56 protein-coding genes and 1 pseudogene (1 of these 57 only partly in view) are annotated in these 56,793 nt (G+C 60.6%); 30 read left to right on the forward strand and 27 right to left on the reverse strand.

Annotated elements, in window-relative coordinates; genetic code table 11:
- Positions 1–253: 253 nt before the first annotated feature.
- The 9 genes from JMA46_RS09325 to JMA46_RS09365 form a co-directional block, all read right to left on the reverse strand.
- Positions 254–583, reverse strand: a complete 330-nt coding sequence (locus JMA46_RS09325; RefSeq protein WP_207345070.1) for a cation-transporting P-type ATPase — start codon at positions 581–583, stop codon at positions 254–256.
- Positions 561–1,070 (reverse strand): universal stress protein, encoded by a 510-nt coding sequence (locus JMA46_RS09330; RefSeq protein ID WP_207345071.1) that lies wholly within the window; start codon positions 1,068–1,070, stop codon positions 561–563. Before JMA46_RS09330 ends, JMA46_RS09325 begins: the two co-directional genes overlap by 23 nt.
- Before the next feature lie 59 nt (positions 1,071–1,129).
- Complete coding sequence (locus JMA46_RS09335; protein ID WP_207345072.1) at positions 1,130–1,615, reverse strand: PGPGW domain-containing protein; 486 nt, start codon at positions 1,613–1,615, stop codon at positions 1,130–1,132.
- A gap of 9 nt (positions 1,616–1,624) precedes the next feature.
- A complete protein-coding gene (locus JMA46_RS09340) occupies positions 1,625–2,569 on the reverse strand; it encodes a diacylglycerol kinase family protein (RefSeq protein WP_207345073.1) in 945 nt (314 codons plus the stop codon).
- A gap of 78 nt (positions 2,570–2,647) precedes the next feature.
- Positions 2,648–3,370, reverse strand: coding sequence for an FAD-dependent oxidoreductase (locus tag JMA46_RS09345; RefSeq protein ID WP_207345074.1), 723 nt, complete (start codon positions 3,368–3,370; stop codon positions 2,648–2,650).
- Positions 3,343–3,885: a PRC-barrel domain-containing protein gene (locus JMA46_RS09350; RefSeq protein ID WP_247647200.1), complete on the reverse strand. Its 543-nt coding sequence runs from the start codon at positions 3,883–3,885 to the stop codon at positions 3,343–3,345. The genes JMA46_RS09345 and JMA46_RS09350 overlap by 28 nt, the downstream gene beginning before the upstream one ends.
- An 82-nt stretch (positions 3,886–3,967) precedes the next feature.
- Positions 3,968–5,032 carry a transaldolase gene (gene tal, locus JMA46_RS09355; protein ID WP_207345075.1) on the reverse strand — a complete coding sequence of 355 codons (1,065 nt, stop codon included), beginning with the start codon at positions 5,030–5,032 and terminating at the stop codon, positions 3,968–3,970.
- Between the two features lie 40 nt (positions 5,033–5,072).
- A complete protein-coding gene (locus tag JMA46_RS09360; RefSeq protein ID WP_207345076.1) occupies positions 5,073–6,935 on the reverse strand; it encodes a transketolase in 1,863 nt (620 codons plus the stop codon).
- A 332-nt stretch (positions 6,936–7,267) separates the two neighbouring features.
- Entirely contained in the window at positions 7,268–7,621 is a 354-nt protein-coding gene (locus JMA46_RS09365; protein ID WP_207345077.1) for a DUF3040 domain-containing protein, read from the reverse strand.
- 1,049 nt (positions 7,622–8,670) lie between these two features.
- Here JMA46_RS09365 and JMA46_RS09370 point away from each other — a divergent pair.
- The 12 genes and pseudogenes from JMA46_RS09370 to JMA46_RS09410 all read left to right on the forward strand — a co-directional run bounded on the left by JMA46_RS09370 (position 8,671) and on the right by JMA46_RS09410 (position 17,858).
- Positions 8,671–9,393 carry a GAF and ANTAR domain-containing protein gene (locus JMA46_RS09370; RefSeq protein WP_207345078.1) on the forward strand — a complete coding sequence of 241 codons (723 nt, stop codon included), beginning with the start codon at positions 8,671–8,673 and terminating at the stop codon, positions 9,391–9,393.
- A gap of 226 nt (positions 9,394–9,619) precedes the next feature.
- A complete protein-coding gene (locus JMA46_RS09375) occupies positions 9,620–11,455 on the forward strand; it encodes a molybdopterin-dependent oxidoreductase (RefSeq protein WP_207345079.1) in 1,836 nt (611 codons plus the stop codon).
- Between the two features lie 38 nt (positions 11,456–11,493).
- Positions 11,494–12,729: an FAD-dependent oxidoreductase gene (locus tag JMA46_RS09380; RefSeq protein WP_207345080.1), complete on the forward strand. Its 1,236-nt coding sequence runs from the start codon at positions 11,494–11,496 to the stop codon at positions 12,727–12,729.
- A gap of 110 nt (positions 12,730–12,839) precedes the next feature.
- Positions 12,840–13,034, forward strand: coding sequence for an NAD(P)-binding domain-containing protein (locus JMA46_RS17455; protein WP_282099582.1), 195 nt, complete (start codon positions 12,840–12,842; stop codon positions 13,032–13,034).
- Positions 13,034–13,240, forward strand: a pseudogene (locus JMA46_RS17460) (NAD(P)-binding domain-containing protein); the annotation flags it as partial. The gene JMA46_RS17455 and the pseudogene JMA46_RS17460, both read left to right, overlap by 1 nt.
- Positions 13,241–13,405: 165 nt before the next feature.
- Positions 13,406–13,600, forward strand: a complete 195-nt coding sequence (locus tag JMA46_RS17200) for a hypothetical protein (RefSeq protein ID WP_247647207.1) — start codon at positions 13,406–13,408, stop codon at positions 13,598–13,600.
- The gene (locus JMA46_RS17205; protein WP_348770107.1) at positions 13,597–13,860 is read left to right on the forward strand and encodes a hypothetical protein; all 264 of its coding nucleotides are present in this window, start codon (positions 13,597–13,599) and stop codon (positions 13,858–13,860) included. The genes JMA46_RS17200 and JMA46_RS17205 overlap by 4 nt, the downstream gene beginning before the upstream one ends.
- 17 nt (positions 13,861–13,877) lie before the next feature.
- A complete protein-coding gene (locus JMA46_RS09390) occupies positions 13,878–14,552 on the forward strand; it encodes an HAD hydrolase-like protein (protein ID WP_207345081.1) in 675 nt (224 codons plus the stop codon).
- Positions 14,553–14,609: 57 nt separating this feature from the next.
- The gene (pgi, locus tag JMA46_RS09395; protein WP_207345082.1) at positions 14,610–16,274 is read left to right on the forward strand and encodes a glucose-6-phosphate isomerase; all 1,665 of its coding nucleotides are present in this window, start codon (positions 14,610–14,612) and stop codon (positions 16,272–16,274) included.
- Between the two features lies 1 nt (position 16,275).
- Entirely contained in the window at positions 16,276–16,938 is a 663-nt protein-coding gene (locus JMA46_RS09400; RefSeq protein WP_207345083.1) for a uracil-DNA glycosylase family protein, read from the forward strand.
- A gap of 134 nt (positions 16,939–17,072) precedes the next feature.
- The gene (locus JMA46_RS09405) at positions 17,073–17,435 is read left to right on the forward strand and encodes a carboxymuconolactone decarboxylase family protein (protein WP_207345084.1); all 363 of its coding nucleotides are present in this window, start codon (positions 17,073–17,075) and stop codon (positions 17,433–17,435) included.
- An 81-nt stretch (positions 17,436–17,516) separates the two neighbouring features.
- Positions 17,517–17,858, forward strand: coding sequence for a hypothetical protein (locus JMA46_RS09410; protein WP_207345085.1), 342 nt, complete (start codon positions 17,517–17,519; stop codon positions 17,856–17,858).
- Positions 17,859–17,881: 23 nt separating this feature from the next.
- Here the strand turns inward: JMA46_RS09410 and JMA46_RS09415 are convergent, their stop codons facing one another.
- Both JMA46_RS09415 and JMA46_RS09420 read right to left on the reverse strand, forming a co-directional pair.
- Positions 17,882–19,186: a glycosyltransferase gene (locus JMA46_RS09415; RefSeq protein WP_207345086.1), complete on the reverse strand. Its 1,305-nt coding sequence runs from the start codon at positions 19,184–19,186 to the stop codon at positions 17,882–17,884.
- Entirely contained in the window at positions 19,183–21,369 is a 2,187-nt protein-coding gene (locus tag JMA46_RS09420; protein WP_210768667.1) for a glycosyltransferase, read from the reverse strand. Before JMA46_RS09420 ends, JMA46_RS09415 begins: the two co-directional genes overlap by 4 nt.
- A 259-nt stretch (positions 21,370–21,628) precedes the next feature.
- Here JMA46_RS09420 and JMA46_RS09425 point away from each other — a divergent pair, with 259 nt between their 5' ends.
- Positions 21,629–22,648, forward strand: coding sequence for a zinc-dependent alcohol dehydrogenase family protein (locus JMA46_RS09425; RefSeq protein WP_207345088.1), 1,020 nt, complete (start codon positions 21,629–21,631; stop codon positions 22,646–22,648).
- A 36-nt stretch (positions 22,649–22,684) separates the two neighbouring features.
- Here JMA46_RS09425 and JMA46_RS09430 read toward each other — a convergent pair whose 3' ends face one another.
- On the reverse strand, positions 22,685–23,197 hold the full coding sequence (locus JMA46_RS09430; protein ID WP_207345089.1) for a VOC family protein: 513 nt from the start codon (positions 23,195–23,197) through the stop codon (positions 22,685–22,687).
- Positions 23,198–23,253: 56 nt separating this feature from the next.
- Between JMA46_RS09430 and JMA46_RS09435 the strand changes: the two genes are divergently transcribed.
- Positions 23,254–23,907, forward strand: a complete 654-nt coding sequence (locus JMA46_RS09435) for a TetR/AcrR family transcriptional regulator (RefSeq protein ID WP_207345090.1) — start codon at positions 23,254–23,256, stop codon at positions 23,905–23,907.
- A gap of 52 nt (positions 23,908–23,959) precedes the next feature.
- Here the strand turns inward: JMA46_RS09435 and JMA46_RS09440 are convergent, their stop codons facing one another.
- Both JMA46_RS09440 and JMA46_RS09445 read right to left on the reverse strand, forming a co-directional pair.
- Positions 23,960–24,640 carry an aspartate/glutamate racemase family protein gene (locus JMA46_RS09440; RefSeq protein ID WP_207345091.1) on the reverse strand — a complete coding sequence of 227 codons (681 nt, stop codon included), beginning with the start codon at positions 24,638–24,640 and terminating at the stop codon, positions 23,960–23,962.
- Between the two features lie 26 nt (positions 24,641–24,666).
- Positions 24,667–25,281, reverse strand: a complete 615-nt coding sequence (locus JMA46_RS09445) for a TetR family transcriptional regulator (protein WP_207345092.1) — start codon at positions 25,279–25,281, stop codon at positions 24,667–24,669.
- 92 nt (positions 25,282–25,373) lie between these two features.
- Here JMA46_RS09445 and JMA46_RS09450 point away from each other — a divergent pair, with 92 nt between their 5' ends.
- The 5 genes from JMA46_RS09450 to JMA46_RS09470 are packed head-to-tail and all read left to right on the forward strand — an operon-like array spanning position 25,374 to position 31,292.
- The gene (locus tag JMA46_RS09450; protein ID WP_207345093.1) at positions 25,374–26,246 is read left to right on the forward strand and encodes a CoA transferase; all 873 of its coding nucleotides are present in this window, start codon (positions 25,374–25,376) and stop codon (positions 26,244–26,246) included.
- A gap of 2 nt (positions 26,247–26,248) precedes the next feature.
- Positions 26,249–27,772, forward strand: coding sequence for a long-chain fatty acid--CoA ligase (locus JMA46_RS09455; protein WP_207345094.1), 1,524 nt, complete (start codon positions 26,249–26,251; stop codon positions 27,770–27,772).
- A 51-nt stretch (positions 27,773–27,823) separates the two neighbouring features.
- The gene (locus JMA46_RS09460; protein WP_207345095.1) at positions 27,824–28,996 is read left to right on the forward strand and encodes a thiolase family protein; all 1,173 of its coding nucleotides are present in this window, start codon (positions 27,824–27,826) and stop codon (positions 28,994–28,996) included.
- 28 nt (positions 28,997–29,024) lie between these two features.
- Positions 29,025–30,128 (forward strand): AMP-binding protein, encoded by a 1,104-nt coding sequence (locus JMA46_RS09465; RefSeq protein ID WP_207345096.1) that lies wholly within the window; start codon positions 29,025–29,027, stop codon positions 30,126–30,128.
- A 9-nt stretch (positions 30,129–30,137) separates the two neighbouring features.
- Positions 30,138–31,292 carry an acyl-CoA dehydrogenase family protein gene (locus tag JMA46_RS09470; protein WP_207345097.1) on the forward strand — a complete coding sequence of 385 codons (1,155 nt, stop codon included), beginning with the start codon at positions 30,138–30,140 and terminating at the stop codon, positions 31,290–31,292.
- Between the two features lie 17 nt (positions 31,293–31,309).
- On the opposite strand, the gene ligD is transcribed toward JMA46_RS09470, so the two are convergent.
- Both ligD and JMA46_RS09480 read right to left on the reverse strand, forming a co-directional pair.
- Positions 31,310–32,191: a non-homologous end-joining DNA ligase gene (ligD, locus tag JMA46_RS09475; RefSeq protein ID WP_207345098.1), complete on the reverse strand. Its 882-nt coding sequence runs from the start codon at positions 32,189–32,191 to the stop codon at positions 31,310–31,312.
- Positions 32,188–32,673 (reverse strand): universal stress protein, encoded by a 486-nt coding sequence (locus JMA46_RS09480; RefSeq protein WP_207345099.1) that lies wholly within the window; start codon positions 32,671–32,673, stop codon positions 32,188–32,190. The genes ligD and JMA46_RS09480 overlap by 4 nt, the downstream gene beginning before the upstream one ends.
- Before the next feature lie 484 nt (positions 32,674–33,157).
- On the opposite strand from JMA46_RS09480, the gene JMA46_RS09485 reads away from it, so the two are divergent.
- Entirely contained in the window at positions 33,158–33,814 is a 657-nt protein-coding gene (locus tag JMA46_RS09485; protein ID WP_207345100.1) for a response regulator transcription factor, read from the forward strand.
- 30 nt (positions 33,815–33,844) lie between these two features.
- On the opposite strand, the gene JMA46_RS09490 is transcribed toward JMA46_RS09485, so the two are convergent.
- Together JMA46_RS09490 and JMA46_RS09495 are read right to left on the reverse strand one after the other, a co-directional pair.
- Positions 33,845–35,551 (reverse strand): GAF domain-containing sensor histidine kinase, encoded by a 1,707-nt coding sequence (locus JMA46_RS09490; RefSeq protein ID WP_207345101.1) that lies wholly within the window; start codon positions 35,549–35,551, stop codon positions 33,845–33,847.
- A gap of 53 nt (positions 35,552–35,604) precedes the next feature.
- Positions 35,605–36,120, reverse strand: coding sequence for a universal stress protein (locus JMA46_RS09495; protein WP_207345102.1), 516 nt, complete (start codon positions 36,118–36,120; stop codon positions 35,605–35,607).
- A gap of 208 nt (positions 36,121–36,328) precedes the next feature.
- Between JMA46_RS09495 and JMA46_RS09500 the strand changes: the two genes are divergently transcribed.
- Complete coding sequence (locus JMA46_RS09500) at positions 36,329–36,799, forward strand: pyridoxamine 5'-phosphate oxidase family protein (protein ID WP_207345103.1); 471 nt, start codon at positions 36,329–36,331, stop codon at positions 36,797–36,799.
- A gap of 324 nt (positions 36,800–37,123) precedes the next feature.
- Here JMA46_RS09500 and ppsA read toward each other — a convergent pair whose 3' ends face one another.
- The 6 genes from ppsA to JMA46_RS09530 form a co-directional block, all read right to left on the reverse strand.
- Positions 37,124–39,514 (reverse strand): phosphoenolpyruvate synthase, encoded by a 2,391-nt coding sequence (gene ppsA, locus JMA46_RS09505; protein ID WP_207345104.1) that lies wholly within the window; start codon positions 39,512–39,514, stop codon positions 37,124–37,126.
- Positions 39,515–39,770: 256 nt separating this feature from the next.
- Complete coding sequence (locus JMA46_RS09510) at positions 39,771–40,241, reverse strand: hypothetical protein (protein ID WP_207345105.1); 471 nt, start codon at positions 40,239–40,241, stop codon at positions 39,771–39,773.
- 180 nt (positions 40,242–40,421) lie between these two features.
- Complete coding sequence (locus tag JMA46_RS09515) at positions 40,422–41,462, reverse strand: tyrosine-type recombinase/integrase (RefSeq protein ID WP_207345106.1); 1,041 nt, start codon at positions 41,460–41,462, stop codon at positions 40,422–40,424.
- Positions 41,459–42,418: a tyrosine-type recombinase/integrase gene (locus tag JMA46_RS09520; RefSeq protein WP_207345107.1), complete on the reverse strand. Its 960-nt coding sequence runs from the start codon at positions 42,416–42,418 to the stop codon at positions 41,459–41,461. The genes JMA46_RS09515 and JMA46_RS09520 overlap by 4 nt, the downstream gene beginning before the upstream one ends.
- Positions 42,418–43,626: a site-specific integrase gene (locus JMA46_RS09525; RefSeq protein ID WP_207345108.1), complete on the reverse strand. Its 1,209-nt coding sequence runs from the start codon at positions 43,624–43,626 to the stop codon at positions 42,418–42,420. The genes JMA46_RS09520 and JMA46_RS09525 overlap by 1 nt, the downstream gene beginning before the upstream one ends.
- A gap of 63 nt (positions 43,627–43,689) precedes the next feature.
- On the reverse strand, positions 43,690–44,007 hold the full coding sequence (locus tag JMA46_RS09530) for a hypothetical protein (protein WP_207345109.1): 318 nt from the start codon (positions 44,005–44,007) through the stop codon (positions 43,690–43,692).
- Between the two features lie 621 nt (positions 44,008–44,628).
- On the opposite strand from JMA46_RS09530, the gene JMA46_RS09535 reads away from it, so the two are divergent.
- Both JMA46_RS09535 and JMA46_RS09545 read left to right on the forward strand, forming a co-directional pair.
- On the forward strand, positions 44,629–45,099 hold the full coding sequence (locus tag JMA46_RS09535) for a pyridoxamine 5'-phosphate oxidase family protein (protein WP_207345110.1): 471 nt from the start codon (positions 44,629–44,631) through the stop codon (positions 45,097–45,099).
- Between the two features lie 995 nt (positions 45,100–46,094).
- Positions 46,095–46,634 (forward strand): flavodoxin family protein, encoded by a 540-nt coding sequence (locus JMA46_RS09545; protein WP_207345112.1) that lies wholly within the window; start codon positions 46,095–46,097, stop codon positions 46,632–46,634.
- 171 nt (positions 46,635–46,805) lie between these two features.
- Here JMA46_RS09545 and JMA46_RS09550 read toward each other — a convergent pair whose 3' ends face one another.
- From JMA46_RS09550 to JMA46_RS09560, 3 genes are all read right to left on the reverse strand, one after another.
- Positions 46,806–47,975: an FG-GAP-like repeat-containing protein gene (locus JMA46_RS09550; protein WP_247647201.1), complete on the reverse strand. Its 1,170-nt coding sequence runs from the start codon at positions 47,973–47,975 to the stop codon at positions 46,806–46,808.
- 553 nt (positions 47,976–48,528) lie between these two features.
- Entirely contained in the window at positions 48,529–50,325 is a 1,797-nt protein-coding gene (locus JMA46_RS09555) for a DUF5671 domain-containing protein (RefSeq protein WP_247647202.1), read from the reverse strand.
- Positions 50,265–50,777 (reverse strand): hypothetical protein, encoded by a 513-nt coding sequence (locus JMA46_RS09560; RefSeq protein WP_348770108.1) that lies wholly within the window; start codon positions 50,775–50,777, stop codon positions 50,265–50,267. Before JMA46_RS09560 ends, JMA46_RS09555 begins: the two co-directional genes overlap by 61 nt.
- Before the next feature lie 233 nt (positions 50,778–51,010).
- Here JMA46_RS09560 and JMA46_RS09565 point away from each other — a divergent pair, with 233 nt between their 5' ends.
- The 7 genes from JMA46_RS09565 to JMA46_RS09590 all read left to right on the forward strand — a co-directional run.
- A complete protein-coding gene (locus JMA46_RS09565; RefSeq protein ID WP_207345114.1) occupies positions 51,011–51,304 on the forward strand; it encodes a hypothetical protein in 294 nt (97 codons plus the stop codon).
- A 46-nt stretch (positions 51,305–51,350) separates the two neighbouring features.
- Positions 51,351–51,905, forward strand: coding sequence for a VOC family protein (locus JMA46_RS17210; protein WP_247647203.1), 555 nt, complete (start codon positions 51,351–51,353; stop codon positions 51,903–51,905).
- Entirely contained in the window at positions 51,859–52,218 is a 360-nt protein-coding gene (locus JMA46_RS17215) for a VOC family protein (RefSeq protein ID WP_247647210.1), read from the forward strand. Before JMA46_RS17210 ends, JMA46_RS17215 begins: the two co-directional genes overlap by 47 nt.
- Before the next feature lie 173 nt (positions 52,219–52,391).
- Positions 52,392–54,056, forward strand: coding sequence for an ABC transporter substrate-binding protein (locus JMA46_RS09575; RefSeq protein WP_207345115.1), 1,665 nt, complete (start codon positions 52,392–52,394; stop codon positions 54,054–54,056).
- 24 nt (positions 54,057–54,080) lie between these two features.
- On the forward strand, positions 54,081–55,058 hold the full coding sequence (locus tag JMA46_RS09580) for an ABC transporter permease (RefSeq protein ID WP_207345116.1): 978 nt from the start codon (positions 54,081–54,083) through the stop codon (positions 55,056–55,058).
- Entirely contained in the window at positions 55,055–55,948 is an 894-nt protein-coding gene (locus JMA46_RS09585; protein ID WP_247647204.1) for an ABC transporter permease, read from the forward strand. Before JMA46_RS09580 ends, JMA46_RS09585 begins: the two co-directional genes overlap by 4 nt.
- Positions 55,945–56,793, forward strand: the 5' portion of a protein-coding gene (locus tag JMA46_RS09590; RefSeq protein WP_348770109.1) for an ABC transporter ATP-binding protein. It continues 846 nt past the right edge of the window; 849 of the gene's 1,695 nt are visible here — the first part of the coding sequence; its start codon is at positions 55,945–55,947; the stop codon falls past the right edge of the window. The genes JMA46_RS09585 and JMA46_RS09590 overlap by 4 nt, the downstream gene beginning before the upstream one ends.

The raw sequence follows: 56,793 nt of genomic DNA on the forward strand, positions 1-56,793 counted from the left end.
TCATCTGGCCATTGGGATATTGCTAGTCGGATCCGTGGATCAATGGGTTGGTTTCTCTTCACCCATCAATCCGACCCGAACCCCACGACCACTGCCAATCGACGGAAACCATTAATAACGGGCAGAAGCGTCACCACCAAAACCGGCAGAACTGTCACCGATGTGTTGATACAGAAGTGTCACCGATGTCCTGCGACATAACACAACAAAATTAACAGATCCCACACAAAATTAAAAGGCCCCCGCACAAGACCTAACAAAGTACTACTAGTAGGATGACGCCAATGACAATCGAGTTCGTCGCAGCCCCGAGGAACAGGGACAGGCCGGCAGCGACAATCAAAAGGACCAGAATGGGACTGCCCAGCTGGCGGCCCAACACCAACCACGGGCTGGCCTTGTGGGTTCGCAGCGCGTTGGGCCCCACGGCCGCCTGGCGCTCTTGCGCGTCACTGCTGGACAGACCCAGGGCACTCGACCCAAGTTCATCCAGCACCTGGTCCGGGGTTTGCCGGGCTGCATCTGCGATGGACAGCGGCTGCACCGGCAGGCCGCCGGCTTCAGACTTGGCCAGCAGGCTCATCGGGACCGTCAGCCAGAACCGCGCCAAGGTCGTTATCGGAATCAGTGCGCTCGTCTGCATGAAGGACAAGGACCGGACAGGTGGCATGCGCGGCGCAGGCGGAGCTCACAGATCCCATCAGCAGACCTGTGAATCCGCCGCGGCCCCGTGAGCCCACCACCAGCAGCTTCGCCGACAGGGACAGTTCGATCAGCACCTTCGCAGGTTGGCCGCGGACGATCAGGGCCGTGAGGTCCTCAGGAGGTTTCCCGCCGAATGCTTTCACCAGCGCCTCGGCGGAAATGGAGCGGGCGGTGTCCGCGGGATCCTGGTCAAAAACGGCGTAGGTGCTGTACATCGGGTCAATCTGCCACGTGGTGACCGCAACTATGGTGGCTCCGAGGGTTGGTGCCAATGTGTTTGCCCATTTCAAGGCAAGAATTGATTGTGGCGAACCGTCGACTCCCACTACAACTGTCGAGCCTTGAGTTCGTGTTGATTCCTTCATGGCATGAACCTTCTTTTTTGGGAGTAAATGGTTCTTCGGGGGCGTGCTTTCGTTGGTACTCAATCGCTCACAGCTGGCAGCGCGTTCCCTGGCACCTGAGAACGGAATTTCCGGAAGCTGTACACGATCAACGACAGCGCGAAGCCCCCGGAACTGATGAGCGTCACTCCGGTGCCCCAGCCGCCTGCCAGCCACCACCGGTCAGCAAGCGGCCACCATGTGGGCACAGCCGTCCCCACTCCCCAGATGATGCCCACCAAAGCCAGCGCAAGTGCCCCTAGGACGCTCGCAACGATCCGCGGACGTGTCTTCACGCCCTTTGCGGCGAGCAGGAACGCCCTGGCCTTGACGGGACGCAGCAGCCTTCTGGCCCACATGTAGCGCATGGAGAGCAAAGTCAGCCCTGCAACCAGAGACAGCAATCCGGGACCGGGCAGCACCAACGCAGCCAACCCGGCCAAAATCAGCAGCCACCCAGATATCTCTATCGCTCGTCGTTTCCACCATCCCCCGGCCCGAACTGCCGGCCCCTTGAGGTTCTTCACTGCGGGCTCCTATCCGAGCGTTCGGATTGCACGGTGGGCGCTTTCCACCACGACGGAAGCTCCGGAAGGGACGTCGAAAATCTCGCCATCGAATTGACCAGGCAGTGGAACCTCAGTACTGAACTCGTAACGGGAAACGCTCAGTTGGCGGCCCAGTCCCACGGTAACTGCCCGAAGGGTCATCATCGCCAGTGCCCAGCGCGTTGTATGGGGCAGAAAGATGACCTCGAACTTGCCATCCGAGGGAATCCTTGAGTCGCTCACAGTCCCGTACTTTGCCATTTCGTTGACGTTAGCAAGAACCAGGCTGTCGAACCAGCCCCGGGCCCCGTCTGGCCGCACTATCTCAAAGGACTGCAGACGGGGAAGTGTTACCACCACGCCAAACAGTTCACGCACCCTCCCCTTGCCGGAGTTTTCGATGCCGCGGGCCATGGCCGCGGTGAGCCCAAAACCCACATAGGAATGCACATACCGTTCCATTGGCGGTCCGGCCCCGTCACGGACAGTCAGCTGCAATTGGTCCATGTGTCGGATGGGACCGGCGACGATCGCGTCCACGACGGACATGGAGGCAACACTGCGGCGATGGTCATTGGCATTGCCGGCTGCCAAAACGATGCAGATTGCGGTGCTGTTGGGAACGTCCATGGCACCATTGACAACGTCGTTGAAGCCTCCATCCCCGCTGACGGAAACGATCAGTACTGGCAACTCACCCACGACTTGTCCACCACTAGGGCTCGCCAGGGACTGCTGTGCCGCAGCCCGTGCCAATTCCCGCCCGTGTCCGGCATGGCTGGTGGGCAGCTGATTGACAGGGATCTCCGGCATGCGTTTGGCCAACTCCGCGCACAGCTGGCGGCTCAGATAGAGCGCGATCTTCGCCGGGTTCGGCTCAAAAACCACCACGATCCTTGAGAATCGCAGTGGTCCGACGATCTGCGCCGTCATGTCTCGCTCCTAGAATTGATGCAATGCGCTCTATCCCAAGCAACGCCAGCTGATGGGCCGCTGTCGGGCATCCTGTTTTTAGTAGCCGGTGAACTCCTCGGTGCGGATGTCGTCGTCGTCCACCCCCGCACCGTTGAGGAGGCTGCGCATCGCCGTGACCATGCCGGCGGGTCCACAAAGATAGTAGATGGGCGCACTTAAATCCTCGACGTGCCTGGCAATCATTTCTTTGTCGACGTACCCGGTTTCCCCTGTCCAGCCATGCCGAGATTTTTCGGGCTCCGTCATGGTGGCCACGACGGTGACGTTGGCTTCCACATCCGCCACATGGTTCAGCTCCTCCAGGAAGGCTGCATCCTCTGGACGCTTGTTGGAGTAGAACACCATAATCGTGTGCCCGGTCTTGTCATGGACCGATTGCAGGATGATGCTGCGCACTGGAGTGATTCCAATTCCGCCGGTCAGAAAAACCGCGGGTCTGGCCACCTTGTTGTGCAGCGTAAAGGAACCGTAAGGAGCATCCAGCTCCACCTCGGTGCCCAGCGGCATATCCTTGAGTACGCGCTTGAATGCGGTGTCACGCATGCGGGTGGTGCACATGAGGTTCGGCTCATAAGGTGCGCTGGCGAGCGTGAATCCTCGGGTGTTGCCCTCCGCATCGGTCTGGGAAGGGTCAATCAGGGTGTAGTCCGCGAACTGGCCGGCCTTGTACGTGAACCCTTCGGGTTTTTCAAACTGGAACAGCATGGTCCCTTCGGCTGCTTTCTCCTTCTTCACGAGTTTGGTTCTTGGCAGTGCCATGATGGGTTCCTTTCATAGTGACGAATCCGAATCTGAAGGCGGCTCCGGCTTGCTGTCAGGCCCCAAAAAGTGGAAGGGGAAGACTGGGTAGGAATAGCCACCCATCCAGTACGGCGCAAATCCGTAGTAGTTGTACGAGTTTTGGTGGTAGTCCCTGGTCGTGACCAGCTCGGGTCGTACGGCGGTGCACCCGCCACCCGCTCACGGGTTTGGTCGATGTGCACCTCGCCGGTGGTGATGCGCGTGATGGCATCAACGGGAATGAAGGACTTCCTCTCCCCCATACCTAAGAAACCGCCGGATTCGACCACCAGAAAGCGGACCTTGTTCCCGCGTGGATCGACCAGCAGGTCATGAACCTTTCCGATATCGTGACCGTCCCTGTCTTTCACGCAGTACCTGCGCACGTCCTCATCACCGAGCTTGATGGTGGCACCCATGTCACTAAGTTTCATGAGCGTGTCGCTGCTGTTGCTACTGTTCGTTGTGTCGCTTGTTGCGTCGTTCGTTGCCATGGTCCGTCCTTCCGCAAGTGGTGTGCGCGCTTCGCCTGCTTTCCCGGCAGGATGGCTTCCAGTGGCTGCTCACTGCCATTTTTCAGCCCTTGTCGCGGATGCTGGCCAGCAGGTTCTTCCATGAGGCGTCGAAGGAATCCGTCCCTTCGTGTTGGAGCTGTCCGGCCAGTTCCTCATGGTCGATGCCGACCTCAGCGAAGGATGACAGGGTCTGCTTCGCGGCACGGGCCTTAGCCTCTGCCAGATCCCCAAGTTCCCCATGGTCGCTGAAGGCTGCAAGCGTCGCTTCGGGCATGGTGTTGATGGTGAAGGGTGCGGCCAGCGCTTGGACGTATAAAATATCCGGCGCGGCCGGGTTCTTCGTGGAGGTGCTGGCCCACAGCAGGCGCTGGGCCCGGGCTCCCTCGTTGGCCAGCCTGCCCCACCTCGCGGACTCCAGCAGCGTCCGGTATGCCGTGTATGCAAGCCTAGACACTGCGATGCCAAGCCGGTCCTCAAGGTGGCCCGGGACCCGTCCCGAGACAGCCTTGTCCCACCGGCTGACGAACAGCGAGGCAACCGAAGGTACAACGGGGTTTAACCCGGCGGCCACCCGCCGTTCAATACCGCGAAGGTACGCCTCAGCGGCATCTTGGTATTGTCCCGCCGAGAAAAGCAGTGTCACATTGATGGGCACGCCTGCGAAGATGCACTCCTCGATGGCCGGCAGGCCTTCGGGCGTTCCAGGGATTTTGATGAAAATGTTGGGACGCCCCGATTTGGCGTGCAGCGCCTTGGCCTGTTCGACGGTGGCGTTCGTGTCCCTGGCCAGCAGGGGAGACACTTCCAGGGAGACCCAGCCGTCCACCCCGTCGGTGCGTGCATGGACCGGACTTAACAAGTCCGCAGCACGCCTTAGGTCGCCCAGGGCAAGATCGAAGAAGACTTCCTCCTCGGAACCTCCGGCGGCCTTGCCTGCGGCAATGTCCTGGTCATAGTCGGTTCCTGCTGCGATGGCCTTATCAAAAATCGTCGGGTTGGACGTCAGCCCGGTGATGGAGTCCTCGGCAATGTAACGCTCAAGCGTGCCGGAATCGAGCAAGTTTCGAGTGATGTTGTCCAACCAGAGGCTCTGCCCGAACTCGTGAAGTTGCTGTGTGGGTTTCATCGTGTTTCCTTCTTCGTCAGTCTGTGTTGGTCCCGCTGTGTCATTCCCCGGCCAGTTCGCGTGCGGCCGCCACAATATGCCGGCAGGATATTCCTGCAGCGTCCAGGAGCTCGGCAGGCTTGCCCGAGGTGGGCAGCCCCTGCACGGCCAAGTGCGCAATTCTCAGTGCGGGCACGGAGGCATCGGCCAGTGCTTCCAGCACCGCACTGCCCAGTCCCCCTTCGGGGTAGTGGTCCTCCACCACCACCAGGCGGCTACCGGTGACGTTGCAGGCATCAACCAGGGCTGCCTTGTCGATCGGTTTGACCGAGTACGCGTCAATGACCCGTGCCTTGATCCCCAACTTCGCCAGTTCCCCGGCCGCGACCAGGCACTCATGGAGCGTCACACCAGCGCCTATCAGTGCAACCTGGTCCTCCGGTCCGGCGTGGTGGACCTTCGAGCCGCCGATCGGGAATGATTCCTCCGCAGGGTAGATCACCGGGTAGGCACCCCTTGTGGTGCGCATATACACAATGCCGTCGGTGTCGGCCATCGTCAGGGTGAGCTTGGCAGCGCAGGCGGCATCAGCAGGGTACAAAATAACCGAACCGTACACAGCGCGCAGTGCGGCTAGGTCTTCCAACGCCATCTGGGAAGGTCCGTCCTCCCCGATCTCAACTCCGGCGTGGGAGCCCACCAATCGGATGTTGACCTGTGAGATCCCGGCCATGCGGATGAAGTCAAAAGCACGCGAGAAGAACACCGCGAAAGTGGAGGCAAAGGGGACGTACCCGCGCACCGCGAAGCCCACCGCCGATGCGACAAGCTGCTGCTCTGCGATGAACATTTCAAAGTACCGTTCAGGGCACACTTTTTGGAACTCTTCGGCGTGCGTTGAGTTCCCGACCTCTCCGTCCAGGACCACGACCTCGGGGCGGGCCGCCAGTGCGGCCATGGCAGCTCCGAAGGCGACCCGGGTTGCCACCTTCTCGCCCAATTCATAGGAGGGAAGCACGACGGCGGCACCCGGGTTGGCCTTGGTGGCCGGGACCGCCTGGCCTTGTGCGGGCGAAAGTGTATTGATCTGCACATTGGTGGGTCCGCCCAGTGCCGTGATGGCCCGTTCCGCCATGTCCGGCGGGAGTGCCTTGCCGTGCCAGCCGTTCTTATCCTCCAACTCCGGCACACCCTTGGCCTTGATGGTCCTAGCCAAGATTACTGTCGGCGTATCTGTCCCGTCGCGGGCTTGGCCCAGTGCCGCGTCTATGGCGATTAGATCGTGACCGTCGATCACGATGGCGCGGGCGCCAAAAGCTTCCACGCGGGCCGCATACCGCTGGACCTCCCACTGGAGTTCGGTGGGCCCGCGTTGGCCCAGCCTGTTGATGTCCACGATCGCGGTCAGATTTCCCAACTTGTAATAGCTGGCCTTGTCCAGCGCTTCCCAAATGGAGCCTTCGGCCGTCTCGCTGTCCCCGCACAAAACCCAGACGTGGAAGGGCAGCTTGTCCAGATACTTCCCCGCCAACGCGACTCCCACGGCGTCGGGCAGGCCCTGACCCAGCGAACCTGTGGCCACATCAACCCATGGAATTGCGGGGGTGGGGTGCCCGGCCAGGCGTGCACCCAACCGTCTGTATGTGTCGATGAGTTCCTCCTCATCCACCACCCCAACGGCTCGGAACATGGAATACAACAGTGGGGATGCATGGCCCTTGGAGAAGATCAGATGGTCATTCACCGGGGAATCGGGCTTATTCCAGTCGTAGCGCAGATGCTCCGTCAGCAGAACGGCCATCAGGTCCGCGGCCGACAAGGACGAGGTGGGATGCCCGGAGCCGGCGCTCGTGCTGCAACGGATGGAATCCACCCGCAACTGCCTGGCCAGTCTACGATTAAGCTCAAGCTGATCTTCGTTCATGGTTGCACTCCTTTGTTGGCCGCCAGGTTCTTCGCGGCAGCCCTAAAGGTGCCTTTCATGTTGGTTAGGCCAGTGCACCAGTTCACACATGTGTGCTGTGCTGCCATGATGGCTCACCCTTGCGTTCTAACGTCATACAGGTCACCTGAATTTGTGGGCTGCAGGGTCTGGGCGGCACCTGTAATCCAATCTACGCCCGTGGGCCATGACAGGCCATAGGAGGCGCTGTTTCACTGCCAACTGCCAATGGACTTGTACGTCCGGACGTAAGTGACTTGTTCACTTCAGGTCAAACTACCCCGGGATGTCAGGAGCATTGCTCACACCTGGTTCTATTGGGTGCGATGCTTCTCGCCCCAGTGGTTCTTGATGCCGTTGATAAAAGTGGGCCCTCCGCTGCCTTGGGCCGGGGTTCCGCCCGCCAGCATTTTTGATTCCCACGCGTAGGATCCGCCACTGATCATGATGAGGAACCCTGCCACTCCTAAAATAGTGGCCTGCAAGGCGATGCTTAGCAATAGAAAGACAATGCCTGCCAAGGCAACCAGCACGCCCAGCAGCGTACGGCGGGAAGGCCATCGGTGGGCGGAACCCGAAATCAGCAATCGCGCGAATCTTGGATCTTCGGCGCTGAGGTCCATGCCAAGCTCATCCAAAATTCTCTTCTCATGCTCAGACAGTGCCATGATGTTCACCTTCAGCTAGGAACAATGGGAACACGGCCACTGGGGAGGACCCTGCCTCTTGTACGCAAGAAGAAACCGCCGGGTCCGGGGCAGAGGCGCTGGATTGAGCACCTACCTATTAACTGTAGACCTGTCCGGAAGCTTGGTAAATATGTTCTGAACTTTGAAGCCGTATAATGCAAGTTCGTCGACGTTGACGCTAGGCTCGTCAACGTAGCTGCATTACTCTCCGCGAGATGTGGATGGCCAGCAGAAAGGTTTGAGATGTCGCTAGGACGGGCAAATCAGATTTTGGTTGGGTTGTTCACACCGGGTGTCGATGCCGGTCTGGATAGTGAACTTCCCAGCTTGTTGGTTAGTGCTTGTGCAGGATCGTTGGCAATAACTGGAGCTGGCCTGATATCGATGACCGACAAAGGACCCTTGGGGATCCTTGCCGCCACTGATGGTCCTGCGGGTGTCCTTGAGGAACTGCAGTTCACTCTTGGGGAGGGACCGTGCATCGACGCATCAATGTCGCGGCGTCCTGTTCTGCAACCCGAGTTGGCGCGAACCGGTTCCTCGCGATGGCCAGGGTTCACTGCAGGGGCTCTGGAAGCTGGAGTCAAGGCGATATTCGCATTTCCGCTGCAGGTCGGGGGGATTCGAATCGGGGTGCTGGATCTGTATGCGATTCAGCAGGAGATCTCGGGAACGGCGAACTGGTCGAAGCTCTCGCTTTTGCCGATGCAGCGGTGTCTGTTCTTCTGCACCTTCAGGCGGAGGCCGGTTCAGGCACCATTCATCCCGCATTGCTTGGCGGAGTGATGGGCAGGAGTGAAGTGCATCAAGCTACGGGCATGCTCTCGGCTCAGCACGGTGTCAGCCTAGCGCAGGCTCTGATGATGCTGCAGGCGCGCGCGTACTCTGCTGAGCGGCCAATCTTAGATATTGCACGTGACGTCCTGGGTCGTCGGCTGGAACTTGGCAATGGTGCTGCCGTTGATTGACGGTGTCTGCACACACATTCATGATTGTAGTTAGAGATGGGCGCTGGAGAGGAAAGTTCCATGGCACAGGTAGAGCATTTGGGTGAAGTCTTCGTCGAGTTGGCTGACACTCTTGTGAAGGATTTTGACGTTGTCGACTTTCTTCACAACGTCACTGTGCGAAGTGTGCAGTTGTTGGAAGTGGATGCTGCAGGGTTGATGCTCGCCGATCAACGCGGATCCCTGACGATCATGGCCACCTCGGATGACCGGGCTGAAACTCTTGAACTGTTTGAGCTGCAGCATGATCAAGGTCCGTGTCTGGACAGTTTCAAAACCGGGCGTGCGATCGTGAATATCGATCTTAAATCGAGCTTGGTCGCATGGCCAAAATTCGCAGCTGCTGCGTGCGACGCTGGATTCAACTATTCACATGCCGTTCCGCTGAGGTTGCGAGATGAGGTCATTGGCGCCCTCAACCTCTTCTGTTCGACCGCTATTCCACTGTCACCGGATGACATAGCGTTGGCCCAGGCCTTGGCAGATGTTGCCACCATCGGTTTGTTGCAGGAACGCTCAGTGCGGGAGCAGTCGGTTCTGGCCGAACAACTCCAAAGCGCGCTCAACAGCAGGGTCCTCATTGAACAGGCGAAGGGTGTGCTGGCAGGAAGAACCGGTATGGAAGTGTCGGAGGCCTTCAGACGCATGCGATCTTTCGCCCGCACCAACGGGCTCGGCCTGAGCGCCGTTGCGTCCGGGGTCATCAACGGAAGCAGCGACATGCAGGAGATCCTCTCCCAGTAGTCACGGCAGCATCATGCCGGCACGACGAACCCAACCAGCACGCATGAATCTGGTGGTATAACTGCCGGGTCCGGGGCACGTGCACCGATTGAGAGCGCAACTTTGAAGTTGCCTTTGCCCAATATCGTAGAAAGCGAGTGACGTTTCCACTAATGGTTTCAGTCGCGCGCGGTCGCCAGGCGGCCAACCCTAGCCGATCCACAGTTGCAGGGATAGGCTCGAAATTATGGAACGTCCCACCGCAAATGAACCGAAACCCCCAACAGATCAGCCTCCTTCCCAATCAGAGAGCACCCCTTCTCCCCTGCCCTCGCCCCACGCTGATGAGGGGACGCACGCGTACAACAGCTTCCGGTCTGAGCTGACGTACAGGGACGACGACGTCATCGACTCGGAGTGGGCCGGTTCGATTCCAGCGCAGTACGGAGTGGCACCCCGGGTACGCATCGGAGCCAGCAGGTGGTTCAACCTGCTATGGCTGATCCCCCTCGGCTTTGTGCTGCTGGTGATCGGGATCGCGGTGGCCAAGGGCATCCGTGGGCTTCCAGCAGTTCAAGCCTTCATCGCGCAATACCCAGGGACCTCCAGCCTTCCTAACGATGCACCCTTGGGTTTCCCGGCATGGGTGGGTTGGCAACACTTCCTGAACCTGTTCTTCATGATTTTCATCATCCGTTCCGGCTGGCAGATCCTGGCAGACCATCCCAGACTGTACTGGACCCGCCACAGCACTCCGGGGCTCAACTGGTTCCGGATGCAGAAACCGGTACCACCCGATCCGCTGTACACCGCGAAAGAGGACTCCATCACACTGCCTGCAGGCGTCGGTTTGCCAGGTCGGCGCCACACCATCGGGCTGGCACGCTGGTGGCATCTGGGCGTAGACACGCTGTGGCTGCTCAATGGCCTGATCTTCTACATACTGCTTTTCTCCACGGGGCAGTGGCTGCGACTTGTCCCGCTGCATTGGAACGTCATTCCCAACTCCATCTCCGTGGGCATCCAATACCTGTCGCTGGACTGGCCGGTGGAAACTGGGTGGACCAACTACAACAGCCTGCAGCTCATCGCGTACTTCATCACTGTCTTCATCGCAGCCCCACTAGCCTTGATCACCGGATTGGGAATGTCGCCGGCACTGTCCACCAAGTTCAGGTGGATCAGCAGTATTTTCAGTATCCAAGTGGCCCGGTCACTGCACTTTTTGGTCATGTGCTGGTTTGTGTTGTTCATCATCATCCACGTGACGCTGGTCCTGACAACCGGAGCGTTGCGCAACCTGAACCACATGTTCGCCGCGCAGGACAACGGATCGTGGACTGGATTCTGGATCTTCGCAGCATCCATGGTGCTCGTCATAGTTGGATGGGTGGCCGCCACCCCGCTGACGTACCGCTACCCCCGGAAGGTCCAGCAGATCGGGTATGCCTTGATCGGCCCTGCACAGCGCTTGTTCGAACACATTGATTCCAAGCCTGGGCAGTACACGGAGAAGGACATCTCCCCATATTTCTGGCACAACGGAAAATATCCGCAATCACAGGAGTACAAAATACTGCGGGAAGGCAGCTTTGCCGACTACCATCTGCGGATTAGCGGGTTGGTCGAAAACCCGGTGGACCTGGACCTGGCGCAGTTGCGCGCCCTCCCGGGCCATGAACAGATCACCCAGCACTTCTGCATCCAAGGCTGGTCCGGGGTCGCAAAGTGGGGCGGAGTCTCCATGTCCACCATCATGGAACTAGTCAAGCCGAAACCCGAGGCAAGGTGGGTGGTCTTCTACTCCTTTGCCGAAGGCTCCGACAAAGGCACCTACTACGACGCGCAGCCTGTGGAGCAAATGAGCTACGAGCTGACCATGCTCGCCTACGACATGAACGATCAGGCACTGTCCTACGGCCATGGTGCCCCGCTGCGGCTGCGCAACGAGGTGCAACTCGGATTCAAAATGGTCAAATGGATCAAGGGCATCGAATTCGTCGAGGACTTCGCCGAAGTGGGCGGCGGCCAGGGCGGATACAACAACGACCACGAGTTCTTTGGCTATAGCCAATCCATCTAAACGACTCACCGCTCTGCGGGCATAAGGAAAGAGGGGACATGGGGACACGGGATACTTTCGTGATTGTGGGGGCCGGGCTGGCGGGGGCAAAAGCTGCCGAGGCATTGCGAGGGGAAGGATTTGCCGGACGCATAGTGCTCATTGGCGAGGAGCCGGAGAGACCCTATGAGCGGCCTCCGCTGTCCAAGGATTTTCTACAGGGTAAATCGGAGCGAAAGAAGATCTTCGTCCACACCAAAGCGTGGTACGCCGAGCACGACGTCGAACTTCGCACCAGCACCAAGGCCACGGCAATCGACCGATCCGCGCATCGGGTTGACTGTTCAAGGGGCGGCCCGGTCAGTTATGACAAGATGCTGCTTGCCACCGGTGCGTCACCACGCCAGCTTTCCCTGCCAGGTGCCGACCAACACAGCGTCTACTACCTGCGTCGCATCGAGGACAGCCAGCAGCTCAAGTTTGCCCTGTCCACCAACTCACGGGTGGCGATCCTCGGTGCCGGATGGATCGGGCTCGAAGTGGCTGCGGCCGCCCGGGCAGCAGGGTTGGAAGTCACTTTGTTGGAGCGCGGAGAGCTTCCCCTCCAACGCCTCTTAGGTGCGGAAGTCGCTGAAATATTTGCATCACTGCATCGTAGCCACGGTGTTGACCTTCGCTGCGGAGTCAAGGCAGCACGGATCACAGGCGACAATCCACGGCAGGCCAATGGCGTCCAGCTCAGTGACGGAACACAGATCGATGCGGATCTGGTCGTCGCGGGCATCGGTGCCGTGCCCAACACTGCTTTGGCGCAGGAGGCAGGGCTGGTACTGGAGAACGGGATCAAGGTTGATCAACACCTGCGCACCTCGGATCCGGACATTTACGCTGCAGGGGACGTCGCCAACGCCTACCATCCTCTGCTGGGCAAACACCTCCGCAGCGAGCACTGGTTCAATGCGCTCAGCCAACCCGCCGTGGCAGCCCGGTCCATGATGGGTCAGGACGCCGTGTATGCGGACGTACCGTACTTCTACAGCGATCAATATGAATTGGGGATGGAGTATTCCGGCCATGTCGACCCGGGAGTCTATGACGAAGTGGTCTTCCGTGGTGACTGCGACAAGCTCGAGTTCATCGCATTCTGGCTTAAGGACCACCGTGTGCTGGCAGGTATGAACGTCAACGTCTGGGACCAGACCGAAACAATCAAGGACCTGGTGCGCTCGGGCCGGCCCGTCGATTCAGCAAGACTCGCTGACACCGCCAACCCACTGGCAGCCGTCCTTGCCTAACCAGCGCAGGTACCACCAGCCCAGACAGCACAGGCACGGACGCAGACCAAAACCGCTGACACTTCGCCAATGGCTGGCATTGGAAGAATAGGGATTTAAGGAGACGCACCATGAAAATTGGAATGATTGGTCTTGGCAGAATGGGTGCCAACCTGGTTCGTCGGCTGATGCGCGATGGCCATGAATGCGTCGTCTACGACCCGGACCCGAACGCCGTCAAGGCGCTCGCCGGCGAAGACGCCACGGGGGTAAGTTCGGTAGCAGAACTGGCCGAAGGACTCGCGGCCCCCGGGCGGTTTGGGTGATGGTGCCGGCCGGAGACATCACCAGTTCTGTGATTGACCAGCTGGCTGATGCCCTGGATGCCGGGGACACTGTCATTGACGGCGGAAATTCCTACTATCGAGACGACATCCGCCATGCAAAGACACTCGCGTAAGTTGGCATCAGGCTGCTGGACTGCGGCACCAGCGGAGGCGTGTGGGGGCTGGACCGCGGATACTCACTGATGATCGGTGGCGAAGCCGACGCCTTCGCCCAGGTCGAGCCTGTCTTTGCTTCCCTGGCACCCGGGGTGGATGCTGCGGCCCGCACGCCCGGGCGCGACGGTGATGTGGCCGCCTCGGAGAAAGGCTATCTACACTGCGGGCCCAACGGTGCCGGGCACTTTGTCAAAATGGTCCACAACGGCATTGAATACGGGATGATGGGCGCCATCGCCGAGGGCATGAACATATTGCACAAGGCCAACATCGGTGCGCCGAATCCCAGCATGGCGACGCTGAAACAGCTCCGCTGGAGGATCCGGAATATTACCGCTATGACCTGGACCTTCCCGAAATCGCCGAAGTCTGGCGCCGTGGCAGCGTGATCGGATCATGGCTGGTCGACTTGAATGCTGCTGCGTTGCGAAAGTCTGCGGATTTAGCCGACTATGCCGGACGGGTTTCAGATTCTGGCGAAGGACGCTGGACGGCCATTGCCGCCATTGAAGAGGGCGTGCCAGCCCCCATCCTCAACGCGGCGCTGGACTCTAGATTCTCTTCCAGGCAACTGGACGAGTTCGCTGACAGAGCCTTGTCAGCCATGCGCAAACAATTTGGCGGGCATGACGAGAAGCCCTCTGGCTGAGGACAAGGACGCAGACCATGACACTACCAATAGCGGTTCTGTTCGACGTTGATGAAACACTTGTGCACACGGGCGGTTCCGGGGCACGCAGCTGGGCTTGGGCTTTTGACCAGCTCCATGGTGTGGCTGCGGACATAGGTGCGCACAGCTCAGCAGGGGAAACCGATCCGCAGGTGGGAAAGGCAACGTTTCGTGCCGCCCTGGGCCGAGAACCCAGCCACGAGGAAATGTCACGGCTGTACGCAAAGTACCTCTGGCACCTCTCCGAGGACATCTGGACCGCAGAAGGCTACAAAGTGCTGGAGGGCGCCACGGACCTGCTGGGCCGACTCGCCGACGCCGGGGTGATCCTCGGGGTGATCTCCGGCGCCATGGAGGGCGCCGCGCGAATGAAGATGGAACCGGGCAGACTCAACCGGTACTTTGTCTTCGGCGCCTACGGCTCGGACTCCCCCGACAGGACTGAAGTGACACGGCTGGCCATCGCCAAGGCCTCCCGGCTGCATGGCCGGGACCTGGCACCCGGGGAAGTATTCATCGTCGGTGACACCCCACATGACGTCGATTCCGCGCTCGCAGCCGGTGCCACCGCCGTCGGGGTTGCCACCGGGCATTTCGGAGCCGAGGAGCTGCGGGCAGCCAAGGCGGACCATGTCCTGCAATCCTTGGCCGAGCCGTTCCCACGTTTCTAATCAGGCCACCGTAATATCAGGAGAAACATGATGTCGACACCAGGATCGGAAAACAAAATGTCGGAGCACTTCGCAGGATCATGCAACGAGCAGCAAAGCCGTACGAACCTCCCCGCTTGGTCGCAGCTGGAACAGCATGCCACCAAGATGCGTGAGGCGACCCTGCGCGAACTCTTTGATGCAGACCCTGACCGCGCCGCCGCGTTTGGCATCCAGGATCTTGGAATGTACGCCGACTTCGCCAAGAACCGGATCAACGCGGAAACTCTGACCCTGCTGACGGAGCTCGCTGACCAGTGCGGCCTGCGCGAGAAAATGGCGGCCATGTTCGGTGGGGAGAAGATCAACATCTCCGAGGACCGCGCTGTGCTGCACACTGCGCTGCGTGCGCCTCGCGAGACCACCATCAACGTTGACGGTGGCAACGTGGTGCCCGAAGTGCACGAGGTGTTGGAGAAGATGGCCGGCTTCGCTACCGCTGTCCGCAGCCGGACGTGGAGGGGCCACACTGGCGAGCCGATCCGCAACGTCATCAACATCGGCATTGGCGGCTCTGACTTGGGCCCGCGGATGGCCTACCAGGCGTTGCGCCCGTTCGCTGACCGCAATCTGCATCTAGAGTTCGTCTCCAACATTGACGGCGCCGATTTTGTTGAGGCGACCCAAGGTCTGGACCCGGCCGAGACACTGTTCATTGTCAGTTCCAAGAGCTGGCGCACGCTGGAGACGCTGACCAACGCCGCCACCGCACGCGAATGGGTGCTTGCAGCGTTCGACGGCGACGCCTCCTCCATCGCCAGCCATTTCGTCGCCGTGTCCACCAACACCGAAGGAGTCCCCGAGTTCGGCATCGATCCGGCGAACATGTTCGGTTTCTGGGACTGGGTGGGCGGACGGTACTCGCTCGATTCCGCCGTCGGGCTCTCCCTGATGGTGGCTATCGGCCCGGAGAACTTCATCGAGATGCTCGGTGGCTTCCACGACGTAGACGAGCATTTCCGCACAGCGCCGCTGGAGCGCAACATCCCGGCCCTGATGGGGTTGATCTCCGTCTGGTACAACAATTTCCTGGGTGCTGAATCCCAGGCTGTACTCCCCTACAGCCACTACCTGGCCCATTTGCCGGCCTACCTGCAGCAGCTGGAGATGGAAAGCAACGGCAAGCACGTCACAGTCTCCGGGGCTCCGGTGGACTACCAGACCGGCCAGATCATCTGGGGTCAGCCCGGCACCAACGGCCAGCACGCGTTCTACCAACTCCTCCACCAGGGAACCAAACTAGTCCCCTGCGACTTCATCGCCGTCGTCGAGCCGTTCAGCGACCTGGCGCATCAGCACGACCTGCTCAACGCCAACGTCTTCGCCCAAACCGAAGGACTGGCTTTCGGCCGGACAGAGCAGGAACTGCGCGACGCCGGCTCGCCGGAGGAACAAATCCCGCACCGTGTCTGCAAGGGAAACCAGCCCACCACTACGTTGCTGCTGGACCGGCTGGACCCACGCAGCTTGGGGACCCTGATTGCCCTCTACGAGCACAAGGTCTTCACCGAAGGCGTGATCTGGGATGTGGATTCCTTCGACCAGTGGGGTGTGGAACTGGGCAAGCTGCTCGCCGACACCATCGCCGAAGAACTCACCGCGGACAGCGTTCCGTCCATGGACCACGACGGCTCCACCACCGAACTCATCCGCCGCTACCGCACCGGCCGGGGCCGCGAGTGACATGCTAACACTGGACCCCGGCTCCATTGAGTCCTTTATCAATCAGCTGGCCACTGCTGATTCCGGGCCGAACAGCTTCAATCCCTTTGACGGTTCCGTGCCGGACAACGCCCTGCGGAGGGTGAACTTGGAGAAGTATCTGCAAAAGATGGCCGAGCGCAAGCCCAAAGTGCTGCTGTTGGGTGAAGCTCCCGGCTACCGTGGCATGCGGATTACCGGCATACCTTTCATGGACCGCAGGATGCTGTTCGGGCAAGGGTCCAACTACTTTGGGCTGTTCGGCCCGGATGAGGGATATGCGGCTCCGGCCGACCTGCCCTCCGTCATGTATGAACCCACCGCAGCGGTGATGTGGCGGACGTTGACGGACTTGGATTTTCTCCCGCTGTTGTGGAGCGCCTATCCCTTCCACCCCCACAAGCCCGGCAACGCGTTGTCCAACCGCACCCCAACGGCTGCCAACAGTACCGCCGGCCAGTTGCATTGGCAGGCGCTAGTCGAGCTGTTCTCCATTCAGGCGATCATCGCCGTGGGAAACATTGCGCACCGGAGCCTTCTTCTCAGCGGCAGGTCTGCGCCCAAGGTGCGGCACCCGGCCCATGGAGGCAACGTCAAATTCAAGGAAGGGTTGGAGGAACTGCTCGCCGGCGGCATCAATGACTGACGAGCACACCGGCTTATCGTCGTGACGTCCTTCCAACACATGTTGGCTTTAACTTGATGTTGCCGAGCAACTTCGTAGGATGGTGATTGGGCGCAGTACAGCAACGGCGATCGCATAGAGGAAAGGATTTACTCATGTCAGAGGATCTCTACCCAAAGGCAACTCCGGAAGTGGCACAACGACGCAGGGAACTTACTCCCACCGCGACGGAAGCGTTCGACAACTTCTCCAAGGCGGTCTTCGCCGAGGGCGCACTGGATGAAAAAACCAAACAGTTGATCGCTGTCGCGGTTGCCCACGTGACTCAGTGCCCCTATTGCATCACTGGCCACAGCAAGCTGGCCAAGCGCAAAGGTGCCAGCGCCGAGCAGATCATGGAGGCCATCTGGGTGGCGGCGGAGATGCGGGCCGGCGGTGCTTACGCCCACTCCACGCTCGCCCTCAACGCCATCGGTGAAATACCCCATGAGCACGGAACCGACCACGCTGGCAGCTAAGATGCCGGTCACCACGTTTTCGTGGTGACCGGCAGCAGCAAAGGAAGCAAGCACTTCACCCTCGTAGACAAGGAGCTATCCATGAAAGCAAAGTTGGCCTTCATAGCAGGTATCGCTGTTGGTTATGTCGCAGGCACCCGCGTAGGGCACCGCGGCTATGAGAGCTTGAAAAAGAATGCACGCGCATTCTGGGAGATGGATGTCGTCCAGGACACGGTACAGAACGTGGAAACCACCATCAAGGAGGAGGAGTCCAAAGAGCTGGGATCACGCCTCGTTGACAAGGTCAGCGGACGCAGGGAAGCCATTGCCGATGAGAAAGCTGCCCTCCCCGATGTGGACTCGGACCCAGCGTTGAGCGACGACGTGGGCCAAGATTGGACCGATGAAGGTGGGGCCCTGCCCTCCGGAGCTGCCAGCTGAGAATGCCAGGCAGCAATCGGCAGCTATTCCTTCAGTGCCGAACGAATTTGGGCATGTGAGTTGCCTTGGCGGAGGGTCGCCCCCAGTTCATGCAGGGCCGCACGTTTTTCCGCGGGTAATTCCAGCATGGCGGCCAGCGCTTGTTGGATGTCCGCAACCGTTGTGGTGTTCGGAGCCAGGGCAGCGCCAAAGCCGGCGGCCTCAAGGGCTGCAGCCCCGGTGAACTGGTCGGTGGAGAAGGGCAGCACCACCAACGGCACCCCGTATGTCATGGATTCAGTGACGCTGTTGTTGCCCCCGTGCGTAACACCTGCGGCCGCTGATGCCAGCAGAGTCACTTGTGGAAGGAATTCACCCACCAGCCAGTGGTCCGGAATTTCACCGAGTACCGACACGTCCGCTGAACCGTAGGCAACAGCGGCACGGATCCCGGATTCCCGTAGTGCTGCGACGACCTTGCCCAGTACATCGTCACGCACCGAAAGGAAACTGCCGAAACTGACATACACAAAGGGTTCATTTGTCGCTGCGAGCCATTGTTCAACGTGCGGCTCAGTCGGTTCGGAACGGACAGAAGAGCCCATGAACACATGATCCGGAAGCAGTGCGGCCCGTTCCCTGGACATCAGTTCGGCCGGGTAGTTGAAAACGAGCAGGTCGCCATGCTCAGCGAATGCATCCAGCGACGGTTCCAGGGTGGGATCCAATTCCTGCAGGGCCAGGTTCCACTCGGCGGTGAACGATTCACTGACCTGTTCACAAAGCTCTTTCAAGGCGTTCAGCTCTGCCGCCGCCGGGGAGAACGCAGCCGGCCAGGCAGGAGGCAGACCATACACTTCAGCGGCAAGCGGTAGTGGCAAGGCTGTGGGATGGCCCAGGACCACGTCGATGTGGTGGATTCCTGCAGCAACCATGGCCAGACGTGCGCTGAAGGCAAGATGATCAACGATGATCGTCTCCGGGTTTAGTTCCGCGATGATTGCTTGGACTGCCCGTGCCGTCATGACAGGCTCCCACATGAGGTCGTTCAGGCGGGCTTCCGCCTGAAAACCGAGCGTCTCGATCATCCCCCTGCGCGTGGCTGAGAAGAATTCGAGCAACGCGTCGTCTTCGCCTGCAGGCTGTTCCTCGGCGCGGATCACCCCTGGGTTCGAGCCCCGGCTCAGCTGCAAGGGCACATGTTCGAATCCAAAGGATTCGACGATGGCCGCGGTGGCTGGACCCGTTGCCACCACCACCCTCTCACCGGCATCCCGCCAACTGGTTCCCATGGCAGCCAGTGGAAAGAGGTGTGAGGCATAGTCCGGACTGATGATCAGAAGTGTCATGGTGAGGAAATCAATTCTCTTCGCAGTTCAATATCGTCGTGGTGGACATCGGAATACACCTGATTCAAGGTGTGGGCCATGGCTTCAATCGTGAAACGTTCTTGGACGACACTGCGGGCGTAAGCCGCCCGCTCCTGCGCACCTTCAGCGACTGCACAGCGCAAGGCTGAGTCGATGGCGTCGCGCAGCAACGTGGTGTTCCAAGTGGTCGTGAGGAATCCGGTCCGCCCCTGTTCCACATATGTTGCCGGACCTCCATTGTTGGGACCGACCACCGGCAAGCCCGCTGCCATGGCTTCCAGCAAGGCAATGCCAAATTCTTCCTTCAGACTTCCGCAGACGTAGACACCGTTTGGGGCGGAGAAACCAGGCAGCCCCGTTCGAGTCGCGGCGACCCAGCGGGCCACGGTGTCGTTGGGCCGGTGTCCCGGAAGCACCAGGCCTTCCGTGATTCGATCGGCGGGACTGACAACCGCGTCGATGCGCGTCAGTTGTTCGCGTTCGTCGGCGGATGGGTGTTGCAGATTTCCACCAATCAGCAGAAGGTTCGTTCGGTGGCGAAGGTCGCTACCAGCCCACGCTTCAACGATGGTGGCCATGCCCTTCACCCGGTGAAACCGTCCAACACTGGTCAGCAATGGCAGTCCGCGACGTTCTTCTGGAAGTTCGCTGAGAAGATCGCGAAGTTCCAGAAGTGCGGCCGTCCCTGGTCTACCCGAAGCAAGGGACTGGGCTTCCAGAACTGCCCGGTCAATCACCCCTAAATCAATACCTTCGGGGACTATGGTGTGCCGCCTGGGTTCCTTCGCTATATCAATTCCGACCAAGTCGATAATGTCGTGGCGCAGATTTGGGCGAGGGAAGAAGACGCTGTGGGCTGAGTTGGTAGCCAGCCGTTGAACCAGACGGGCGCGGAACCAAAAATGTTCCACCTCGTCAACATCCCCGAAGTTCTTCCGGTTGAGGGTTCCTGCACGATCCATCGAGTCGATGACGGCGTGGGGATCCGGCGCCACGGTGAACACCACGGGTATATCCAACGCCCGGGCGACGTCGAACGCAGCCAGACTGCCCACGTCCGCCATCCGCAGGTGGATGGCTTGAACCCCTTCGGCAGCCCTGAGTATCCGGCTAATGCCCCTCCGGGCGGCCACCAGCATGGTCCAGGCGTTTGCCGAAGATGGTTTGGCATCCTGCAGCAGGGGTATCCGCCCATAAATGTGGCCGTGCCTGCTCTGGCCCAGTGCTGCGACGCTTTGCGACGCTTCGAGTGCATCTCCTCTGGACAGCGTCAGCACCCGGTCCACCGGCAAGAAGTGCGGCTCTTCACTGTGTTCGTCATTGCTGCCGGGATGAATGCCAGCAACGAGCGCATCACCCAGACGCACCAGCAAGGTGGCTATCCCGCCGTTGTCGCCACTACCAGAATGGCTCAAGAGCGGGTCAATGTCGGCGTGGAGGAAAAGTTGCGCGACTGTCAGACCTGTTCCGTGCTGGAGGATTGCATGATCAAGCTCCGGCGTTTTGTGAGCGTCAAGATCCACGAGGGAAAGTCGGGCGATTTCGGCCAGCTTTTCACCAGCGTCGACGATATGAGTCAGCAGTTCGACTATCTTTGGTTCCTCAGGGCGTTGACCCAAAGCTGCAACGGCTGCCACGCGAGCGCTCACATCTTCGTTCTCGTCCTGGGCTGTGCGCATCAACGGAGCGGTGGCGACAGGGTGGTGCACCAAGCCGAGTGTCTCCACCAATCGATACCGGCTCCCCGGGTCGCTGACACCCAGCAGGGCGCTTTCGAGGCCAATGGCAACGAGGTCGGGTGCAGCCGACGACCACGCTTCCAGGGTTCGCTGGGACAGCATGGCCACGAAGCCTCCGGAAGCAACCAGACCAATCAACCGGCCAATGGATTCCGAACGGGGAACACGGGACCTATGCGCCCACGCTGCATGCTCGCGAACGAAACCATGTTCGCTGGAGAGGAGTTCCGACAAAACCAGGTCGACTTCCTCGCCACCCATTTTTGCCAACGCATGAATTGCCGCGATCGCAACAATTTGGTCGTTAGAGCTGATCGCGCTACGAAGAATACGTAGATTTCGCACACCTCCGTTGCTGGCCGCCTGAACAGCCAGGTCATCGGCCAATCGCAGAGCATCTACGAGCCGATCGGTCTGCTTCAATGCATCAAGACAGTTCTGAACCCTCACGCATATACCTCTTCAGGAGTAGGTCCTCGCCAGCACAGCAAGGGAAATACAACTTAAATCCTATTAGCAAAGCGCAAAACCAACTATGTGAGTGCCCGATATTTCTCCCACAGGGGAATTGTGTGTTCTGCCGGCACGCCTTAATCGAGTTAGGTGCAGCATCTCCCGCACGGGCGCAAATAGTGGTTTTCTTGTACTGACAGGTATATCAACTGCAAGGAGCAAAACCACCATGCGCGGAGTCATCATGCACGCCCCAGGCGATGTGCGCGTCGCCGAACGGGGCAACCCCACCATCCTTGAACCCACGGACGCGATCATCCGGGTCACGGCATCCTGCGTTTGCGGATCCGACCTGTGGCTCTACCGAGGCGCGGACAAGGCGCCCGAGGTGCCCATGGGCCACGAGTATGTCGGTGTGGTTGAAGAGATCGGCGCCGAAGTAAAGACCATCAAGCCCGGCGATTTTGTGGTGGGTTCCTTCATGGCCTCGGACAACACCTGCGAAATCTGCCAGGCCGGCTACCAATCCCGCTGCGTTCATGCAGTTCCGATGGGCGCCATTGGCACCCAGGCCGAATTCGCCCGCATTCCCCACGCCGACGGCACGCTGGTGGCCACCCCCGGCCAGCCCGACCCCGACTTGATTCCTTCCCTGCTGGCCGCATCGGATGTACTGGGTACCGGCTGGTTTGCTGCCGTCGCCGCCGAGGTCGGGCCAGGCAAGACCGTGGCCGTCGTCGGAGACGGAGCCGTGGGTCTTTTGGGAATCCTGGCCGCCAAGCAGCTGGGCGCCGAACGGATCATCGCCATGTCGCGGCACTCCGACCGGCAGGCCTTGGCCCGTGGGTTCGGGGCAACGGACATCATTTCAGAACGAGGGGACGACGGCGTTGCCAAGGTCAAGGAACTCACCGGCGGTCTCGGAGCGCACAGCGTCATCGAAGCTGTTGGCACCCAGGAGTCGATGCTACAGGCCATCCGCTCGACCCGCCACGGCGGCCACGTCGGGTTCGTCGGCGTCTCCCACGACGTGGAGCTGCCCGGCAGGGAACTGTTTTCCGCAACCATCCACCTGCACGGAGGCCCGGCCCCCGTGCGCCGGTTCCTCCCCGACCTCATCCAACTGATCTGGGACCGCAAAATCAACCCCGGGAAAGTCTTCGACCTGACACTGCCCCTGGACGAAGCAGCCGACGCCTACAAAGCCATGGACGAACGCCGGGCCATCAAGGTGCTCCTCACTCCATAGCGTGACACGTCCCCGGCATGATGGGCCCGCACCGCTTTACGGCGCGGCACCCGTCGCGCCGTCGGACACGGTCTGGCCAGCAAGCCACAGCTTCTCCTTGGCCTGTGCGCTTGCGACGGCATCATCGATAACCAGCGGAGAATCCGCGTCAATTCCGGTGTGGGATTCCAGCGAGTAGAAGCGAATCTCGTGGCCGTCGGGGTCGTGCAGCATCGGTAGGATCCAACCAATTGTCGCGAAGTGCACCCCGGCGTGCTTCTCTCCGAGACTGCTGAGGTGGGACGCCAATGCCTCTATCCCTTCCCGGTCCGGGACGGCTATAGAGAAGTAGTCGAATCCTGCCGAGGCAAGCGCTTTCTCAGGGTTCAAGTTCAGCGCGAAGTCCGGCCCGCCGTCGGGATGCACCATTGCGACGCCCGTGAGTCGGCCGTGTTCACGGAACTCGATGGCAACCTGATAGCCCAGTCGGCTCCCGTACCAACGGATGGACTGATCCAAATCTGACACGGGCAGCTTGAGGTGGTGCACCCCGGATAGTGTCGGAATCATCGTCGTACCCTCTCTAATTACAGTCAAACTGCATCTATGCAGTTATACTGCATCTTATGAACGACGAAGTCAAGGGACAATCCCAGTCCACCACAGACCTAAGGGCCAAGCGAGTGGCCCAAACCGAGGCCCAGCTCATCGCGGCCGCGGCTGTCCTCTTTCTGGATCAAGGTTATGTTGCTACCACTCTTACCCAGATTGCCGTGCATGCTGGAGTCGCTGCCCGTACCGTCTACGTCCGTTTCGGGACGAAGGCAGAGCTTTTCAAACGGGTGGTTGACCGGGCTCTGGTAGGTGACGCGGAGCCAGTGGACGTCGCCCACCGCCCCCGAGCCCAGGCCGCGATGACCGCCAGTACCCTGACCGAGCGCATTGCGGCTTTCGCCGACCTGTGCGTCGACATCGCGGGCCGTGCAGGGGCGCTGTTCGAGGTGGCCGCCCAGGCTGAGGGCCTCGAACCCGAACTCGCCGATGCCGCCCAAGAAGGACGCCGCGCCACCAGTGAGCTGTGCAGGTCATTCTGGGATACTGCTGCCACCGATGGCCTCATCATGCAGGATCTGCACCCTGAACAGCTGGCCATTGTCACGGACATTTTACTCTGTGCAGACACGATCGTGCATCTTCGCAGAACCGATGGATGGTCTGCCTCAGCACACCGTTCACTCATTGTGGACACCCTTACCGCACTCACGAAACCACAGGCCTAACCGCCGCACCTGAACGCAACCCGCCCTGACTGTCGGCTCAGCCGTCCTAGGCTCAGCGGCGGGCCAGCCTTTCCAGCACGAGTTGGCAGGCACTCGGTATGGGTTCAATGATGGCTGCAATCCCCTCGGCCGTGAGCCTGCGAGCCGTCTCACTGAGCGGACCACCGGCGATCACCACCGCTTCGGCACCCTCGGCAACCGAGGCAAGTACAGCATCACGAAGTTCACGAAACTGCTTTTCCGGATCAGCTGCCAGCAGCAGGGGTCCGGATGCCGTCAACTGAACGCCACGGAATTGGGAATCCCTGCCGTGGTCAGCAACCAGCTGGGTCAATGACGGCACCAGAAGTGGGGTGCTGGTGGCCATTCCGAACGGCCTGCCGTTCTGGGATGCTGCCCAAATGGAGGCTTCCCCGATGCCGACAACAGGAATTTCAAGCTCTCTGCTCAATTCACGCCGCCCGGGATCGCCCACAGCTGCGACGATGACAGCCACCACATTCGAGCCATGACAACTGCCCAAGTATGAGTGCACGGCATCTTGAACATGCTTCACTGAAGCTTCCAAGCTCTCAGGCTCAATGAGCATCCGCGGACCATGGAGGGCAGTCCTGCCCACAACTTCCAGGCCCGCCGGGGATATCTCGGCAGCAGCCAACTCCGTCATCATGCGCGTAGTCGAGGCGTTCGTGTTGGGATTGACGATCAGGACGGCAGCATGATCAGTGGACATAGCGGCTCTCAGGGTTTCCACAAGACTCAGCCTTTGATGCCCACGGTGAGTTCGGGATGGCTTTCGCCCGGCTCGCCAAGCTCGTCGACAATGCGGTTGACCAAGGGCTGCAAAAACAGCCGGCCGAACTGTCGGACAATCGTCGTGACCGTCTGCTCAGTAACGCTGCGATCCGTTGACGCCAACCCGCTGCCCCGCAGTGCACGTGTCTGTTCCGCCGTCAACGTCACGAGCCTGCTCAAAACGTCCCCTGGCTGGCCCGTGCCGGTCAACAGTGAACGGCGCAGGTAGTCAACAATTGTCGGGTTAGCCTGCAACATTTCCGCAACGGCAGCGTCTCGAAGGGAGGCCGTCTGGCGGGGGCTGCCCGTCATCGGAGTTGACTTCAGCGTGTCGGCGAACAAATTCACGACGAGGCTGTCCACTGCTTCGCGCAGACCGTCCTTGGTTCCGTAATGGTGGGCAACGAGCCCGACTGTGACATCCGCAGCTGCGGCAATTGCCCGCATGGATGTGCCGTCCTCACCATGCCGGGCAAACAAGCCGAGGGCCGCATTGCGGATTCGCGCCTTTGACGTCAGGTCACCGGGCGACCAGGCAGTCGAAAGTGCATCCGGCTTAGTTTCCTTCTCATTGTTCACACTGCCATGCTAGACCACAGGCTATTGAACTTAGCCACTGTTTATTGTACAAATGTACAAACAACTATCAGACAGTGTGACTAGGAGCAGATGTGTCCAACCCACCTTTGGCAGGCATCGTGATAGTCTCCGTCGCCATCAATCTCCCGGGCCCTCTCGCAGCGGCCAGACTGGTTGAACTTGGTGCACAGGTCATCAAGGTAGAGCCACTCCAGGGCGATCCACTTAAGAGCGCTGCCCCCGCCTGGTATGACGAACTCACCGTCGGACAGGATGTCATCCCGCTCGACTTGAAGGACCCATCCAGCCGATCCCGGTTCGAGGAACTGCTGGAGGGTGCCGATGTGCTGCTCACCTCCATGCGCCCGTCCGCCCTTGCCAGGCTCAACCTCGTGGAGACCCTCCGGGTCCGGGGCATCGCGCTCGTGGAAATAGTCGGGCACGACGGCGAACAAGCCGAGCAGCCCGGCCATGACCTCACCTACCAGGCCGTCCACGGAACGCTCCTCCCCCCGGCATTGCCGCTCGTGCCGGTAGCAGACATACTCGGCGCCGAACGCGCCGTGGTGGCGACCCTCGCGGCCCTGCGCCAGCGGGACCAAGGAGTCCGGGACGTGCACGAGAGAGTGGTCCTTGACGCGGCCGCCCACGCGGCCGCTGCCGGTGTCCGGCACGGGCTCACCTCCCCCGGCGCGGCACTTGGAGGTGCAACGCCGTCGTACGCCATTTACGCAACGGCAGACGGGTTTATTGCCGTCGCTGCCATCGAACCGCACTTTGCCGCCCATCTGGCCGCACATGTCGGGCATACGCGGGAAGAGCTGACGCGGGAGTTCGCTTCCCGCCCCACCGCGCATTGGACGGAGCTGGGACTGGCGCACGACATTCCCCTCGCCGCCGTCGTACTACCTGGCAATCCCGCCGCTGAACATACACTTGCCACCACAGCCGCCAATCAGGAGTGACCATGCCGGACCTTGCAGCAATTCTCGCCCGCACAGCACGCGGATGCCCCAATCGAATCGCCCTGAGCTTCGCGGGGGCAACCCATACTTACGCAGAGCTTGACCGGCGTGTGAGCCAGCTCGCCAATGAGTTCGTGGCCCGCGGCCTTGCCAAAGGCGACCGGCTCGTCCTCGTCTCCGGAAACAGCGACGCGTTCGTCATCGCGCTCTACGCAGGCCTGCGGGCAGGGGCGATCGTGGTCCCCGTGAATCCACGGTCGGCCCCTCCTGAGGTTGACTACTTCCTGACCGACACCGACGCGAAGCTGCTGGCGTTCGGGCCCGAGGTTGCAGGGGCCATCTCCGCGTGGAAGGCCTACGACGGGCGCCAAGCCGATGTCCCAACGCTGTGCTTGGGCGCTGCTTCGGGTTACGAGGACGTCCTGGCCTGCTCCGGCGAACAGCCCACCGAGCCGCCCGCCGTCGAGGTTGCCGAAGACGACGACGCACTCATCATCTACACCTCCGGCACCACCGGGCGGCCCAAGGGGGCGCTGTTTGACCACCATCGCATCATTTGGGTGGGCATCAACTCCTGCGTGGGCTTCGGCTTGCGGGTCGGGGAACGGCTGCTGCACGTAGCGCCGCTGTTCCATTCCGCCGATCTGAACCTGGTGCTCATCCCGGGCATGATGCTCGGTGCCACGCACGTGATTTTGCCGGCATTCGACCCTGAAGCTGTACTGGAGACCATAGAGAAGGAGCGCATCGGGTTCTTCTTTGGCGTGCCCACCATGTATTCCTTCCTCATGCGCGCCCCCAGCCTCGCAACTCGAGACCTTTCCAGCCTTCGCATCTGCATGTACGGAGCAGCTCCCATGCCTGCCGGATTGGCGCAGCAGATCGTTGCGGCCCTGCCCAATGCCTGGATTGTCCAAGCCTGCGGCCAGACCGAAGGAGGACCCGGTGGCATCCTGCTCACCCACGACGAAGTGTTGGAGCGGCCCTCCGCCAGCGGACGCTTCGCCATTGCGAACACCGAAGTCCGTATTGTCGACGCCGACGGAAACGACGTCGTCCCCGGCCAAGTGGGCGAGATGATCATGCGCGGAGAGACCATGATGAAAGGCTACTGGGGCAAGCCTGAAGCAACCGCGGCGGCCATCAGGGACGGCTGGGTCCACACCGGCGACCTGGCCCAAGTGGACGACGACGGGTACATCACCCTCGTGGACCGGATGAAGGACATGATCATCACCGGTGGCCACAACGTGTACTCCGCTGAGGTCGAAAGTGCCTTGGCAGGCCACCCGGCGGTGGCCGACATCGCCGTCGTCGGCCGTCTGCACAAGATTTACGGTGAAACCGTGGTCGCAGTGGTCACACTGAGTGATAACCAAGAGTTGACGCTAGCGGAACTCCGCGAATATGGCCATGACCGAATCGCCGACTACAAGCTGCCACGCGAACTTGTCATCGCTGAGATTCCGCGCAACCCGTCGGGGAAGATCCTCAAGCACCGCATACGCGATGAAGTTCGCAGTTAATCTACTCGCAGCTGATTTGACCGTCCGATCCGCGCACCTTGGAGAGCACTCATGAACCGCGAAGCAGTCATAGTCGACGCCGTCAGGACACCTGTCGGCAAACGCGGAGGCCAGCTGCGGGACTGGCATCCTGTGGACCTGCTCGCCCAAACACTTTCAACGCTGGTTGACCGCACGGGCATCGACCACGATCGTCTTGCCGATGTGATCGCTGGGTGCGCCATCCAGAGCGGGGAACAGGCCGGCAACGTGGCACGCAACGCCATTCTTGGAGCGGGCCTGCCGCTGGCTCTGCCCGGAACCACGATTGACCGTCAGTGCGGATCTGGCCAGCAGGCAATGCATTTCGCGGCCCAGGCGATCAAGTCCGGGGAATACGACTTCGCCATCGGCGCTGGCGTCGAGTCAATGTCACGTGTCGACCTGGGCCCGCTCTTCATCCCTGGAGGTCCGAGAGGGACGTGGTACGGGGAGCGGGCGCTGGCACGGTTCGGCGGGCACATTCCGGCCCAGGGACCCTCAGCGGAACTCATCGTCACCAAGTGGGGACTCACCCGTGCGCAACTTGATGACTACAGCATCCGCAGCCACCAGCGGGCGGCGGCAGCAACGGAGGCCGGGTACTTCGCCTCGCAACTGGTGCCGTTGGACGGCGTCGGCAAGGACGGCACGGCCGCACCCATGACGCGTGATGAAGGCATCCGGGCGGTACTGGATCCGGCAAAGATGGCTGCCCTCACGCCTGTGTTCTCGCCCGACGGCACCATCACGGCCGGGAACGCTTCCCAAATGAGCGACGGCGCGGCCGCCTTGCTCGTCGCCGAACGATCCATTGCGGAAGCGGCTGGACTGCGCCCCCGGGCGCGCATTGTCTCGATGGCCGTCGCCGCCGACGATCCCGTCCTGCAATTTACGGCCGTCGTTCCCGCGAGCCGGCGGGCACTGGATCAGGCAGGCCTGGGCATTCACGATATGGACCTCGTTGAAGTCAACGAAGCGTTCGCACCCGTTCCGCTGCTGTGGGCCACCGAATTCAGCTACCCCCAGGAGCAGATCAACGTCAACGGCGGCTCCATCGCCATGGGACATCCGCTCGGATCCACGGGAGCCCGTTTGCTGACCCAGCTGGTCAACGAACTTGAGCGCCGTGAAGCCAGATACGGGCTGCTCACTATTTGCGAGGGCGGCGGCATGGCCAACGCCACGATCATCGAGAGAATCTAAGCGCCCATTCAAAGGAACATTCATGGCAATGATTTCACGACCAATTGTCACCGGCTTTCCCTCCACCATGGGCGACGACATCCAGCTGAACACCACCACGCTGATCCACCATGGCGCGCGCACACACGGGGACCACGAGATTGTCTACCGCACCTCCAGCGGCGGATGGGACCGGTACACGTACGCAGACCCCTACGCCCGGATCAACCGCGGCGCCAACGCACTGCGCTCACTCGGCGTGGGCCCGGCAACCCTAGTGGGCATCATCGACTGGAACAGCCGCCGCCACTTTGAGCTCTACCGGGCCATCCCCGGGCTGGCTGCCGTCACGGTGCAGCTGAATCTGCGGCTGGGGCCTGAGGACCTCAGCTACGTGGTCAGCGACAGCGGCACATCGGTGATCTGCGTGGATGAATCCCTGCTGCCGTTGGCAGAAGCAGTGGCACCATCCATGCCCGGCGTCACAACGTGGATCATCATGAGCGACAAACCGATGAACGAAATCCACACGTCACTGCCCAACGCCCACCACTACGAGGATCTCCTCGCCGCGAACGAGCCGGACATCGAATGGCCCGAAGTGGACGAGCGCTCCGCCTATGGCGCCTGCTACACGACAGGCACAACAGGCCGCCCCAAGGGCGTCTTCTACTCACACCGTGCGATTGTCCGGCCTGGCCGCCACTACGCCGAGGACACCGGACCGTTGACGGATGCACTCATCGCCGAGGGCGTAACCATCACCAATGGTGCGCCCGTCATCTTTATCCCGATGCTTCATTACATCGAGACGCTCAAGGTCAAACCTGATCTCACACAACTGCGCCTGCTGTCTGGGGCCACCGAGACGACGCCCCTCGTCACCATGAACACGTACAAGCCGAATGTTCTGGCATGCCTTTCCGCCAAAGATCTGTTGGACAGCTTCATCGACGGTTACTGGCGTAGTGGTGACGTCGGGACCATCGACATGGAGAACCTGCTCCTGAGCCATCTGGGCATCGCAGAGGCCGCCGTCATCGAGCTCAACGACGTCCGCGCGCACCTCTCATCCGGAGCGAACGCGCAGCAATTTACGCAGATACGTCAGTTGCCGACTGATGCCCCCATTACCACTTCAAAAAAATATTAGGAGTACCTCATGATTTTGGACGACTACCGCTCACCATGGCGCACCGAAGAACTTGACGACCTCCGGGCAATGGTCAGGACCTTTCTGAACAAGGAGTCCGCTCCCCACCATGCCCGTTGGGCGCAGCAGCATGGCGTGGACCGGGACTTTTGGAAACAGGCAGGTGAGGCCGGGCTGCTGTGCATCAGCATCCCGGAGGAATACGGAGGCGGAGGGGGCACGTTCGCCCACGAAGCAGTAATTATGGAGGAACAGGCCCGCATCGCGGACACCGCATGGGCGAACGTTGTGCACAGCGCCATCGTGGCCCACTACATTGCCGCATTCGGCACCGAGGAGCAGAAACAGCGCTGGCTACCGGGCATGGCATCCGGGGAGCTTGTCGGTGCCATCGCGATGACCGAGCCCACAACAGGGTCCGATCTGCAGAGCATTCGCACCCGCGCGCGGCAGGATGGGGACAGCTACGTGGTCAACGGCTCCAAGACGTTCATCTCCAACGGAACCCACTGCGACCTGGTCATCATTGCCGCGCGCACCAGCGAGGAGGCCGGTGGCAAGGGAATGTCCCTCATCATCGCCGAAACGAACGGGCTCGCAGGCTTTGAACGCGGCCGCGTGCTGGAGAAGATCGGCATGCACGGCCAGGATACCCGCGAGCTGGCCTTCGTGGACATGCGTGTCCCGGCCGGGAATGTGTTGGGCGGAGTCGAAGGACTCGGGTTCATCCAGCTCATGCAGCAACTCCCCCAGGAGCGGCTCGCGATCGCTGTCGGGGCGGCTGCGGAGTGTGAGTTCGCTGTTCGCGAGGCAACGGCGTACGCGAGCGACCGGGATGCGTTCGGGAAGAATCTGCTGGCCTTCCAAAACACCAGGTTTGTGCTGGCCGAGTGTGTTGCAGACAGCTTGGCCGCCCGCACCCTCGTGGACCACTGCATCGCACAGCACGTCACCGGCGATCTCGATGCGGCCACCGCGTCCCTCGCCAAGTTCTGGTGCACCGACATGCAGAACAAGGTGGTGGATCGGTGCCTCCAGATCTTCGGCGGCTACGGCTACATGACCGAGTACCCCATTGCCCGAAGGTTCGCCGCTGCGCGTGTTCAGAAGATCTACGGCGGCACCAACGAGATCATGAAGGAACTGGTCGCTCGGTCGTTGTAAAACTGCGGAGGACGTTCCTAACGAACGTCCCCCAACTTGGGAGTGGTGCCGCCGGCAATCCTAGCCAGCACCTGTCGGTAGTCCAACTGGTCCACTTTGGCCGGTATGATCTCATCCCAGTTCCGCGGTGCGGCCACGGTCGGCCTGGCCCGGCCTCGCAGGGAGTAGGGAACCGCCGTCGTCTTAGCAGGCCAGTTCTGGCTCCAGTCGATGAACACCTTTCCGCGCCTCAGGGCGCGGCCCATCCGGCTGACCACCAAGTCCGGGTGGTCAGCTTCCAGCGACAGCGCCACGCAGTGCGCCAGGTGCGCAATATCGTCGGACGTCCTTTTCCCGTCAAGCCCGGCGTAGAGATGGATGCCTTTGCTGCCGCTGGTGACAGGCAGTGAGCGCAAGCCACGCTGCTCCAGTGCGTCCCGTGCCAAAAGTGCGACGGCGGCACACTCAGCTAGGCCGACGCCCTCCCCCGGATCCAGGTCAAGCACCAGGCGGTCCGGGTTTTGCGGGGTGCCGTCGTTGGCAAATCTCCATTGTGGCACGTGGATCTCCAACGCCGAGATCTGGGCCAGCCACACCAGGGTGCGGGCGTCGTTCACGAGCGGATAGTCGTTGTCGTGGTCCCTGTGGTGCATGGTTCGGCGCTGGACCCAATCCGGGGTGGCGGCGTCGAGGTTCTTTTGAAAGAAACTCTTTCCAGGCTCAGCAGCCGTCCCAACCCCCTGCACCCAGCGTTTTCTGGTGGCCGGGCGGTCCTTTGCCCAGGGGATCAGCATGGGGGCTGCCCGCAAGTAATACATGGCGACGTCGTGCTTGGTGGTCCCGGTCTCGGGGTACAGGATCCTGCCGGGATTACTCAGCGTCACTGTTTCACCGTCAACGGCAACGTCCTGCCGGTTCATGCCACGCCCGGCCCGCCATCACCTTCGCCGCTTGATTCTTCCACGGAGCCCGTTGGATTCATGATCAGTACCGGGCAGCGTGCATATGAAACGCATGCCTGGCTGACGGACCCCAAGAGAAGTCCGGCAAACCCCCCTCTGCCCCGTCGTCCCAGCACCAGCATTTCCGCGCCGTCGGAGGACTCGACCAGGGTTTGCCTCGGCAGGCCCTGGACCAGCCTGGTGGAGACGTTGTCAGGTGTTTTCTCCCCAAAGGCTTTGACCATGGTTTCTTCGAGGTTCTTCCGGGCTCCATCTTCAAAGTTCACCGTCCCCAGTGCATAGGGGACGGCCAGTGCCGCGGGGACACTCCAGCATGCAATGGCTTCAACGTGCGCACCGATTGCCGTGGCGAGGTGTTCGGCCCGCCGAAGTGCCGCGATGGAACCCACGGAGCCGTCAACGCCCACCACTATGCGCCGCATTTCGTCTTCAGTGTTCATTTGCTGTTCCTCTGTTCTTTGGCTTGCTGCTGAACCTAGCTGGTTCCCATGCTGGCTCAGACGGCACGTTGTGTCTAGGGTCAAAAGGCACCGTTCCGGCCCCACCCTTTCACGGGTTGGGCGCCCCGTTGACGTCTGCTTCAGGTGCACCCAATTGGGGTCTTTGGACCATGGTGCCCCCGGAGGCGTTGGGCGAGCATGGAATTGTCCTGCACTATTGATGACTCGGCACCAAAATCTTGACAAGGAGGATGTTATGCCTCTCCCCACCGACGGCGCTTGCATCCCTGCGCGACGCAAACGGCAGGGGATCAGAATGACACCCGCTCAACACAGGACCAGTGAAACGCTCCGTTTGCCCGGCACTCCAGTGGTGTTGGAGAATGGCCTCTCGAGGCTGCCAGCGCAGCCGAAGGGCCCTACGGAACCAACGCCGCCGGAGGTGGGCATGGAATCCGGTCAAAATTCGACGGAGGAAATGAGCATGAAAGAGCAGTCTGCTGACAAGGCTGGTCCGCCTCCCATACGAGTTTTCATTTTGGATGACCATGAGCTGGTGCGGCTGGGCCTGCAGGAGCTGCTGGAAGGCCAAGGCTTCACGGTGGTCGGTTCTTCCGGCACAGCAGCGGAAGCCACCCGCCTCATCCCCGCATTGCGTCCCGACGTATCCGTGTTGGATGCCCGGCTGCCTGACGGAACCGGCATCGAAGTGTGCCGCGACGTTCGCTCGGTCGACCCCACACTCAGGTGCCTGATCCTGACCAGCTACGACGACGAGCAGGCTCTCCGGGGTGCCGTGCTGGCAGGGGCGTCCGGATACGTACTGAAGGAAATTGGCGGCACTGACTTGTTGACGGCCATCAAGCTGGCCGCCAGCGGTGAATCCTTGTTCGACGCCGCGCTGAAGCGCAGGATCATCGCAGGGCTGGCTGAACCTGTTCCCCTTGACCCGCGCGTGGCCAGCCTCACGGCGCAGGAGCGGCGCGTCTTGGCGCTCATCGGCCAAGGAATGACCAACCGGCAAATTGGTGGTGAGCTTTTCCTGGCCGAGAAGACCGTGAAGAACTATGTTTCGTCACTGCTGGCAAAGCTTGGTTTCGAACGGCGCACGCAGGCAGCCGTGTACATCACCGAGAAATAGCCAGACGGGATTCGGGCACGTGCCTGCTGTTCATAGGACTAGGGAGGAAACAGTCTGGTCCAGCGGAACCGACCAATAGAAGCTGGTTCCCTGTCCTACAACGCTTTCCAGTTGAAAGACGCCTTTCAGGTTCGCTGCCCTGGCCTCCATATTTGCCAGTCCGCTTCGACCGTTGGAGCTTGCTATCCCACAACCGTCGTCCCGGACAGTGACGCTCACCAGCCCGAGTCCGGCAGTGACGTTCACATCGATCTTCTGCGCCTGTGCGTGACGGACAGCGTTGCTGACACCCTCTGTCACCACGGCGAGGACGTGTTCGGCCAAGTCTGTGGACACTTGTGAGTCGATGGGCCCGGACAACACGATGCGGGGTGCAAACGGCAGCGTCTTGGACACCTTCTGCACCGTGTTGACGATTCGGCTTCCGAGCAGATCCGTTTCCCCCGCTGTAGCCCGCAGTGAGTAGATGGTGTCCCGCAATTCCTTGATCGTGGCGTCCAGTTCGTCGGTGATGGTGCGGATGCGGGCCAGCCCTGGTGCATCCGTGATGAACCGGGCCAGGCTTTGGACGTTGAGTCCGGCAGCAAACAAACGTTGAATGACGACGTCGTGCAGGTCCTGGGCGATGCGGTCCCGGTCGGTGTACAACATCAGCTGTTCGCGAAGTCTGTGTGTCTGAGCCAGCTCGAGTGCCAGCACTGACTGTGCGCAGTAGGAGGCGATCAGCTCGGCAGTCAGCGGGGAATACAGATCTTGGCCCTGGGCTCGAATAAGGATCATGAGCCCATGTGCGGCGCCATCGGTGCCCAGTCTTGCCAAAAGTGCGGGGCCCGTTTCTCTTGCGAATGCCGGGCCAAGCAGCGTTGACGCATTCTCGAAGCTGGTTGGACTGCCTGAGGCCACGACCCTCTCCACGGCCTCACGGTCAAGGTTCAGGAACCGTCCCGTCAGCTCCGCTGCTCGAGTACCGGCGGCACCCGTCACTTCAAGTTGTCCTTCTTCATTGGGCGGACTGGCAACGAGCACCATGGTTGATTCTGAGGGGTCAAGGGCCATGTGCGCCACAAACTTTGCGTCCGGCCTGGCGCCGTCGCCCACGGCCCCCATCATGCCCACTGCCACCCTTTTGCCGGCCTCCAGCCAGTCTGTGCGCAACTTGGCTTCGTCAAATAGTTTCGCGTTCTCGATGGCGAAACCGGCAGCACCGGCCAGGGCGACAGCCAGCGATTCGTCTTCGGCGGTGAACAGCCTTGCGCCCCGCTTTTCCGTCAAGTACAGGTTGCCGAACACCGAGTCTCGCGCCCGAATGGGGACGCCCAGAAAAGTTCGCATAGGCGGGTGGTGCTTGGGGAACCCCGAAGATGCGGGATGGTCTTGAAGGTTCGGCAGGCGAATGGGGCGGGGTTCGCGTATCAGCAGGCCCAGAACTCCGTTGCCGGTGGGCAGCGGGCCAATGAGTTTGGCCAAGTTCGGGTCCATGCCCTCGGTCACAAAATGACTCAGGTCGTTGCCGTGGCCGATGACTCCCAGAGCCCCATATTGGGCGTCGAGGAGCTGACAACCGGCCTGTACGATCCGCCTGAGCACGGTGTCCAGGGTTCGCTCTTCAGTGATGGAGATGACGGCAGCAAGCAGTTCCCGCAGACGTTCGTCGTGGTCGAACGCCGTCGTTTCTATTGCGGACTGCTCTGTTGCAGATTGAGTTGCTTCACCCTCCCCCGGGCGCGGATGTTTCATGGGCTCAGGATACGCCACGGGGGTTGAGTGCCGCCATGGACCGGGGTGTGGACTCAGATATAGCCGGACGCGTTGTCGGCGTCCTGCTGTTGGGTACCCATCCCTGTTGAAACCTGCTCGGGCAAGCTCTGGTTGTCCGCGTGGACCACAAGGACAGCGCATTTTGCGTGTGCAGCACAGGCAGAACTGACAGAGCCCAGCAGCATGCCCTTGAATCCTCCGTGGCCGCGCGATCCAACAATGAGCATTTGAGCGTTCTTTGCCGCTTCGATCAAGACCTGTGCCGACTGGCCCCTGAGGCATTCGCTGACAAGGCCTGCGGGCGGATTGTTCCCGAACGCGTCAACAAGGGCTTTTGCATGCAGTTCCCTGACAACGGTTTCGCTGTCCCACTCCGGAATGGAATACGGTGCGAACACCACTTCGGAGCGCCACGCCGAGACCGCCTTGATGGTCGCACCCAGGGGCCCTGCCAGTTTTTTCGCCCACCGCAAGGCCACTACGGACTCCGGTGAACCGTCCACTCCCACAACGATGGGCAATGCTTTACTGGGCTTCGAATCGGCCATGACAACTACCTGCTTTCACGTGACTGCAGCTGGCCGCGACTCAAAGGACGCGACCATTGAACTTCAATGATCTCCGTTGTACGTCTGCGGCGCACAGGGCCCAAGGTCCCTAAGCTAACGCCTGATTTGGCTGGTGAGCCTGGAAAGCCGGTGATCCGGGACTTTGGGCCCTAGCTTCTCTTGGTCGAGTCGGGTTAGGGTCACTTCCATGAGAGACAATGAGATTGCACCCAAGGCCGCCATTCTGACTTCCGCACAATGCTGGTCGTTGCTTTCGCAAACACACACTGGACGGCTCGCAGTGAACGTGAACGGCCGTCCGGACGTGTTCCCTGTCAACTACCAGCTTGACGGCGAATCTCTCCGCTTTAGAACCGGGAACGGCACCAAAATCGATGCCATCAACGACGACGGACGTGTAGCGTTCGAAGTCGATTCTGTGAACCAGAAAGAGGGGACGGCTTGGAGCGTGGTCATTAAGGGGGATGCCGAAATTACGTCCGCAGACAGCCACCTCCTCAACGCGGCAGAACGTGGACTGTTCCCTTGGCAAGGGGTGGGTAAGGCCCACTTGGTGCGCATCGTTCCGGAAACAGTGACAGGCAGGAGTTTCACGCTTGATGCGTCGGTGACGCAGCACGTGTCCTTCGATGAAGCGATGCGGGCCGGGCTGGAATAGTCCCCCGCGTACGAAACGACAGGGTGATCCCAATGGGGCGCTGTCCCGGCGCTGACCTATAGATACTTCTTCGTCCTCCAGCGGGAGGATTCTCACGCCGCGCGAAGTAGCTTTCCGTCAGGCCTAGCCCATCCCTGACCGCTAAATCAGGGCTTGCCTCGTGGTACCTACCGGACCTGTTCGCTCTTGTTTTGAGCATTGAGTTCGAGCATAGGGCGGTTCATACCGGCGGGGTTCCGAGAACGCTCAACAACCACCATGGGCGGTCCCACGTTGCTGGGCGGATGGGCGTTGAGGCCCAACTCCACCGGGCCCCCAGCATACTTAACGTTTTTCCTGCCCCGCTTCGGCGGCTGCGATGATGGGGACGGTGCGTAGAAAGCTGTCGGGGTTCAGCGAGATGGAATCGATGCCCTCCGCAACCAGGAATTGCGCGAAGTCAGGGTGATTGCTGGGTGCTTGCCCGCAGATGCCGATCCGAATGCCTGCCGCATGGGCTCCGGCGATCGCCTGACTAATCATGGTCTCGACGGCCTCGTCCTGTTCGTCAAAGAGGGGAGCAAGGGTTGCCGAGTCCCGATCCACACCAAGAACAAGCTGGGTGAGATCGTTGGACCCGATGGAGAAGCCGTCGAACTTCGCGGCAAACTTCCGCGCCAGAATCACGTTTGAGGGAATTTCGCACATCATATAGACCTTGAGCCCGTCCTGGCCACGGACCAGCCCGTTTTCCGCCATCACGGCCAGGACGCGGTCTGCTTCGGCAAGTGTCCTGCAGAACGGCACCATCACTATGACGTTCATGAAGCCGCACTGGTTGCGAAGGCGGATGATCGCCCGGCATTCCAAGTCAAACCCTGCCCGGTAATGCGGATCGTAATAGCGTGACGCTCCACGGAATCCGATCATCGGGTTGGATTCCTCCACCTCGAAAACCGAGCCACCGACCAAGTGGGCGTACTCGTTGGTTTTGAAATCGCTGAACCGGACGACCACGGGAGCGGGATGGAACGGTGCGGCCAATTTGGCAAGCCCCCGCGCAAGGGTTTGCACAAAGTATTCTGACGAATCGGCATACCCGCGCGTCAGCTCCTTGATTTTGGCTTGATCAGCCGGATCCGTCACCCGTTCAGGGTAGGCCAGTGCCATCGGGTGCACCTGGACCATGTCGTTGATGACAAACTCCATGCGTGCCAGCCCGATGCCCTGTGCGGGCAGTCGCCACCACTTGAACGCTGCGGAAGGGCTGGCCAGGTTGAGCATGACTGCAGTCTTGGTGACCGGCAAATCGCCGAGGTCCACATCATCCTGGGCGTTCGCCAAAAGACCTTCATAAACGTGGCCTACGTCCCCTTCCGCGCAGGACACAGTGATGGGCTGCCCGTCGACAATCACTGCGGTGGCATCGTTAGTACCGACGACGGCGGTAATCCCCAGTTCGCGGCTCACGATCGCCGCATGGCTGGTCGCCCCTCCCTTGTCAGTAACGATGGCCTTAGCACGCTTCATGACCGGGACCCAGTCCGGATCCGTTTGCTCGGCGACCAAAACGGCGCCGTCCACGAAGTTGCCGATGTCAGCGGCGCTCTTGATCACGCATGCAATGCCGGAGGCTATGGAATCACCCACTGCAGCTCCTTTCACCAGCAGCCGCCCTTCCTCCGTCAGCCGGTGTGTGCTCATCACGGTGCCGCTCTTGCGCGCCTGGACAGTTTCCGGCCTGGCCTGCACAATGAACAATTCCCCGCTCACCCCATCCTTCGCCCATTCCATGTCCATAGGCCGCCCATAGTGGTTCTCGACCTGGACAGCCCACCTGCCCAGCTGGAGAATCTCGTCGTCGTCCAGGCAAAACGACGTCCGCTCGTTGTCGCTGGTGTCGACCATGAGCGTTCCCGCGCCTCCGTCGGCGGAGTAAATAAGTTTGCACTCCTTTGAACCAAGCATCTTTTCAATCACCGGTGAGAACGTCGGCGTGTCAAGGAGAGGTTTGAACACAACGTACTTGTCCGGGTTGACCATGCCCAGGACCACTGTCTCGCCCAGTCCCCAGTTGGCACTGATGACGGCGGCCCGAGGGAAGCCGGTTTCAGTGTCAAGGGAGAACATGACTCCTGCTGCCCCCAGGTCCGAGCGGACCATGAGCTGGACACCCACTGACAGCGCCACGTCCAAGTGTCCGTACTTCATGATCTCCCGATAGCTGATCGCACGGTCGGTGAAGAGCGATGCATAACAGCGCCGGCAGGCGTCGAGCAGCTGTTCCTCACCCCTGACGTTAAGGTAGGTTTCCTGCTGCCCGGCGAAGCTGGCGTCAGGCAGGTCCTCGGCGGTCGCGCTGCTTCGAACGGCCACAGCGGGCTCATCATTCCCGGTGCGCGCGGCCAAATCGCGGTAAAAGGAACGTATTTGCGTGGACATCTCGGCCGGGAACTCGCCACCGAGGATCAGTTCTCGCACCTGAGTTCCGATCGATCGCCAGTTGGTGCCGGCTTGATCCTTCGTGGTGAGAATCCTCTCCAGCTGTGGCTCCATGTTGTTTTCCGAGATGAACTTGCGGTATGCGGCAGCCGTGAGGGCAAACCCGCCGGGGACCCTGACGCCGTCCGCTGCCAAGGATCTGATCATCTCTCCCAGGGAGGCATTCTTGCCGCCAACGTGGGCAACGTCCTTGATGCCTACGTCCTCAAGCCAAACAACACTGTCTTTGTCCATGGTAATCAGCTGTCCTTCGCACATTCGCTCTACTGCTCCGCGGCGCATTTGCAGGCCAAGTGCCCACCTCACGAGTCAATCCCGCTGGGTCAAGTCCGGGTAGGGGCTAAAGGCACCACTCTCCGACAAACTTCCGTAGGGGTGCCGTGTTCGGGCTGCGGCACCATAAAAGCCACGCAAACCGTATCAACCACCATGCGACCGCCGGCGTTGCGGTACGGGCCTGAGGTGCCATTAGGCCCCCCGAGGAATCATGTCAAGATGCCCGCTTAGGTTTCTTCGTGGAATCATTTGATAATGCCCGCAGGGCTGGTTGATTCTTGGTGCCTTGTTTTGCTGTTGTCAGCGTCAGCAGTTCGCTGGCGAGGTGTTGGAGCTGGCGTTGGATGGCCGCCGGATTCAAGGGTTTGTTCTCCCTAGCCAGTTTTGTCTTGACTGCTTTCTTCACGGTTCCCGTGTCGGCCAGGACGCGCTGGTACGGGGTGGCTGGCAGGTCGTACGTCTTGGTGATCTTCGCCCCGGTACGGATCTTCTTGACGAGTTTCTGCTGGGGACCAAAGTGGTTCGTCAACAGGCGTTGCAGCGCCCAAATCTGGTTCAGCAACTCCAACTCTGCAGCGGTGTCGTAGCGGTGGTAGCCGACGGTCTGGCGGACGATGTGCCAGTTCTTCTGCTCCACATGGGCCCCGTCATTCTTGTTCCCGGACCGGGACCTGGTAAACGTCAAATTCTCCTGCTCGCACCAGCGGAACAACTCCCAATTGATGAACTCACTACCGTTGTCACTACTAAGCCGAATTCGGCTTAGTAGTGATTATGCCGAGGAAAACGCTAAGCCGAGGGACCGCGCTGTGGGCCATGTTCTGCGGGGAACTGGGATACTTTCCTCGGCTTAGTGTTCCGGTGGTTACCGGAGGGTGTAGAGCTTTTGCAGGTTTTTCTCGCTGAGCCACTCCGCGGTGGCGTGGTTGATGCCGGGTGTGGCCCTGTTCATGGCTTCGCGCATCATGTCCAGGGTGGCGAAGGCGTAGAAGGCCGAGGTGGTGCTCATGCTTTCGTGTCCGAGCAGTTGCATGATGATGGGCAATGGGATTCCTTGTTTGTAGAGGTCCATCGCTTTGGTCTTGCGGATCATGTGGCAGTGCAACGTGGCAGGGATCGATGGGCAGGACTCTCGGGCGATGTCTCCGGCCTTCTTGAGGATTGCTGAGATGCTGTCTTCCGAGAGTCGGGTCGGTTCACCGAGATGGAGGCTGTAGAACAGCGGGCGCGTGGCGGGCAGGCACACCCACTGGGGATGAAATTCGTCGAGGTAGACCTGCAGGTGCTGGACCGTTGTGTCGCCGAGAGGAACGACGCGGCTTTTGCTCCCTTTGCCGGTCAGCGTGACGTGGGCCGGTTTCGCCAACTTCAGGTTCCCCAAGGTCAGTGTGGTGAGCTCACTGACGCGTGCTGCGCTCTCGTAAAGAAGTATTAGCAGCATGCGGTTGCGCCGGGACTTTATGCTTGCGCCGTTGAAAGCAGCAAGGATCGCCACGGTCTCGTGCTGTTCAAGGTATTCGATGGGCCTTTTCGCCAGCGCAGGGGCTTTGAGAGCCTTTGCAGCCTGTTGGAGTGCCACCAAACGGAGGTCTTCCTGGGAGGCATACTGCAGGAACGCCTTGATGGCGGTCAGGCGCAGGTTCACCGTCTTTGGCTGGTAATTCTTGGTTTCCCGCATCCAGATCAGCCACGCCTTGAGCAACCGTCGCTCGAAGTGATCAAAGCTGATGTCCTTGCTTTCGATATGCTGCCCACCAACAAGAAAGCTCACGAAGCATTCCAGGGAGATCCGGTACGCTTCAATGGTGTTGGGCGACAGGCCCCTAACTTTGGGCATGTAGTCATGCAAATAGTTGCGTGCGTAGCCCCAGAAATTCGGGGCATCGGTGCTCGTGTCTCGTTTCATTCGAATCCCACCTCGGGCAAAATTCCCAGGCTCCCACGGGTCAGATCGGCGTAGCCGTTCATGAAATCCGGGGATGTATGAACGTAGTAATAGGTGCTCTCCAGCGAGGCATGTCCCATATAGCGGGCCAGGTAGGGCAGCATGGTGTTCACATCAACGCCTTCGGCCATCCACCGCTCGATGTTGGCATAGGCATAGTGGTGGCGAAAGTCGTACGGTCTTGGCTGTTTACCTTCGGTGGTCCGTGGCAACCGGGCTTGGTCCCAGATCTTGTTGAACATGAAACCGATCATGCCTGCCGTCAGCGGCTCTGCAGTGGCGGAGGCGAAGAATGAGGTGCGTCCATTGTCCAAGGTCCGTTGCAACGCCTGATCACAGACCTCCAGGATGCCGCTGATCTCCTCGGTGACCGGAAGCCGACGGCTGCGGTTGCCCTTGGACCAGTGCACGTCAATGAATCCTTCAGCGAGGTTCACATCGTCGCGCTGGAGCCTGCGCACCTCGCAGGTGCGTAGCCCGCAGGAATGCATGAGCGCGAAGAACGCGGGCCCCTGCCATTTCCAAGGTGTGAGCGTTTTCAACCGTGCCGCGGAGGCAAAAAACCGGCTGATTTCCTCTTGCCTCAGCAGATACGGTTGCGGACGGAGAAATTTGGCTTTCCACTGATCCGATAGCACATAGGCGTTTTCGTTGCCGTTGAGTCTCTCCCATCGACCGAAGTCCCTGATGTAAGACATCCAAGACCGGCAGGAATGTGGCTGGCCCGCCTGCAGGGAAGTCACCCACCCCTCAACCGTTGGCCGGTCGAAATTCTGCAGTCCATGGTCCGTGCAGTAACGGTCAAAATTCTGCAAATGCCAGAGGCGGGAGGCGCAATGGATACCCATGCTTTCCTTGAAAGCAAGGAATTGCTCGAGATCGGGTGCGAACACACTGGAAAATCTGGGCGCGTTCATCAGAGCACTCCTTCTATCTCCGGGAGCGGGAGGACACACGCACGCATATGCTCGGTGTCTGTACTCAGATAAACATTGGTGGAATCGGGGTTCGAATGGCCCAGAACCGCCGATATCGTCGGCAATGGCGTTCCGGCACGCAGGAGTTTAGATGCCGCATTGTGGCGCAGCAGCCTTGTTCCGACCCGTGGGCGATCCACCCCAGCCGCCTTGAACACCCTTCTGATCACTGCATAGACACCAGCATGGTCAGCCAGCTGCGTATAGGGCGCCAGCAATCGTAAAAAGACATGTCCGTCCGCCGACTTAGGACGCTCATCGAGGACATATTCTGCAAGTTTCTCCGCGATCACGGGAGGTATCGGCAGCGTCAAAGGATTGCCGGTCTTTTGCTGGATAATCCCGATTGTCAGGGTCCGCCAGTCGATATCAGTCAGGCGCAAGGCAACCAGATCACATGCACGCAAACCGGTGACTAATGCCAGCAAGGTGATCGCCGAGTCCCGGGCAGGAATCTTCCCACCCAGACAGGCCTGAACGGCGGCTTCTTCCTCATCGTTCCCCAGCACCGAAACGATGTCGTGGTGCCGTTTCGCCGCCACCATTTTCAGGGCATTGACTAGATCAGGACGTTGAGTGAACTGCAGGAACGGGCGGCAATTGGTCACCGCAGCCCACATCGTGCCGGCCACCCAGCGCGCCCGCAACGATCCCAGAAATCCCAGCACACTGGCACCCTCAGCATCCTGAAGCGACGTCACCCCGATACCTTCCAAGTAAAGGAGGTAGTCGCGGGCCATCCGGCCATATCCGTTTTGTGTCTCTGCAGCCAATCCCCGCAGTTCGATTTCTTCGGACCAAGCACTCAAGAGTGTGGCAAACTCCTGGGATTGTGGAAGCCCACGCCCTTGTCCGCGCTTTCTCACCGAAAGGTCCACCCGCCCGGTCAGAACATAGGAATCAAAGACTGTCACCAGCCGGTGATAGTCACGACAACGCTGAACACTGAACTTCCCCGTCCGAGGGCTCGTCGTCAGCGCAGCGAATTCTGCACCCAACGCCGGCGTATATACGCCATCCTGCTCCCTGGAAAATAGCTCCAACCACCGGATCCACTTCCGGTAGTTGCCGATCGTCAGCGGCCCATACTCAGCCACCACCAATGCAGCAACAACCCGCTCACCAATTTCCCTGACCGTCGGTTCCATGACATTCCCCTTCCACTGGACCAATGGATACGACGAACGTAACCCCGGAGAAGGTCGGAAACACTAAGCCGAGGAAAGTATCCCAGTTCCCCGCAGAACATGGCCCACAGCACGGTCCCTCGGCTTAGCGTTTTCCTCGGCATAATCACTGTCGAGTCCAAGGATCGGAAACGGGAACGCCGCAGTGGCATCCTTGATGGCCGCAAACACCCATTTCTGGGCCTTGTTCCTCACCGACCGGGTCTCGGTCCATCCCGTGGCGATGTCAGTGATATCAAGGGTGAAACAGAACTCGCCCCGGGAATTGCCACCCTCATGGCCAACTAAATCTATCTCGACAAAACCGGGGACAGCGTCGTCCCACTCGGCCCAGGTCCGCATCGGGATGGAGTCTTTGAGCAGCGTCCCGGGCTTGGTATGAGAGCCCCCCGCGGGTCAAGCTTTCCCCGATCTCCTTTGAGCCGGCGATCGATCGTGGCCGGGGCAATCCGCAACAACAATTGAGCCGTCACATTGTCAATATCCAGTTCCTTGAACCGGCGCAGACGCGGCACAAGATCGGGCAAGGCCGCCGCCAGCAACCTGCCGCAGGGTGTGCCCTGAACGGCCCAGCAAAACCTCAACGCCTCAATCACGGACTCCCCGTACAGCGGCGGCCGGGGAGGCCTTGCCTTCACCACCTTGAGCACCAGTGCCTGCCGTAGCGCCTTACGCGCATGGTCGCGGTGCCAACCCGTCACCGCGCACAACTCATCCAAAATAGTCTTCTTAGCAGCCCGGCTCGAACGGGAATACCGAAGGGCACTGGCCTTCGTGATCGCCTGACGTTGACTCATCAAAAGCTCCATGGCTCACAGTGCCCCGCCAGCAACCACCAGCACGGCAGACGCGCCGCTACGCGGGCATTACCAAATGATTCTTCGATAACAGCTACGCGGGCATCTTTGATGAGTCAACGCGGGCCCTGTTCTCACATGGCAACTCGACCCTATGATGGTTCACATGAGAGCAAAACCGGTATCACCAAAAGCAGAAGACCTTACCGCAGCACAGTGCTGGAAGCTGCTTTCCGAAACGTCCATCGGACGGCTCGCCGTTTGCGTGGACGGGCGTCCCGACGTCTTCCCCGTGAACTTCAAGGTTGACGAGGAGTCACTCCTGTTTCGAACAGGTGGGGGCAGAAAGCTCGACGACCTCCGCGCCGATGCATCGGTGGCTTTGGAAGCCGACGCCGTAAGCGGGGAATTCGGCATCGCCTGGAGTGTGGTTGTCAAAGGCCACGCCGAAATCACCACCTCAGAGAGCGAGGTTCTGAACGCCACGACTCAGGGCATGTTCCCTTGGCAAGGAGTCGGAAAGGACCAACTCGTCCGAATTGTTGTCGACGAAGTGACGGGCAGGCGCTTCACACTCGATGCGACCATGACGTTGACTGTTCCCCTGGATGCCTCAATCCGCGCCGGGCTGGAGTAGAACTCCGGAATCTTCCCTGGTGGGTTAATTTCATGCGTCGAGACCGGCAAAGGGACGTAGACGCATGAGGTAAGTTAGTGCTGACATTCGTCATCACTAATTTCCCTCAATGGCTTTCATCGTCCTGAGCCGTATTCACCACAAGCACTGGACAATGCGCGTGGTTCACGCACGCCCGGCTGACTGAGCCCAAAAGAAGCCCAGCGAAACCGCCGTATCCACGTTTCCCAACCACAAGCATGTCCGCTCCATCGCTGAGCTCAATCAGTTTCTGCCTTGTCTGGCCTCGGACCAGGCTCGTGGAGATCTTCTCTGGCAGCGGAGTCCCAAAGGTGTCCGAGACACTGTCCTGAAGTAGTTGTCGGGCTGCGTTTTCAAGATCCGCGGCCGCCTGTGAAGACTGCCCTGCCGCCGACGCCGAGTCACTCCAGCACATCACTACATCCAGCCACGAACCAGTCGTCCTTGCGATGCGTTCTGCTTCCCGGAGGGCCGCAATTGAGCCTGCGGATCCATCTATGCCGACGACTATGCGGCCTGATTCCTTGTCATTGCCCATGGTGCATGCCTTTCGCGGGTTCCAGTAGCTGCTGAAATCAATACTCGTGCCCCGTACATGCACCGTCTAGGGTCCAACGGCACCAATCGTTTTAACGATGAGTGCTCCTGTCCACGCCACGGAATCCTTCCCAACGCGAAAGTTGCCACCGGGAGAGCACGTTCACCATGCCAGTTTTCTGTAAGGTACCGGCGGAGATCGTCCGCGGCCTCAATTGTTTCCCAGTGATTGGGCGTGAGCCTCTTCTCCACTAAACGGTCCATCCATTTCGTTCGTGTTCCTGGCTGCGGCAGCGAGTGTAAGCAGCTTGATACCAAGGGCAGGAGCAACTACATTGCTGCCCGTGGGGGACGTTCGGCACTGGCACATTGGACCGGCACCAGCAAGTCTGGAAACGGCACCGATCAACCCTGCATCTGCAAGAAAGGCAATCAAGATGAGCATCGCAGTCGTCTATGAGTCCATGTTTGGCAACACCCACAGAATTGCGTTGGCCATTGCTGAGGGACTCGCTCCCTTTGGTGTGGTGGTCACGGCAAACGTCAACGACCAGCAAGCCAAGGAAGCCACGCGTTCCGCCGACTTGGTGGTTCTCGGCGGACCAACCCATGTCCATGGAATGACCAGGCCGGAATCGCGCAAGGAAGCATCAACTTTGGCGAACGATACATCAAAGGATCTGTCGCTGGAAGCCTCAGCGCCGGGCATCGGGGTGCGTGAGTGGATCAAGGACCTTGACCTGGTTCCGGCCCTGTGCGCAGCATTCGACACCCGGGTGGACATGGCGCGCATCCTGACAGGCGCAGCATCCGGGCACATCGAACATGCGCTTACGAAACGAGGCTCACGCTCCATCATTTCACCGGAGAGCTTCCTGGTGTCCAAGGACAACGTCCTCGAAGATGATGAGCTGGACCGGGCACGCAACTGGGGCGCCAGCGTTGGCAAAGCCATGGAGCAGTTCATCCACCACTAACTTGCGCCGCCGGTACTGCTGAGTCCCGAACCGTCAGTGAGGATTCGGCGTGCTGTTGGGGATCGTTACTCTTTGGGGCAGTGGACCCGCCGCGCTCATGCTGGTTCCAGGCCGGTTCATCAACCTAACCCGCCGAGCTTACCCTGGCCCGCTACAGAAACTCGCGGGTCTCTAGAAAATCGTGTTGATGGCGGTCCAGCCATGACCCACCTGAACTCGAGCTGCCCACGCTCCCTGTGCTGTGCGCGGGTACAGCCAGAGGGCACCAGTGGCGTCATACCCCAGAACATCTGCAGTTCTGTCACCGTTGAAGTCACCCGGACTCATCAAGGTCGGGAGAAAATTCCAGCCGTTTCCTATGAGCACACGCGGGTTCCAGCCGCCCGCCGCGTTCCGTGGATACAGCCACAACAGGCCAGTGGCGCGTTCCCGTGCCAAGATGTCAGCGGTTCCATCACCATTGAAGTCGCCAGGGGCCAGCAAAGTGTTGAAGATGCCCCAGCCGGTCCCAATCAGCTGCGGTGCCAACCAGCCACCGCGACCATTGCCCGGGTACAGCCATAACCGTCCCGTCGCTGTTTCACGAGCCAGCACGTCAACCTTTTGATCACCGTTCATGTCTCCAGGACCCACAATGGAGTCGAACCCATTCCAACCGTTCCCGATCACCCTCGGTGCCAACCAGCCGCCGCGGCCATTTCCTGGATACATCCACAAAAGTCCTGTGGCCGGTGCTCGTGCGATCACGTCGCCGTAGCCATCACCGGAGAAGTCTCCCACCGTCTCCAGTACATTGAATCCGCCCCATCCGACTCCAATGGTTGCAGCCACACCGAACGTGCCACGGCCCGTGCCTTGATAGAGGCACAGCTCGTTCGTCGCTGATACACGGCCCAAAACGTCGTTGTTCCAGTCGCCGTTGAAATCCGCGGTGGAGCTGGACAGTGTGGACCCCGGCATGGGCAGCGCCCCCATGCGGTAATTTGCACACGCGATGTCGTAGTCGCGAACATCGTCATACCACTGGGACAAGTAGACCGCACCACCGGAGAAACTGGGCTGTACGCAGCGGTCGTGAGCCTCCGTGGGGTAGTCAAGCCGACCCGCGGTGGCCCAGACGGGGACACCCGGGAGGTACCAGGAAGCAGTGATGGACTGCCAGCCGCTGGCATACGAATACAGGCCGTAGGAGAAGCCGGCATCCCGCAGTCCACGCATCAGCCCTTCCACGACATAGCGGTTCTCGCGCTGTTGAGCGGCGGTCGCAGTGGGCCACGGTTGGGCTGTGCGGGGTTCGACGTCGATCCACACCATTGCTGGACGGAAACTGTTCCGCACCATGCTGGCGACTGCAAATGAAGCCTCAGCATACCCAACATTGGATAGTTGCCCGGCCCGGGTTGTTGCAGACCATGGACCGCTCGAGCGGTAGGTCAGAAGTTGGGCTGGGGTGGGGAATGCAGCCATGGCGTACGCATGGGCAGTTTTTGAATTGCTCCGCACCCAGGTGAGCTGGCTGCCAAGGCAGGGATTTTCCGTGAATGGAAGACCTTTGGTCAATCCGAGAATTGCAAATTGTGTGTTGCTCGGTGGCATGGGCAGGCCATAACCGCCATCAGCTGGGGAACACTGCGGCCAAGAGATGTCGTGTCCCGATAGTTCCGCTGCTTGGGCCGGTGCTGCTACCACGAGGAAGCCCGTGACGAGTCCGAGGATGGCGAGCAGGCTTTGCATCAGGAGCCGCCCGGGCACCTGATGAGTGGGGGCTCTGTGCTGATCTTTGATACGGCGGCGATGTCGGTGCATGATATCACTTCCCACTTTAATTCAACCACTCAAGTGCGCCGAGCGCCAGAGTTTCCGTGACCAAAGGAAGACTCTCTGGTGGCCATTCTTAGTCCACCAGCGGGATCACCTCGATGGCAGAGCCGGGACCGGTCACCACCAACACGCGTTTGCCCTTGACGTCCTTCAGTGCCTCGGCCAGAAGGTCCAGGGGCGGACCAAACGAGGGGATGTCCTGGTCGCTGTCCGAGGAAAGTGTTGGTGTCTGGCTATGGGTAGGTTTACGCAGCCACAGCTTGACCATAGCCCCAGTCTGCTCCTCAATCATCCGCTGCAGCACCAGGCCTTCCCCGGAGGCAACCAAAAATACTTGGTCGATGGTGCGCAGCTTTCCAGGAAGCGGTGCCACGGCTCGATCCTGCCGCCAAACGCTGAAATGGTACGCGGCGACCAACGCAGTAGCAATAAACAGCCCCAGTGGTGCGCGCACGCGGTCAATCAACTCACCGCCACCATGGTCCGCCAATGCGAACTCGAACAGCCGATAGCCGAGCACCAGCAGGGTGACCAGTGCCGACACAGCACTCAAGCCGAAGACCGCGATCAGGTAGATCCGGCGGCCTGCAGATCCTTCCAACGTCTCAGTGCGGTGGGCAGGCTTCCACGCCAGCCACCACAGCGGTGCGCCAACAACAAACGAACTTATGCCGGCAATGAGCAAGGTACGAACACCGGATCCTGCCAAAAGACTTCCAAACGGTACCAGCAGCGCATTCACGATGACTCCGATGCCTGAGGCCGTCGCCACGAGTGCAACACCCGATACTAGCAAGCGTGCCGTCCTGGCGATGCCAACGGACCGCGCGAATGCTGCGCGGTCGTGATAAGCCAAAACCAGGGCACCGAACACGGCCGAGGCCACGGAAAAGCCCAGCGGTTCAAGAATTTGCGCCGCGGGCGCACTCCCATCAAATCCAAGTCGCAGCAGTCCGTTCAAAGTGATTCCGGCGCCAGCCAGCATCAGGACGCTGCTGGCGAGGATTCCGACTATGGCCAGGACCACGCTTGCCAAACCTCTGCGGGCGAACCGCACCTTCGTCCGCACCCAGTACCACCACCAAACCAGCACCCCGCCGGCGGCCCATAGAAGAGCGCCCAGCAGGTTCTGCCACCATGGTTGGCCGAACGTGCTCACCCCGGCCAAACCGTGAATGGCGTGTTCGAAGAGCAGGCCCAGCGTAGTTGTTGCCCCACCCGTGCCAATGACCAGTCCGTAGGCAGCACCAAGGATGGGCGCCACCTGCTGCAGCCGGAGCGGCCGACGTCGTGCGTCCTTTGACATCTCCCGGTGCCAAAGCCAGACGGCGGCCCACACCACCCCGGTGGAAAAAGTTTGGGGTGACCAATTGCCTCCAACCAATGATGCAGCGGTGGAAAGAAGGGAACTGGTAAAAATGATGAGCGAAACCGTCGACGCACCCGCCACGTAGACACCCCAGGACAGCGAATCCTGTTCTGCCGGTTCGTCGACCCTGCGCCACACAATCCACCACAGCAGGCCTGCGAACGGTCCCCCGATCAATGTGAATGCAAGCGACCTCGCCAGGCTTGCGTTATCGTCGCGAACCAATTCGACACCTGTATCCATCAAACGTCCGAGTAGGCCGGCAAGGCCAATCGCCCCAATAACGACAAGCGTGAAGAGCAGTACAAACACGATCAGGCGCCGAACTGTCGGCGCAGATGCCACCTCACCGGCGTGTGGGGCCGAGCGGGTCGTTTTCACAATGAGCAGGGTGACGCCGGCAACCAGCGCCGCACCAATGAGGATGACCAGTGCGGCTGTCACTTCATCCCCTCGTTCGGGCAGATGGCCAGATCCCATGGCGTAGATGCGATGCGCCATGCTCCGACTATTTTTACGAGGCTGAAAACATCCTCATAGCTTGATTCCTGAGCGCCAAACGGACCGTTCCCGGAAAAGGAAGCGATGGAAACGGCCACGTCGGCGGAGTCGGACCGCTCCTTGGTCGAGATGAGTGTGATGGTGAGGTTGTCGGCCTGGAACTGTTCCATCGGCGAACAGTTCGCAAGCACATCGTTGGTGAGATACCCGGCAGCCGTGGTCTCATCCCCGTCCACAGCTGCCGCGACGTACCGTTGCACCACCCCAGCCGGAGTGGATTCCGCCAGGAGTGTGGGTTCCCCGCGGGTCAAGACGATCGACAACGCGGCCACAAGAACGAGGATGATGATCACACCAAGGATGATCAGAGGAGTTTTTGCGGATTTCTCCTGCGATGGCGCCACAACGGCGTCCTGATCATGTCTTTCCCGCGGGCTATCGGCGGAATCCACGAAGCACCCTTTTGTAAGCCGTTGCTTCAGGCATGCCTTCTCCCCTCATTATCTAAAACTCAGCAGAGATTCCATTCCACCGGCACGGAAATGCACCTGGTAAAGGCAACTGTCGCATACTTGCCGCGCCGTGTCAGCCTGCGACGAAACTGGTGCCACATGCCCATTGCCCTCCCCCACCGGCACTTCTATCCTTGTGAAAGCAGAATCCGCGCAGAAGGGCAGGTACCACCGTGAGCCGCAAGGTCACCGCGCATCTGTTCAACTCACTGAACGGGGTGATGGAGCGCCAGAACCTGAGGCAGCGTTACACCTTCGGCCAATGGATCAACCCGGTGCGCAAGCACGTTGTCTCCGCGACCCTGCCGGATGAGCTGCCATGGAACAACACCCGCATCGCAGGGGATCCCGTTGTGTACGTGAAGAACCTTCGCGGGCACGGTGCCGGGCAACGTCATCCTGCGCTAAGCCCCCACCGTCAGCCAGAATATGCTTCGAATCTTGACCCCTGCCGTGCACCGCCGTAGGCCTTGTCCAACCCACCAGAAGAACTCATGCAGCGAATCGTGCCCAATGTATAAGTGTCAAGGCAACGCGGACGACGTCGGCCGCTTCTATGCAGATGTCCTCCCGGACACGTCCATGGACGTGGTTGCCTCCTATCCCACGAACAATTGGCCAGACTTCCAACGCCATCTCGCGGGGCAACCGCTGGTTGTGGATGTGAGCGTGGGTGGTTATCAGCTCCGTCTTATCAATGCGGGAGGCGAGTACCGGCCCACTCCGGCGTTGTCTATCATCCTGACCGTGGATCCGAGGTCGTTCAAGGGCGGCGCTGATGAGGCACGCACCCTAATGGCGACAATGTGGGCGGCGCTCGCAGATGGTGGCGAGGTTCGCATGCCTTTGGACGAATACCCTCACAGCAAACTGTATGGCTGGGTTCAGGACAAGTTTGGGGTGAACTGGCAATTGATGCTTGCCGCACCGGACGCTGAGCGGCGCCCGGGCGTGATGCCCCAAGTTTCTGTTCACCGGCGAGGCCGCCAAGGCGCAACAGGCGATCGACCTCTACACAGGCCTGCTCCCGAACTCGGCCCCGGGAATGTCCGTGCAGAAGCCAGATGATGCGGGAGGCCTCCTTTTCGCGGAGTTCACACTGGCTGGACAATGGTTCTCTGCGATGGATTGCGGAGCGGGGCACGACTTCACGTTCACCCCGGGGCTCTCCCTTCAGGTCGAATGCACGGATCAGGAACAGATCGACTCGTTGTGGGAAGCTCTCAGTGCCGTGCCCGAAGCCGAACAGTGCGGCTGGTTGGTGGACAGGTTTGGGGTGAGCTGGCAGATTGTGCCGCGGAATATGGCCGAGCTGATGCAGAACCCGGGCGCCTATGAAAGGATGCTCACCATGAAGAAAATCATCGTCGCAGATCTCTAAGGCACGGCGGCGCCAGCCTATGACTTAGCCCACATGCGGCCAGCCCGGCTGGCGACACGCGCTAAAGTGGATCGCGGTACCCGCCGACGAGTGCCCTGTGGCCTGTGCCCGAAGGGAACAAACGGCGATCACCCACGCATCGCTCCATTTCACCGGTCCGCAGGAAGAAGTTCATGACTCTCGCACACCCCTTGGCCAACAGGCTGGTCCCGGCCGCTACCGTCCTGGCCGCAGCATTGGTTCTTGCCAGCTGTTCACCAGCCGCCACGTCCTCGGATACCAGCACTGACGCTGGCACGCCAGTCACCGGCGGAACCTTGGTGTACGCCTCCGGCGATGCCGAACCCACCTGTCTGGATCCGCACGTCGGCGGCAACTACCCGCAGGCACTTGTTGCCTCGCAATACTTGGAGACCCTGTACACGAAGGACGCAGACGGCAAGCTGATCCCCTGGCTTGCAGAGGACTCCACCGTGTCCGACGACGGGCTGACGCGCACTGTGAAGATCCGGGACGGAATCAAGTTCACCGATGGTACCGCCCTGGATGCTGCCGCGGTCAAGACAAACTTTGAGCACCTTTTGAACCCGGAAACGGCCTCATCCACCGGCTACCTGGCACTGGGCAAGATCGACTCCATGGACGCTGTCGACGCCACCACCCTGGAGCTGAAGCTCAAGACCCCTGACAACTCGCTGCTCGAGTCCTTCTCCATGCCTTGGGTTGCCATCGAATCCCCCACGGCACTCAAACGCACCCAGGCCGAAAATTGTGCATCTCCCGTCGGAACCGGCCCGTTCAAGGTCGAGTCCTGGAAGAAGCAGGACTCGGTAAACCTGGTCCGCAACGCCGATTATGTGCTCCCTGTTTCGACAGCGGCACACGCGGGAACCGCCTACCTGGATGCCATCACCTGGCGCTTCATCCCCGAGGCGGCAACGCGCTATGCGGCACTGCAGGCTGGGGAAGTTCAGGTCATCGATAACGCCCAGCCGGACGCCATTGCCGCAGCTGGCAAGGTCTCCACGATCAAACACCTGGATGCGCCCCGCCCCGGCGCCTCCAACCGCATTGAGCTGAACTCCTCCAAGGCACCGTTCAATGATGCCAAGGTCAGGGAGGCCTTCATCCATGCGGTGAACGTCAAGGCAAGCATCGACTCCTTGTTCTTCGGCACGGCGCCGCAGTCATTCTCCGCCCTGTCCAGTGTGGAACCGCTGGCTTACTCGGAAGAGTCCCTGTTTGGTTACGACGCCGCCAAGGCTGGCAAGTTGCTGGATGCCGCGGGTTGGAGCAACCGCGATTCCGAAGGTTACCGTGTCAAGGACGGAACCCGGCTCTCACTCACGTTTCCTGTGAGCACCAGTCAATCGATCCCGGCGGAGCAGTCGCTCTTTGAGCAGATGCAGGCCACGGCCAAGGAATCGGGCATCGAGATCAAGATCAACTTGTTGGATCTCTCCAGCTGGTACGGGGACCTGGCCAAGAATGACTACGACTTGGTGTCCGCTCCGTACACCAAGGTTGGCCCGAGTGTTCTCTCCGTCCTGTTCAGCTCCGCTTCAACTATTCCCGCACCCTCCGGCTATTTCGCCAACCACTCCCAGGTTAAGGACCCGGCCCTTGACGCGTTGCTTGAGACCGCAGGTTCCACCAAGGATGAGGCCGAGCGCAAGGACCTCTACACGCAGGTGCAGAAAAAGGTTCTGGAGGGCTACTACGTGCTGCCGCTCTATGACCAGCAAAACCACTTCCTTTACTCGGACAAACTGAAGAACGTGGGTGCCACCACGGCCGTGGCAACACCGACGTTCTTCGACACCTGGCTGGCCAACTAGATCCTTCACAAGACGCCCCCGCCCATGAGTGCCTCCGCAGCCGCCACCAACCGATCCCACGGTAGTTTTGGGGCATCCGTTCGTTGGCTGCTGCGCAAGCTTGGTGGGGGTATCTTTGTGCTCTGGGCAGTAGCTACCGCAATCTTCTTTGGCATCCGGATGATTCCCGGGGACCCAGCAGAGGCCATCCTGGGTGGCCCTGGGTCTCAGGCCTCGCCCGAAGCCCTTGCAGCAGCCCGGGCCCAGTATGGCTTGGACCTGCCCCTGCACGTCCAGTACTTTGGCCAGCTGTGGCGCTTGGCCACTGGGAACATGGGCACGTCCTATTCGTTGAAGATCCCGGTCACCGACGTGCTGCGAGAGCTGGTCCCTTCCACCCTGATCCTGGCTGTTCTCGCGCTCCTGCTGGCCTGGGCCATGGCGCTGGTGCTGGCTGTGCTGTCCACGCGCAGCGGAGGCTTGGGTACGGCGCTGGCATCCGGGCTGGAAATCGTCTCAGCCGCGGTGCCGCACTTTTGGCTGGCCAGCGTGCTCATCATGGTCTTCTCCACGGCGCTGGGGTGGCTTCCGCCGGTGAGCACCAACACCCCAGCCGGCTTGGTGCTGCCTGTCATTACCCTGGCGTTGCCGCTGGCAGGATTTCTGGGTCAGGTCATGCGGGACACCATGGAGGAGGCCCAGCGTTCCGCATTTGCGCTTTCTGCACGGGCACGCGGGGAATCAGAAACCGGCGTGCTACTGCGCCATTCACTGCGGCACGCAGCGCTTCCCGGCATTGCGCTCTCAGGCTGGGCGTTGGGTTCGCTGCTCTCGGGCGCCGTGGTGGTGGAGTCCATCTTCGCCCGTCCTGGGCTGGGACGTTCATTGCTCTCTGCGGTGACCACCCGCGACATACCGTTGGTCACCGGCGTCGCACTTCTTTCCGCTGCCTCCTATGTGGTGATCATGGCCCTGTCAGACATTGCAGAGCGCCTAGTGGACCCACGGATCAGCGCGCCATGAGTATCTTGGAACCGGCTCTGCCGTCAGTGGATCCGGTGCTGAACCCACATACGGCCCGTAAGGCACGCCCCGGCGGCACCTTTGCGAGACAGATTGCGGCCCACATCCCCTGGGTCGTGTCCACCGCCGTGCTGCTCTTCTTTGTTCTTGCAGCCATCGCACCGAACCTCTTGGCACCCGTTGACCCGCTGGCCATCAACCCCAGCGAAGCGTTCTCCGCACCCGGTGCCGGGCACCTACTTGGCACCGACGAATCGGGCAGAGACATTTACTCCCGCATTGTCCACGGATCACGAGCCTCACTGCTCATTGGTGCTGCGGCTACCGGCATAGGTCTCAGCTTGGCGTTGGTGCTGGGGACCATCGCCGGATTTGGTGGGCGGTGGCTGGACTTTGGCGTGGGCCGGATCCTGGAGGTGCTGTTTGCCTTGCCGGGACTGCTGCTGGCCCTCGTGTTCATCGCCCTTGCAGGACCGGGCGTGGCCACCACTGTTATTGCGGTGGGCCTGACCACCGCACCCGGATACGCCAGGATGATCCGTGCGCAAATCATTGCGCTGCGGACCTCCCCCATGGTCGAGGCCGCCACGGTGCTGGGGCGCAGCCGGACCCGCATCCTGACCACCCATATCCTTCCCAACGCACTGGCGCCCATTGCCGTGCTTGCCACGTTGGGATTGGGACAGGCCATTCTTTGGGCCGCTTCGCTGAGCTTTTTGGGACTGGGAGCACCTCCGCCCGCCCCCGAATGGGGCACCATGCTTTCGGCTGGCCGCACCTACCTTGTCCTGGCCTGGTGGATGACGCTGTTCCCGGGGCTCGCCATTGTGCTGGTTGCCGCTGCTGCCACGGTTCTCTCCCGATCGCTGAAGTCGCGAGGTCCCCGGTGAGCGCGGGCGAGCCCGTTCTCCGGGTCGAGAATCTGAACGTCTCCTTTGGTGGAAGGAACGTTGTCAGCGGGGTTTCCTTCACGGTGCATCCCGGGGAATGTCTGGCGTTGGTGGGCGAATCCGGGTCCGGTAAGTCGGTTACCGCCAGGTCCCTGATCGGCTTGGCCGGACCGGGCTCACTGGTACAGGTCGAGACACTCGACGTTGCCGGCCGTGACGCCCGCAATGTGTCACAGCGCAGCTGGCGTGCCATCCGCGGCAAACATGTGGGGTTGATCCTGCAGGACGCGCTGACGTCCCTGGACCCGCTGCGAAAAATCGGGAAGGAAATTGACGACGCGCTGCGCATTCACTCCGGCCTTTCCGGAGCGCAACGTGCCGCGCGCGTGATGGAACTTCTGGACACCGTGGGCCTGGACGATCCCATCCGCCGGGCTGCCCAACGGTCAGGGGAACTCTCCGGCGGTATGCGCCAGCGTGCGCTGATTGCCTCAGCCATAGCCTGGGACCCCCAGCTGGTCATTGCCGATGAGCCCACCACTGCACTGGATGCGACCATCGCCGCTTCTGTCATGGCCCGGCTGGGTGAATTGCGTCAAACAGGCTCGGGGATGCTTCTGATCAGCCACGACCTTGCGACCGTGGCAAATGTGGCCGATTCCATTGCCGTCATGCAGGCCGGACGCATCGTGGAACGCGGCCCAAAGGAGCAGGTCCTCAACGACCCGCAGCACCCCTACACCCGTGCGCTGCTGGCGGCGGTTCCTGCGGGCAAGCCACGCTTCACGCGCCTGTCCCCCGCTGTGGACACCCCCGCGACTTCATCGCACCAGCCAGCCAAGATT

Origin of the sequence: Arthrobacter sp. E3 (genome assembly GCF_017353415.1) — a bacterium.
Lineage (GTDB): Bacteria > Actinomycetota > Actinomycetes > Actinomycetales > Micrococcaceae > Specibacter.

Bases quoted from the DNA above. Each gene is read 5' to 3' on its own strand.
- JMA46_RS09525 (WP_207345108.1), bottom strand. From the start codon at position 43,626: ATGGAACCGACGGTCAGGGAAATTGGTGAGCGGGTTGTTGCTGCATTG.
- JMA46_RS09480 (WP_207345099.1), bottom strand. From the start codon at position 32,673: ATGAACACTGAAGACGAAATGCGGCGCATAGTGGTGGGCGTTGACGGC.
- JMA46_RS09580 (WP_207345116.1), top strand. From the start codon at position 54,081: ATGAGTGCCTCCGCAGCCGCCACCAACCGATCCCACGGTAGTTTTGGG.
- JMA46_RS09500 (WP_207345103.1), top strand. From the start codon at position 36,329: ATGAGAGACAATGAGATTGCACCCAAGGCCGCCATTCTGACTTCCGCA.
- JMA46_RS09405 (WP_207345084.1), top strand. From the start codon at position 17,073: ATGTCAGAGGATCTCTACCCAAAGGCAACTCCGGAAGTGGCACAACGA.
- JMA46_RS09360 (WP_207345076.1), bottom strand. From the start codon at position 6,935: ATGAACGAAGATCAGCTTGAGCTTAATCGTAGACTGGCCAGGCAGTTG.
- JMA46_RS09545 (WP_207345112.1), top strand. From the start codon at position 46,095: ATGAGCATCGCAGTCGTCTATGAGTCCATGTTTGGCAACACCCACAGA.
- JMA46_RS09390 (WP_207345081.1), top strand. From the start codon at position 13,878: ATGACACTACCAATAGCGGTTCTGTTCGACGTTGATGAAACACTTGTG.
- JMA46_RS09455 (WP_207345094.1), top strand. From the start codon at position 26,249: ATGCCGGACCTTGCAGCAATTCTCGCCCGCACAGCACGCGGATGCCCC.
- JMA46_RS09530 (WP_207345109.1), bottom strand. From the start codon at position 44,007: ATGCGGACCTGGGCCGAGTGGGACGACGCTGTCCCCGGTTTTGTCGAG.
- JMA46_RS09515 (WP_207345106.1), bottom strand. From the start codon at position 41,462: ATGAAACGAGACACGAGCACCGATGCCCCGAATTTCTGGGGCTACGCA.
- JMA46_RS09555 (WP_247647202.1), bottom strand. From the start codon at position 50,325: ATGGCGCATCGCATCTACGCCATGGGATCTGGCCATCTGCCCGAACGA.
- JMA46_RS09345 (WP_207345074.1), bottom strand. From the start codon at position 3,370: ATGGCACTGCCAAGAACCAAACTCGTGAAGAAGGAGAAAGCAGCCGAA.
- JMA46_RS09550 (WP_247647201.1), bottom strand. From the start codon at position 47,975: ATGGTGCGGAACAGTTTCCGTCCAGCAATGGTGTGGATCGACGTCGAA.
- JMA46_RS09375 (WP_207345079.1), top strand. From the start codon at position 9,620: ATGGAACGTCCCACCGCAAATGAACCGAAACCCCCAACAGATCAGCCT.
- JMA46_RS09370 (WP_207345078.1), top strand. From the start codon at position 8,671: ATGGCACAGGTAGAGCATTTGGGTGAAGTCTTCGTCGAGTTGGCTGAC.
- JMA46_RS09330 (WP_207345071.1), bottom strand. From the start codon at position 1,070: ATGAAGGAATCAACACGAACTCAAGGCTCGACAGTTGTAGTGGGAGTC.
- JMA46_RS17455 (WP_282099582.1), top strand. From the start codon at position 12,840: ATGAAAATTGGAATGATTGGTCTTGGCAGAATGGGTGCCAACCTGGTT.
- ligD (WP_207345098.1), bottom strand. From the start codon at position 32,191: ATGAACCGGCAGGACGTTGCCGTTGACGGTGAAACAGTGACGCTGAGT.
- JMA46_RS09490 (WP_207345101.1), bottom strand. From the start codon at position 35,551: ATGAAACATCCGCGCCCGGGGGAGGGTGAAGCAACTCAATCTGCAACA.
- JMA46_RS09470 (WP_207345097.1), top strand. From the start codon at position 30,138: ATGATTTTGGACGACTACCGCTCACCATGGCGCACCGAAGAACTTGAC.
- JMA46_RS09410 (WP_207345085.1), top strand. From the start codon at position 17,517: ATGAAAGCAAAGTTGGCCTTCATAGCAGGTATCGCTGTTGGTTATGTC.
- JMA46_RS09340 (WP_207345073.1), bottom strand. From the start codon at position 2,569: ATGACGGCGCAGATCGTCGGACCACTGCGATTCTCAAGGATCGTGGTG.
- JMA46_RS09585 (WP_247647204.1), top strand. From the start codon at position 55,055: ATGAGTATCTTGGAACCGGCTCTGCCGTCAGTGGATCCGGTGCTGAAC.
- JMA46_RS09400 (WP_207345083.1), top strand. From the start codon at position 16,276: ATGCTAACACTGGACCCCGGCTCCATTGAGTCCTTTATCAATCAGCTG.
- JMA46_RS09575 (WP_207345115.1), top strand. From the start codon at position 52,392: ATGACTCTCGCACACCCCTTGGCCAACAGGCTGGTCCCGGCCGCTACC.
- JMA46_RS09380 (WP_207345080.1), top strand. From the start codon at position 11,494: ATGGGGACACGGGATACTTTCGTGATTGTGGGGGCCGGGCTGGCGGGG.
- JMA46_RS09440 (WP_207345091.1), bottom strand. From the start codon at position 24,640: ATGTCCACTGATCATGCTGCCGTCCTGATCGTCAATCCCAACACGAAC.
- JMA46_RS09350 (WP_247647200.1), bottom strand. From the start codon at position 3,885: ATGGCAACGAACGACGCAACAAGCGACACAACGAACAGTAGCAACAGC.
- JMA46_RS09365 (WP_207345077.1), bottom strand. From the start codon at position 7,621: ATGGCACTGTCTGAGCATGAGAAGAGAATTTTGGATGAGCTTGGCATG.
- JMA46_RS09485 (WP_207345100.1), top strand. From the start codon at position 33,158: ATGAAAGAGCAGTCTGCTGACAAGGCTGGTCCGCCTCCCATACGAGTT.
- pgi (WP_207345082.1), top strand. From the start codon at position 14,610: ATGTCGGAGCACTTCGCAGGATCATGCAACGAGCAGCAAAGCCGTACG.
- JMA46_RS17210 (WP_247647203.1), top strand. From the start codon at position 51,351: ATGTATAAGTGTCAAGGCAACGCGGACGACGTCGGCCGCTTCTATGCA.
- JMA46_RS09495 (WP_207345102.1), bottom strand. From the start codon at position 36,120: ATGGCCGATTCGAAGCCCAGTAAAGCATTGCCCATCGTTGTGGGAGTG.
- JMA46_RS09325 (WP_207345070.1), bottom strand. From the start codon at position 583: ATGAGCCTGCTGGCCAAGTCTGAAGCCGGCGGCCTGCCGGTGCAGCCG.
- JMA46_RS09425 (WP_207345088.1), top strand. From the start codon at position 21,629: ATGCGCGGAGTCATCATGCACGCCCCAGGCGATGTGCGCGTCGCCGAA.
- JMA46_RS09415 (WP_207345086.1), bottom strand. From the start codon at position 19,186: ATGACACTTCTGATCATCAGTCCGGACTATGCCTCACACCTCTTTCCA.
- ppsA (WP_207345104.1), bottom strand. From the start codon at position 39,514: ATGGACAAAGACAGTGTTGTTTGGCTTGAGGACGTAGGCATCAAGGAC.
- JMA46_RS09465 (WP_207345096.1), top strand. From the start codon at position 29,025: ATGATTTCACGACCAATTGTCACCGGCTTTCCCTCCACCATGGGCGAC.
- tal (WP_207345075.1), bottom strand. From the start codon at position 5,032: ATGAAACCCACACAGCAACTTCACGAGTTCGGGCAGAGCCTCTGGTTG.
- JMA46_RS09460 (WP_207345095.1), top strand. From the start codon at position 27,824: ATGAACCGCGAAGCAGTCATAGTCGACGCCGTCAGGACACCTGTCGGC.
- JMA46_RS09430 (WP_207345089.1), bottom strand. From the start codon at position 23,197: ATGATTCCGACACTATCCGGGGTGCACCACCTCAAGCTGCCCGTGTCA.
- JMA46_RS09435 (WP_207345090.1), top strand. From the start codon at position 23,254: ATGAACGACGAAGTCAAGGGACAATCCCAGTCCACCACAGACCTAAGG.
- JMA46_RS09520 (WP_207345107.1), bottom strand. From the start codon at position 42,418: ATGAACGCGCCCAGATTTTCCAGTGTGTTCGCACCCGATCTCGAGCAA.
- JMA46_RS17200 (WP_247647207.1), top strand. From the start codon at position 13,406: ATGGTCCACAACGGCATTGAATACGGGATGATGGGCGCCATCGCCGAG.
- JMA46_RS09535 (WP_207345110.1), top strand. From the start codon at position 44,629: ATGAGAGCAAAACCGGTATCACCAAAAGCAGAAGACCTTACCGCAGCA.